Raw genomic sequence first — 57,538 nt, 5'->3', positions numbered from 1 at the left:
ATAGGTGGTATCCTCACCATTCGCCTTGCGCACGGCAGCGCCGGCCTTCTTCGCTTTTTCATCATAGCTCTTCAGCCATGATGCAGCACGGTCCTCCTGCTGCATCATACGGGCAAAGGTATTCACATCCTGCCGCCAGTCTGTCTGTGCCAGCTCCACCATAAGCGTCGGCGCAATTTTTTTCAGCTGCTCATACATTTTTTCCTGCACGCCAGAGATAATGATCAAATCCGGATGGAGTTCCAGGATACCCTCGATGTCCATGGTATCCTGCATACTGTAGCCAAGAATTTTCGCACCCTGTAACGGCTCCTGAAGATAGGTTGGCAATTGGGTGTAATCATAGGCATCCGAATTTGCCGTACCGGCAACGGAATATCCTAGCAGAGATAAAATATCACTATTTCCGCTTAGATCAACGATACGCTTCGGCTCTGCCGGAATTGCCACCTCTCCCTTCGCATCCCTTACCGTTATTGTTTTATCGCTTGAAGATGCCTCCTGTCTGCCTTGGCACCCGCTCACAAAGCCAAGTGTCACAAGAAGCATACAAAGCATCCCGATTGTCTTTTTCATAGATGTCCTCCTTCATTCTGTTAGCTTATTCTAACTTACGTGTGCCATTATAGCAAATCGCTCCTGTTCCTGCAAGCATTTCACCCGCTTTCCATATTTTAACAGCCAACCGCTGCCATGTAGCCGGATAAGAAGGTGCAGGCTCTTTTCGATATGTATGCGAATACGAATCGACTGCGTATGGGTATGCGTATGTCATTTAAACAGTGTCCAGTGTACTGTACATGACCATACCCATAGCACCTCATAAGAAACAACGAAAATAAAACAGCCCCGGGGACTGTTTTATTTTGTACATCTGCAGCGGAAGGATTTGCATTCCGTTTCGTGACAATCATTTGGATGAACACAGTTATCACAGCATACGCTGATGGTTTCTGCGTTACAGCATGCATCCTTGTTATAAACACAATTGTGTACGCTGCATAAAATTTCGGTTTTTTTCTGCATGGTTTACACCTCCACGCTGTTAGTATGAACCATTGTCTGAAATCTATGTGCTGAAAATCACCATCGCACTGAAGCAGTAAATCTGTTCCTCTTCAAAATCACTCACGGCTGTTGAGAACTTTATATCCAGCAGACGGATATCCGCATGCTCCTGAAGCCAGACATTGACCGCCTCTGTCAAATCATCCTCATGCTCCTCATCAAACACCTTGATCTGTACCATTGTATCACCGATTCCATCCTATCAGCTCAATCCTTCAGTCGGTGTCGATTTTTCGTAAAATACTCCTGAATTCTGTTTTCTGCTGCTTCACTGACAGCGACCAGTGGCAATCGCAGGATATTTTCACACTCATCCTGCAGATGCAGCATATATTTCACCGGTGCCGGCGATGCTTCTGTAAATGTCAAAGACGCCAGCTCATAGAGCCTCCTGCGCAGTCTGTTATCGACGCGCTCATCATCGCAGAAAATCCGCAGCTCCTTCATGCATACATGACCCATGACGGAGATAAGTCCATCCATACCGGCATCAAGACCCTCATCGAAGAAGCCGTCCTCCCCGCTGTAAATCAGAAAATTCGGATGCTGCTGCTTCAGCCTGCGCACCATATCCAGATTGGAACAGGCCTGCTTTAATGCTGTTATGTTCCTGTGCTTCTCAATAAGGGCATGTACGGTTTCATAGGTAAGCTCCACCCCGGTTCTCGATGGTACGTTATACAGCATGATGTTCGTATCCACAGCAGAAGCAACTGCGTCATAATGGGCATACATCCCGGCGGCATTCGGCTTGCTGTAATACGGCGTTACAATCAATACACCGTCAATTGCCTCCTTCTGCGCCTCCCTGCATGCCAGAATCGTCGCAGCTGTATCATTGCTGCCGCAGCCATACCATATCTCTGCGCGATGCTTCACGCGTTTGATGACATGGCGAAGAATGGAAAGCTTCTCGTTATGAGAGAGTGTCGGTGTTTCTGCCGTTGTCCCGCATACGATGAAGCCGTCGCACCCCTCCTTCAAAAGCCGGTGAAGGATGCGGTCCATCGATTTGTAGTCCACTTTGTTATCCCTGGTAAACGGTGTAACCAAAGCAACCATCAGTTTTTTCATAGTTTATCTGCCTCCCAGTAAGATTGGCTGCAGCTGTCTGTCGTTTAAGGCCTGATCCATCGTCTGCTCCATCAGCTCCCAGTCGGACACAATGCTTCGCTCCTTGGAAAAAGGGGCATCCTGTCGAAACGGTATGATATAAAAATGCTTCATATTGATCAGAGAAAAGATATTCACCCCGCTGATTCCCAGACCGTCATTCGTCGCGATGCCGAATACGATATTCCGCTGATTGCGAATCATGGCCTTTGCAGACAGTGTAACCGGATGATCGTAAATACCATGTGCCATCTTTGCTGCAACAGTGGCTGTCATGGGTGCAATCACCATTATATCATATGCGTTTGCCGGCCCAACTTTCTCTGCTTCCACGATTGTATGGATGATGTCGTGTTTTGTCACATCCTTTACTTTTCCCAGGAATACGTCCTTATCGAAAAAACGGGTGGAGCACGTATATACATTTTCACTGACGACAGCCGTCACATCGTTGCGCTCACACAGTGCTGTCAGCTGCTCGAGAACTGCCGCATGGTTACAGAAAGAGCCGCAGATACCGAACAGAATGCGTTTATTTTCCATTGTTCAGTTTCCCCCTTATACATTCCGCGATAATATTTCCTGCACTGATGCAGGCAAAGCGTCCCGGCAGATTTCCCGCCTTGATCACGGTAATACCTTCCTCATGTGCCGCCTTGAGATCAATCAGATCCGGTGTGGATATATCGATGATGACCGGCTTGTTTTTCCAGCTGCGCATTCTGGATGGTGCAATCATGACACCCGTTGCCGTATGGATGATAACATCACCGCAGGTTTCCCAATCACGAACCGGCAGAAAGTCCCCCTCCTTTTTACAATCCCTTCGTATGATGCGAACACGGACATGCAAATTCTTCAGCATGTCATAAATCACCTGTCCGCAATGACCATATCCGACAATATCGACCTGTATATCGTAAATGCTCTTACAGATACAGCTGATCAGCTCATTCAGCACACCCTCAGCCGTCAATACCGCATTTTCATGAATCACGCTCTCCTCCAGCATGTAATAGATTTTTCGCTGCGGCAGAGCATCCAGCACTGCATTTCGAATTCCGCAAAACAACAGACAATGCTTACCCTGCATTTCGTAAAAGGCGTGCGGTATGTGAATCGCCTGTTCCTGTATGCGGACATATCCAAACTCATCGACGCCCTTTACCGGGAAGACCACTGCCTGATACTGTGGTAGATTCAGGAAATCCGTTTGTGCATCCAGACGATCTACCATAAAGTCCCTGGACAGATTGTCATATACCTGTATCATTCTTTCATCACTGCATATCACTGCAATTTTCACACTATCCCTCCTTACGCCATTGTATGTCGCAAACAGGCTTTTGCCATTAGGAAAGCCGTTTGCGCATAGAAATAGAAGGAATTTCGTGTCGTAATTCATCAAGGCTTCACAAAAAAAGCAGACTGCAATAGATTCTTCGTACTGCAGTCTGCTATCTTCTTTTCTCAGCTCTATTTCTGTGAAATCACAAAATAATTCCGTTTTCCCTTTTTGATCAGTGTACGTCCCTTCGAGATGGCATTTTTAGAGGATACGATAAACTCCACATCCTTCACCTTATCCCCGTTGATCTGAATAGAGCCCTGATTGATCCATTCTCTGGCTTCCCGCTTGCTGCTTGCAATACCGGCCTGCACCAGTGTATCCGTCAGAGTCAGCTCATCAGCAATTTCCGCGGCTTCAAAGCCCTTCAAAGCATCCTGCAGCTCTCCTGCATCCAGCTCCTTGATATTTCCCTTAAACAGCGCGTTGGTGATTTTTAACGCCTTGTTGTATTCCTCCTCCCCATGCAGGAAGGTAACAACCTCTTTCGCCAGTGTTTTCTGTGCCTCTCTGAAATGCGGCTCGGTTTTCACCTTTTCCTCCAGTGCGTCGATTTCCTCCTTGCTCAGGAAGGTCAGCTTCTTCAGGTAATCAATTACCTTTTCATCCTCGGAATTTACGAGGAACTGATACATTTCATACGCACTTGTTTTATGTTTATCCAGCCATACCGTACCGGACTCACTCTTTCCAAATTTTGTACCGTCAGCCTTGGTAATCAGCGGCATCGTCAGGCCATAGCACTCCACATCCGCACCATGCTTCTTGCGAATCAGCTCCAGACCGCTTGTGATATTTCCCCACTGATCCTGTCCGCCAAGCTGCAGTGTACACCCCTTATCCTCATACAGATGTAAAAAGTCCAGTGCCTGTAAAATCATGTAGGAGAATTCCGTATAGCTGATACCGGCATCCAGACGGCGTTTTACCGTTTCCTTGTTGATCATGTAGTTGACATTGAAGTATTTTCCATAATCCCGCAGGAAATCAATCACGGAAATATCCTTTGTCCAATCCAGATTATTGACCATTTCAAAGCCGAACAGCGCTTCAATCTGCTTGCTCAGACACTGGTAATTGTGCTCCAGCACTTCCTTTGTCAGCATATTGCGTTCACCGCTTGCCTTCGGATCACCGATAAATCCGGTTGCGCCTCCAACCAGCATGATTGGGTGGTGCCCATGCTCCTTTAATCGTTTTGCACACAGCAAAGAGGAGTAGTGTCCGATATGCAGGGAATCACCGGTCGGATCGGTTCCGATATAGAAGGTCAGTCCTCCGTTGTTCAGTTTCTCTTCCAGCTGTGGACTTGTCACATCATTGATCAGTCCGCGGTATTTCAATTCATCAAATAATTTCATCATCGTCTTCCTTTCTGAAATAAAAAAACGTCCCTGTCATCCAAGGACGCAACATAGCGTGGTACCACCTTAGTTCTTCTTTACAGAAGCACTCAATGCCATAACGGGGCAGTCCGGTCTACCTTTGCAGTAGACAGCTCCAAGGTGTATTTCTCAAGGCATCCCGCAGCTTTTCACCAGCCAGCCGCTCTCTGAAGGGATCATCCCCAAGCTCTTTTCTTATCAACGCTTTCCTTATTCAGGATATCTGTTATTGTAAAAATTGTCAATCCTATTTTGTAGATTTTCTCGGTGTATAGATATAGCTCAGCTCGATTTCCTTATCGGTAACTTCGTTTTCATCGTGCAGCATCTTTGTCAACAGACGCATTGCCACAGCTCCTAAATCATAATCCGGAATCTTAAATCCGGAAATCTGCGGACGTGCCATTGCATTGTATTTGCTGTCCAGAATACAGATCAATTCCATTTCATCCGGAATACTGATACCTGCTTCCTTTGCAGTATTCATCACGGCCATCGCCTGGGAATCACGATAGGTAATCACGACATCATGGCGAATTCCCTGCTTCATGTATTCCTTCAGGAACAGATAGGAGGAACGGTATTCCTTTGGAATCTGAATAAAGCTTTCAAATTTCATCCCCTGTTCTTCAAATGCTCTGTTTAAGCCGTCCAGCAGCTGCTTGATCATCTGCGGGTTCTTGCGGTCCTCCACCAGTGCAATATTTTTCTTGCCTTGCTTGATGCAGCCGCTTGCATATTCATATACAAGGTTCGCATAATCCACGTAGACGCTGCCCACGGTATCATCACTCATCTTATTACCGATGACAACGATCGGTACCTGATATCTGGTCAGCTGGTTCAATTCTTCCTTATTCAGCTTGTCATTGAAAATCACAACACCGTCCACACGGGATTTGATGATATTTTCAATGATATCGTTCATCTCCGTGATACCCTCGGTTGTGGTATGCAGCATGATGTTGTATTTATATATTTTTGCCACATCGATCAGACCATTGATGATCTGTCCGGTATAGAAATAGCTTGCCTCCGGAACAATCAGCGCAATCGTTGTGGTTTTCTGCAATGCCAGTCCCTGTGCGATTGCATTCGGCTTGTAGCCCAGCTTTTCAATGGCTTCCTGTACCTTGATACGGGTATCCTCACGCACGACCTCTGAACCGTTGATTACACGGGATACTGTTGCCAGAGATACATCGGCTTCCTTTGCTACATCATAAATCGTAATTCTTTTCATAACCTGTTATCCCTTCCGACTGTCGTCTTCATCTGTGTCCAAGACACGCTTCAGTCCCTGAAATGCAGCCTCCGCCGCTTTCAGTGTTCCTTTTTTCAGCTTTCTTACGCCTTTTTTCACTTGCTCGTCATTGCGAATGGTATCCACCGTATCCGCTACAGCATGAACGGATCGGCGTACATATTCGTTCTGACGAACCTCCTGTATGCCTTCCTGTACATAGCCTGCAAGCTTATCTGCAGCCGCGGCAGCCTTTTTACTGCCTGCCTGTACATCCTCCCGCTGTGAAAAGCGCTGCAGACGATCCTGTGTTGACGCAAGCAGCTTCTGTGTCTCTAGTTTCAAACGTTCCATTCGCTCGTTCACTTCCATGGAATCCGCATGCTCACGCAGCCAGTCACGCATTTCCTGAAAAAGGCGCTGTAGCTGTATGGCAGCATCATCCAGAATTTTCTTTGAACGACCGTTTTCATCATCATCGTCACACTCCATGGTGATAATGGTGAACTTCGCCTTCTGTTCCAGATCTTCGACTTCTTTTTCTCGTTCGTTATCCATGATTATTCACTCACTCCATCCTCTTCATCACGATCGTCTTCCTTCTTCATACCGGCAAACACCCAGTCCTTGATGGAAGAAAAATTCTCTATGACAGCTACCAGAGTGGAACGTACCGCATGCTTGCTCGCCTCATGAACACAATCTACCGTTTCACTCAGCTCATTCAGCGTATTCAGCGGCTTGTCCAGTGTTTCTAATTGCCGGTTTGTCGTTTCCAGCGTCTTTGACATTTTCACAACGGCATCATTCGCATTTTTCAGCAGTACAATCAGATGCTTTACAAAAACAGCGAGGAAAATAAGCACAACAACACCACAGATCGGCAATGCCTTGCTGGCGACACTGCTTGTTAATTCCAATAATTGATCTAAACCCATAGAAACACCTCTTTATTTATTCTAAAACAATTTGTAAGTTTTTTCAACTTCTATTGAAAAGTTTTTACAATATTTTTTAATTTGTATATATCCTTGCTGCTCATAAACAGATATACGGCCGGACCGCGCTGTGCAAGCATTCTTGCCGCTTCCTCATCCTCATTGATGACAGTCGCCTTCTCACATTTATCCGCAAGGTCCGAAATCGTGATATCAATACCGTCTTCTCTTGCGGCATTCTCCGGAAAATGACACAGATACACTTCATCCGCCTGATTCAGCTCTTCCGCAAAGCGATCCATGAAATAATAGATACGGGAATAGCGATCTGGCTTGAACAGGGCAATTACCTTCTTCCCCGGATACTTGATGCGTGCCGCCTCGATCATATATTTCACTGCAGTGGGGTGATGTGCATAATCATCGATATATACATTATCCCCGTTTTCTTCGATTGTAAACCTGCGTTTTACACCGGGAAAGCTTTGCAGACCCTCCTGCAGCAATTCCCCGCTCAGTCCCTCCATGATACCGATAGCGATAACGCCCAGACTGTTCCACAGCAGTGGCTTACCGACAAAGGGCAGATCAAAATGTGCAAACAGCTTCTTGCGATACAGCACATCAAACTGCATGCCGTCCTCATGTTGCTTCACATGCACCGCCTGCACATCGTTGTGATCCTTTAAGCCGTAATATAAATGTTCTGTTTTCACATGCAGGGAGCGCACAGCCGCATCGTCTCCGAAGAGCACGACACCCTTTTGAATCTGATTCGCAAAGGCTTCAAATGCGTCGCAGTAGTCCTCCATGTCCTTATAATAATCGACATGATCCAGCTCGATATTGGTAATGATGGCATATTCCGGCTTATATGCCAGAAAATGACGCTGATACTCACAGGATTCCAGCACAAAATAACGGCTGTCCTTCGGCATTTCTCCGGTTCCATCACCAATCAGATAACCGGTTGGCGCCGCCAGACTCATTACGTGGGAAAGCATGCCGGTCGTTGTCGTTTTGCCATGTGTACCCGCTACGGATATCGATGTGTATTCCTTCGCAAGACTGCCGAGGAACTCATGATACCAGTAGGTTTTCACAGTATCCATAGCCAGGGCTTTTTTCACCTCCGGATTGGATTCATTAAAAGCATTTCCGATAATCACGGTATCTCCCTCATGAATATTATCTGCGGAAAATGACGTAATCGGAATATGACGCTCCTCCAGTGGCTGCTGGGTAAATATATATTTTTCAATATCGGAACCGCTGACCTCATCTCCGCGATCTGCAACGATCGTCGCAAGAGATGCCATCCCGCTCCCTTTAATTCCAATGAAATGATAATGCATAAGAAACACCTCTTTTACTCTTTATCGCTTGCATCATCAACGCTGCTGATCGGTGTAGATTCTCCAAACAGAGAAATCTGCATCAGATCATCGCCGTCCTCACCTGGTGTTTTCTCGATCATATCCTCAAGCGGAACGCTGTTGATTTCTTCCTCCAGGTCGTATTTTTCAACCTCCTGCTGTGGAAGCTCTTCCTTTTTCAGCTTTTCTTTTTCTTCGATTTTTTCCTGTGCCTTTGCCTCAAATTCCTCCAGCTCGCCGACACCGTAGTATGGTGAGATAATGGTTCCTAAAGGATTTTTTTTCTTTGAGCGCTGCGGCAGTGGGGCTGCACTTTTCTTTTTCGGCTTGCTTTCCTCTTCACTGGAACCGAAAATCGGAGATATGACTGGAGAAAACTCAAACTCCTTTTTCTCCTCGCGCTTCACAGGCTTCTTCACACGCAGCGGCTCCTCACTCAAAACGATTGCTTCCTTTTCCTTCTCCTTCGGCTTTTCCTCCAGATCAATGGTCACAAACTTCTTTTCTTCCTTTTTCGGCTCCTTCGCTGCGGCTGCATGCGGATTGAAATAAGACTCCATCTGCACATGCGTTTTTTCTTCCTCTACGACAGGAGAAGCCGTTGCTTTCTTTGGCTTTTCCTTGATTTCAATCGGTTCCAGTTCATCCTCTGCCAGAACCTCGGCATCCGCTTCTTCAAACAGAAGGCCTGCAAGTTTTTTAAATACTGACATACATCATCGTCCTTTCGCTATTTCTGGGCAGCCAGAAAGTCGTTGATCTCTTTTTCAGTTTTTCTCAGCTTGGAAACAAAGCGGCCGCTTTCCTTACCGTCCTTGTAGGCAACAAAGCTTGGAATCCCCATTACCATCAGTGCCTGACAGATATCGATATTTTCATCGCGGTCCACATAATAAAACGTGTAGTCGCTGAATGCCTCTACCAGCTTCGGCATAAAAGGCTCAATAAAGCGGCAGTCCGGACACCAGTTCGCAGAAAATGTAAAAACGCTGACACCGCCTTTAGCGGCAGCCTCCTGAAATTCCTCCATGGAATGTATTGCAGTCATATATTCTTTCATAGTATCGCTCCTTTTTTAGTATTCTATCCTATTTCTCAGGGAAAGGTGCATCCTTTTCCTTACCGTTCTTCACAAAAACCGCCCGATAGATCGGTTGTCCCTTTTCCAGAAAACGCCGTTCGTATTCCGTTATGACATCCTCTGCATGCTCCTCGCGGCGATAGTCAACGCTGACTTCCTTCAGCCGCCAGCCCTCCTCCTGAAATTCCATGAGCGAATATTCAAACAGAGCACTGTTGTCCGTTTTCATCTGAATTTCGCCATCCGGCTTCAGAATGTGTGCATAGCGCGCAATGAAGGCATGATTGGACAAGCGCTTTTTATGGGCGCGCTTTTTCGGCCAGGGATCGGAAAAATTCAAATGGATCACATCGACCTCTCCCTGTGCAAACCAGGTGTCGATCACCTCGGCATCTCCCTGAATATACAGCATGTTGTCCGGCTGCTGTTCCAGCTGGGTATACTTGCGTACAGCCAGGGCAGCCACATTGATGTTTTTTTCAACGCCGACCCATGCAATATCCGGATACTTCTGTGCCATCTGCACCCAGTAATCCCCCTTGCCGGTTCCGATTTCCACATGCAGCTCTGCTCGCTTCAGGGTCTGCTTCCAGGCTCCGGCAAGTGCCGACGCATCTGGAACCACAACCTCCTGCTCTTTCAGAAAATCCTGGGCCCAGGGCAGTTTTCGCATTCTCATATTCGTTTACTCCTCATATTATTTCGCAAGCTGCTCTACGGCAGCGGTATAGATGGCAACCGCTCTTAACAAATCTTCCACCCGTATTGCCTCATCCTTCTGGTGGCAGCCGCCGATAAACATATCCTTTGGCTGCTCCCTATTTGGTAATTCTGGACCAAATGCTACAAAATTATCAAATTTCTTTGCATATGTTCCACCGCCGATTGTCATATTCGGCGTAAAGGTATCATGGGTGTAATCCCGATAGACACTGCTCAAGGTCTGGACCAGCTTTGAATCCGGATCCACAAACAGCGGCTTCGTGTTTTTCTTCAGCGTTACATCCAGTGCGTAATCAAGCTTCTTCGCCGTATCGGTAAAGCCCTTCATGATACGCTTTGGATCTGCATCGTTTGGATAGCGGATGTCAATGACAATGCTTGCCTCGTTATGTTCAATGTTTACAATACCGGTATTCATGGTCAAAAAGCCCATGTAGGCACCATCTATATCGATTCCCAGCGGTTTTCCCTGCCAGTCCTTCAGCATGGTATAGGTATCGTGTGCAAATTTATCACCATAGGTACAGCCAATGAAGTTTAACAGATGCAATGCCGCATTTACACCGTTGTATGGCATAGCCGCATGTGCAAAGACCCCTTCCATATGCAGAACAGCACTCTCATTGTCCAGAGTTTCCACGCTTCCTTTTAAATCAAAGGCCCGTAAATAGTACAGAAAGGCATCCAGATAGTCTTCCTTCCAGTCCCTAACCTGGGCACTTGCCTGTCCGATTACGATATTGCTGCGCTCTCCCGCATGCATACTTGTAATTACGGTATCACACGTTCCGCTCAGTTCCACATGCAAGCCGCCCTTTTCCCCATAGATAACCGGGAAATCCGCATCCGGTGTAAAGCCCAGGGTAGGAAGCTCACCATGCTTTGTATAGTAATTCATGCACTCCATGCCGCTTTCTTCATCACAGCCCAGAATCAGCATGACCTTGCGGTTCAGCTTGATTCCCTTATCCTTCAGCATTTTAAGCGCATAAAAGCCGGCCATGGCAGGGCCTTTATCATCCAGTGTTCCGCGTCCGAACATGTAGCCGTTCACGATGTCACCGCCAAAGGGATCTCTGCTCCAGCCTTCACCGATCGGCACAATGTCCAAATGCGCCAGCACACCGACGCTTTCTTCCCCTTCCCCATATGCAATCACACCGGCATAGCCGTCGTAATCCTTTATCTGAAAGCCTTCTCTTTTCCCAAGTTCCAGCATATAATCCAGTGCTTTTCTACAGCCTGCCCCAAACGGTGCATTGGCTGTCTTTGTTTTGTCATCCCGCACAGAAGGAATGGCAATCAGACCTCTCAGGTCTTGGATAAACGCATCCTTGTACGTTTCCAATTCCGTTAACCAGTTCATTCGATTCACCTCATGCATATATTCTACCACAAAGGAATGTGAATACCTATGATTATTTTCATAAATTTTCATAAAAGTTTCGAGCGCCGCAATCCAGAAAAATTCCAACAGTTTAAAAAGGTCAAGGTATGAAAAAACCGTTCGTGATTTTATAAGAAAAGAGGCAGTCCGTCTGGATTGCCTCCGTAATGATTTTATGCTTCTTTGTTATCCTCCGCAGCAGCTGCAGGCTTCGCATCCTCTTCCTTCTTTTCCGTTCTTGGTCTAGGAAGCAGTGCCTTGGCGCTGACATTCACACGGCCGCGGTCATCGATTTCCGTAACCTTGACACGAACGGTATCCCCGATGTTTAATACATCCTCCACCTTATTGACACGCTCATGATTGATTTTGGAAATGTGCAGCAGTCCATCCGTCCCCGGGAACAGATTAACAAAGGCACCGAATTTTTCAATACGGACAACCTTGCCCTCGTAAATATCGCCGACCTTGGCTTCCCGTACGATATCACGGATCATATCCGCTGCATGATTGATTGCCGCACGATCCATATGGTAAATGACCACATGTCCGTCGTCCTCAATATCGATTTTAACATCATCGCTCGCCTCAATGATCTTGTTGATCATCTTGCCGTTTGGCCCGATAACCTCACGAATCTTTTCCGGATCGATATAGAACTGCTCGATCTTCGGAGCATAGGTTCCGACATCTTCTCTCGGTTCGCTGATGGCTGCCATCATATTTTCCAGAATCTGCGCACGGGCAACCTTCGCCTGTGCCAGAGCTTCTTCAAATACTTCTCTGGTGATTCCTGTCACCTTGATATCCATCTGCAGTGCCGTGATACCCTTGCTTGTACCGGCAACCTTAAAGTCCATATCACCGAAGTGATCCTCCATACCCTGAATATCCGTCAGTACGGTATACTTTCCATTTTCCTCATCCATGATCAGACCCATGGCAATACCAGCCACCGGCGCCTTGATTGGAACACCGGCTGCCATCAAAGACATGGTTCCGGCACAGATGGATGCCTGAGAGGAGGAACCGTTGGATTCGGTTACCTCAGCAACCGTACGGATTGTGTAAGGGAAATCCTCAACACTCGGCAGTACCTGGGACAGTGCACGCTCACCCAGTGCACCATGACCGATCTCACGACGGCCGGGGCTTCCCATACGTCCTGTTTCCCCTACGGAATACGGCGGGAAGTTATAGTGATGCATGAAGCGTTTTGTTTCCACTTCCGTTAAATCATCAATGATCTGATTGTCATTCATCGGTCCCAGCGTCGTAACGCTTAACACCTGTGTTTCCCCACGGGTAAACAGCGCACTGCCGTGTGCTCTTGGCAGGATGTCAACCTGGGAATCCAGCGGACGGATTTCATCAATCTTACGACCGTCCGGACGTACTTTATCTTCAATGATCAAGCGGCGCACCTCGTCTGCCTCAATACTGTGGCAGATCTGTTTTACCTGCTTGAGCACCTTTGCCTTTGCGGCTTCGTTTTCATATTCCTTAGCATCAAAAACAGCGACAGCTTCCTCTGTCAGCTCGTCAATTTTGCCATAGCGTTCCAGCTTCTTTTCGATGGATACCGCATCACGGATCGCCTGTTCAAACTGTGCACGTACCTCGCGGTCGATGTCCTCGTCCACGGTATACAGCTTAACCTCCATCTTTTCTTTTCCAACGGCTGCTGCGATTTCCTCCTGGAAGGCAACCAGCTGCTTAATGTGCTCATGACCGAACATGATAGCACCCAGCATTGCTTCCTCGCTAACTTCCTTCGCACCGGACTCTACCATATTTACGGCATACTTTGTACCGGCAACCGTCAGGTTGATATCACTCTTCTCCAGCTGCTCCGGAGTCGGGTTGATGATGTATTCGCCATCCACGCGTCCTACCATTACACCGGCAATCGGACCGTTGAACGGGATGTCGGAAACGCACAGTGCCAGGGATGCCCCAAACATTGCGGTCATTTCCGGTGTACAGTCCTGATCTACGGATAATACCGTATTCACAACCTGTACCTCATTACGGAAGCCGTCCGCAAACAACGGACGGATCGGACGGTCAATCATACGGGCCGTCAGCGTCGCATGCTCGCTCGGTCTTCCCTCTCTGCGTAAAAATCCACCGGGAATCTTACCAACTGAATACAGCTTTTCTTCAAATAAAACGGTCAGCGGAAAGAAATCAATGCCTTCCTTCGCCTGCTTGCTGGCTGTAGCTGTTGATAATACAACGGTGTCATCATATCTGACCAGGACAGCTCCACCTGCCTGTTTTGCCACTTCACCAGTTTCCACTGTGAGCCCACGCCCACAGAAATCTAAACGAAATACCTGTTTCGCCACGTTCTTCACCTCTATTTTTCTTATCTTTACCATGATATCATATTTTAAAAGCCAATAAAAGAAAAAAAGCTCTTTTCGAGCTTTTTTACTACTTCCGCAGTCCTAAACGAGAAATCAGTTCCTTGTAACGGTTCAGATCTTTATTCTTCAGGTATGCCAGCAGGTTTCTACGACGACCAACCATCTTCATCAGACCACGCTGAGAGTGGTAATCGTGCTTGTGCTCCTTGAAGTGCTCCGTCAGCTGGTTGATTCTGTAAGTCAATACAGCTACCTGTACCTCCGGAGAGCCTGTGTCTCCTTCGAAACGTGCATACTCTTTCATAATCGCCTGTTTTTCGCTTTTTAATAACATGTTCTTTCCTCCTGTTTTCTTATTCGTTCCATACTGAGTGAACCGCTGAGGAATATTGCGCGTAGACCAAGTATAAAACCTTTGCTATCATAGCACAGTTACTGCTTGGATGCAAGCATTTTTTAGAAATCCGCCCATATGATTCGTGCAGGCTGAAGCAGTCGTTTCGCTGCTTTTTCGATCTGCTGCCTCTGCAGAGCATCAAAGTCCTCAAACGGCTGTAGCTGCAGGGTTTCCTTTTCCAGCTTCCAGCGTCCTGCAACATTTCCCTTATACAGGAAGCAGGGATATACGATTCCCTGCAGATTGAACACCCTGCGCAGATGGCGCTGCGGCAAAAACGGGTTTTCATGCTTTTCATAGCCCAGCATCAGCGGATCAAAGCCACTGAGAAACACGGCGGTGGGGATACGGGGATAGGCGTCGATTTCCTCAGGAAGCTCATACACGGTAGATCCATTGCAATCACTCATCTGTACATTATGGATCTTTTGCAATACAGCCTCCAGCTCTTTCTTTTTCCAGCCGAAGAAATAACTGGCATCCCGCAGCGTTACCGGACCATAGCCCTTCAGATACCGGTATACAAGCTCTTTGCGGCAGGCATCCAGATCGCTTCGCAGTGATATCGGAGCATAGGCAAATTCCCGTGATGCCGCATGCTGAAACATCACCTTTCCCTGAATATTCAGGACAGCAAACAGGCCGTCCCAGCTGGAGCAGGCCAGCTCACACAGCTTTTCATCCAGCCCCATCGCAACCAGCCTTGTATAAATTTTGCGGCGTCCGCAGATGCCCTGCTGCAGCAGATCAAGGATCGCATTGCAGAAAAGCTGTTCCTCCTGCGGTGTATAATAGCGGGCCATATAGTACTTGCGATGCTCATAATCCTTCCACAGAGCCGAGGTGATCAGCAGGCGGTCTTCCGCATCCAGCAGATGCAGCGTTCCGCGAAAGGCGCGTGTTTTCACACTCTGCTTGACCCATTGCTTCCATGAATCATCCCTTGTTCTGAGGCGCAGTGACATTTGTGCATGCCGCAGAAACTGCGCCTGCAGCGCCAACACATCCCGTGCAGCTGTTTGTGCATCACAGCGTGAGGTCAGATGCTGATGGTAGAGTATTTTTCGTTTGCGTTCCGCTTCCTTCATAACGTTTCCTCCGATAAAAATTCAACAAGTACATCATGGAGCAGCAGCATGCCCTCTTCCGTTGTACGAACATGATCATCCTTCACTTGCAGCATGCCATTTGCGATATTCTTTTGAAGCGGTGCAGAATAGATTGTTTCAAAATCAGCCGCAAAGCGTTCCCGAAACAGAGAGAGGCTCATCCCCTTCTTCATCCTTAGCGCCATCATCAGCATCTCAAACATTTCATCCTGTCTGCTCAGCTCAATGATATCCGGACAGCTGCCCTTTTGCAGATAGGTATGCAGATTGCGGGTGTTATCATAGCGGATATGTCCGCTCTTTCCGCTGGCACCGCATCCGATTCCACAGAAATCCTCATAGTTCCAGTACATCTGATTGTGCAGGGATGCTGCGTTCGGCTTTGCGAAATTGCTGATTTCATATTGTATAAAGCCATGCTTTTTCAGATAGGACACTGCATACAGATACATATCCGTTTCCACATCCGCATCGATATTCTCTACACCGTCACGCCCGAACTGAGAATGCTCCTCGATGGTAAGGGCATACAGCGAAATATGAGATATCTGAAAATGCTGTACAATGTCCTGCAAATCGTCCTGCCACATCTCCATCGTCTGCTGTGGAAGACCATATATGAGATCAATGGATATATTATGAATACCATACTGGTGCAGCTGCCGAATCCGCTCCACCACTTCTTCTCTTGTATGCCTTCGCCCGATGATGGACAGAAGGACGGGCTGCAGAGTTTGCACGCCCAGTGAAATACGGTTGACGCCATATCGCTTCAGCAGCTCTATTTTATCATCCTCCAGTGATTCCACATTCGCTTCCACCGTATATTCCTGTACCTGTGTCGTATATGGGGCGAGCAGCTTCAGCAGCTGCTCCAGCTGTCTGCTGTTTAATGCACTCGGGGTTCCACCTCCGATATACACTGTTTCTACCGAAACCTGCGCAAGCTTTTCCTGCAGCTCCCGCTTTACAGCAATCAGCCACTGGTCCGCAAGTCCCGCATGATAGCGGCACCGGGTAAAATCACAATAGGCGCAGATATCTCTGCAAAAGGGCACATGGACATAAACAGCTTTCATACAAACCTCCTAAACCGTATAATATACGTATTTTTTACCGATTTTCCGCCGCTGATAGCAGTGCTGCTTCACCAGAAGCTCCATGGCACAGCGCGCTGTTTCATTACACACGCCAGCATATTCCATAAACTGCCGTATGGTGTAATAGCGGTATGGCTGTCGATGATCGACATAGAACATCAGCTGCTGTTCACTGAGCATCGGATACTGCTCCAGCAGCTCCTGTAGCTGCATCGTCTGACAGGCGGTGACATCCGTTTCCGTTAATGATAGCATGGATCGTGAAATTTGCAAGCGGATATCATCCAGAAAAGCCAGAAAGCGTACACTCAGATCTCCTGCAGCTGTTCTGTTTGGCTGTTCCTCCATCGCTAAAGCAAACGGTGCATGACAGCGCTCATGTACCAGCAGGCAGTCCAGATAGGCGCTCTCTCCTGTAAACATGGATAGAAAAAAGATACGCAGCAACAGCGGCTCCTCCTCCTGCTCCAGAAATGTCACAAGCCTATGCGGCAGCGGTGCAAGCGCCAACAGCTCGCCTGCCTTATACAGCCAATGCGGATAATTCCCTGCAAGCAGGACGCTTTTTTGAACAGCCGCAGAAAAGGGGCGCTGCAATGGACAGCGATACAGCAGCTCTGTTGTCTGCTGCAGCTTCGCACACAGGGCTCTTGTCATAACGATATCCGCATGCAGATCATCAAAGCAGAAGCTGCGGCGAAGCAGTGCACGGTAATCCTCCACCTGCTTCCATACCGCATCCAGCACAACTCCTGTTAAATCAAGCCTTTGTGCCAGCTCCTCTTTGCTGACATAGATTTCCTCTGTATACTTCCTGGTTTCTTCAAACATATGTTCACCTCGTCAACAGTGTAGCACGGATTTGCAGGCAGCTGGAAGCAATCGACAAAAGCAGAAAAAAACAGATCATTTTCGACCTGTTTATTTATCATCATCGTCCATGGATAGCACCGCCATGAAGGCTTCCTGCGGCACCTCCACACTACCGACGGACTTCATGCGCTTCTTTCCTTCCTTCTGCTTCTCCAAAAGCTTTTTCTTACGGGAGATATCCCCTCCATAGCATTTCGCCAGCACGTTTTTTCGCAAGGATTTAATATCTGCACGTGCGACGATTTTTCCATTGATAGCAGCCTGAATCGGAATTTCAAACTGCTGCTTTGGAATCAGCTTCTTCAGCTTTTCACAAATGGCACGTCCTCTTGGATAAGCAAACTCCCGATGTACAATACTGCTTAAGGCATCTACGATTTCCCCGTTTAACAGAATATCCATCTTGGCAAGCTTATTCGTCTGATAACCGATCAGCTCATAATCCAAAGACGCATATCCCTTTGTGCAGGATTTCAGCTTATCGAAGAAATCAAACACGATTTCTCCCAGCGGAAGCTCATAGATCACATTCATACGCCCCTCATCAATATAGACCATATCCTTATAATTTCCACGCTTGCGCTGACACAGCTCCATGATCGGTCCGACATAATCATTCGGCGTCATAATGCTGGCACGGACAAACGGTTCCTCGATATGATCGATTTTCTGCACATCCGGAAGCAGAGATGGATTATCAATGGACAGTACGGAGCCGTCCGTCAGATATGCATGGTAGACAACGGAAGGTGCCGTCGCAATTAGATCAATGCGGTATTCCCGCTCGATGCGCTCCTGAATGACATCCATATGCAGCAGTCCCAGAAAGCCGCAGCGAAATCCAAAGCCCAGTGCCTGCGAGGTTTCTGCTTCAAACTGCAAGGAGGCATCATTCAGCTGCAGCTTTTCCAAAGCATCCCGCAAATCGTTGTATTTACTGGAATCAATCGGATATAAACCGCAGTACACCATCGGATTCATTTCCCGATATCCATACAGCGCTTCTTTTGCGGGATGATCCGCATGGGTGATGGTATCTCCGACACGCACATCCTTAATGGATTTAATAGAGCCGCAAACCCAGCCTACCTCGCCGCATTCCAGCACATCCTTCTTGACTTCCTTCGGATTGCGAATACCTACCTCCAGCACTTCGTATTCCGCCCCGCTGGCCATAAACCGGATATGATCACCAACCCGCAGGGTTCCTTCCTTAACACGAACATAGGCAATAACACCACGGTAAGCATCATACAATGAGTCAAACACCAGTGCCTGCAGCGGTGCATGCGGATCTCCGGACGGTGCCGGCACATTGCGTACGACCGCTTCCAGCACATCCTTGATGTTCAAGCCGTTTTTCGCCGATATGAGCGGTGCATCGCTGGCATCCAGTCCGATTACATCTTCGATTTCCTTGCGCACAACATCCGGCTGTGCACTGGGAAGATCAATTTTATTGATAACCGGAATGATTTCCAAATCATTATCCAAAGCCAGATAGACATTGGCCAGTGTCTGTGCCTCGATGCCCTGTGCCGCATCCACAACCAGAACGGCTCCCTCACAGGCCGCAAGCGAACGGGATACCTCATATGTAAAATCGACATGTCCCGGTGTATCGATCAGATGGAAAATATAATCCTGTCCATCCTCCGCTTTATATTTCAGCTGTACGGCATTCAGCTTGATCGTGATGCCGCGCTCCCGTTCCAAATCCATGGTATCCAGCAGCTGTTCCTTCATTTCCCGCTGTTCAACAGTATCTGTAATTTCAAGAATACGATCGGCCAGAGTTGATTTCCCATGATCAATATGGGCGATGATTGAAAAGTTTCTTATGTGTTTCTGATCCATACTCTCACTCCTAACGCAAGGACTATTATAACAGGAAAGTTGTGGGATGGAAAGCAAATTTAGTACGTGGGGAGCAATTCCTCTTGACCTTTTCAAGGAGTAGTGCTAAAGTTTAGTGGAAAAGGATGAGAGAGCCTTTTTACGTTAGAATTTTTCTAACAAAGAAGGACCCGTTGTAGGAGACGGGTCCTTTCTTTATTCAGCAACTGTATAAAAAAGCATAACCGTTATATGATACATAACCCTTTGTTTTATTGCTTTACTAACAACAGAATACAGTCATGTTACAGCATACTTTCACGTACCGAGATATTGTCTTCTCTGCTACGCTTTTCGCAAAGTACTCCCAGAGTATCCATCAGCATCATAAAGCTCTGTTTCTGTTCGTCTGTTAATTCATCATAGAAATTCAACAATTCTATTTTATTCATATAATCTCGATTCATTCCTCTGATATTGCCCCTACACTTATCTGTCATCATTATCATCGCTTTCTGCTATCACATTTATTTTATCGTGTTAGCAGAGAATATACAGCTGTTATTAGTGAATCATATTATCATATCTCTATCGGAGGATTGCATATGATTACTTATTATAAGCTTTGGGACTATTGTAACAGGAAAGATATAAACAAAACTGAATTGAAGGAGGGCGCAGGAATTTCCAATGCCACCATCAGTAAATTGAGCAACCATCAAATTGTCACAACGGAGACACTAGATAAGGTTTGCACCTTTTTGAAGGTTCAGCCCTTTCAGATTATGGAATGGGAAGAAAATAAAACAGCTAAATAATAATGTGATTACCCACAAAAGAAGGCATCCCACCGGACACCTTCTTTTTCTATTTCATTATTCCACGATACAGCCAATCAGATTTTTCCCGCTGCCGTTAAAGAAGACCTTTGCCTCCATCTTCGCTTTTCCTTCCAGCTGCAGCTCATCTGCCAGAATCAGTCCGTCGGCACAGGCAATCGCATAACCGCCGTCCACCATACCGATGATTTCTCCGCAGGCGGCACTTCCCTTTTTGCTCAGTCTGCGCACCTTATGGAATTTCAGCTTTTTGCCATTTACAAGCGCATAGGCACAGGGTGCAGGAATCAGACCACGGATATGATTATAGACGCTTTCTACATCTCTCCTGAAATCAACATGCTCCTCTTCCTTTTGAATGGTGTAGGCAAACGTTGCTTCCGCTTCGTTTTGTTCCACGAAGACAGCACTTCCGTCAATGATTTTCGGAATGCTTTCACTCAACAGCTGTGCACCGGAAACGGCCAGCTTATCATACAAGGACCCCATCGTATCCTCATCTTCAATCGTCACATGACTTTGCGCCATGACAGCACCGGCATCCATTTTCTTCACCATGCGCATGATGGATACACCGCTTTCCGCATGCCCTTCGATGATTGCCTTATGAATCGGTGCCCCGCCTCTCAGCTTTGGCAGCAGCGATGCATGCACATTGACTGAGCCATAGGTCGGATGCTCCAGCAGCTTCGAAGGGATGAACTGCCCATATGCACAGGTTACAATCAAATCGATATCCAGCTGCATCAGCTCCTCATAATCATCCCGTATTCGGATTGGCTGATACACGGCGATATCATGTGCCAAAGCTGCCTGCTTTACCGGCGGCATCTGCAGCACCTGCTTTCTTCCTACCTTTTTATCCGGCTGACTGACAACACCGATGATCCGATAGCCGTCACTCCACAGCCGTTCCAACATAGACACGGCAATTTCCGGCGTGCCCATGAACAGAATTCGTATTTGTTTATTATCCAAGCTAATCACCTCAGTAGGCATTATAACATGTTGTGCGTTCGTTTGCATCTACTTTAACAAACTGTCTTCCTCTTGGGTATGACAGCTAATGCAACAGTCCATCGAATACATCGGAAAACATCTGTACGCATCCCTTCATTGTGGATACAATTGCCTCACTGCTGCTCTTCGCAAGCTGGGAAGCGCGGTTTTCCTCAATATCCTTTAATGCGACCGGATCGTTCTGTGCTTTCACAACTCGATTCTGCGCAACATCCGATTCAAAGCTCTCCACCTGCTCCTGAACGAGATTTCGCGTATCATCTGACCCCTGCTGATTGATATAGGAGCCGATCGATACAAGAATACAAATCAGAATGGCATCCGCCAGAAATCGCTTCATATAAAATCACTCCTTTGTCAGTACATCATGAATACCGTCTGCGATAACATCCAGGGAGTTTGAAACCTCCTCGAAGGTGTTTACATCACCGCCAAGCTCCATCAATACAATATTTTTGGCAACCTCCTGATTATAATAGGCCTCCCTTGTCATGACCCCCTTCATGATACCATTCTTCTTTGCATTGATCGTGTCAGTTAATGTCGTGGACAGCTTGGTTGCCGTCTTGGCATTTTTCCCAAGACCACCGACAACAAACATCCCCTTGGCATAATTCTTACCATCGATATTGATATAGCTCGCTTCCCTTGGAATGCTGTCACGATGCAGATCCAGACACATATCAAAGCCGCCGTAATTCACAAGCGCTTCGTTTAGATATTTATAGGATACCACATAGGATTCATTATACGTCAGTCCATGCGTATCACGGTAACGGATGAAATCATTGGTTTCCAGAACCACCTTAATGCCGCGGTCCTCCAGCTTCTGCGCCAGAATTGCCGCAGCATCCAGCACCGTTTTGCCACCCTTATAGCTTTCATCCTGGTGGGTGTCGTAGATATATACCCGTTTTCCGATACTCTTTACTTTTTTATCCTCGGATTTTTCTTCCGTTTTCTTGTCACTGTTTTCAGCCTTATTGTTCTTACCGTCATCCTTGCTTTGTGAGGTATCCTTTTGCTCGTCTGTCGTCTTCGGCACAACACTCGGATTATCCTGTGTCGTTTCCACCTCACTGATGTCCTCCTTAGGAATCGTCAAATTGGAATTGTAGGACAACACATTTAAGGAATCCTTCAGTGAAAGGGAGCTGTTGATCGTCTTCTGCTTATAAACAAAATTATTCAAAAGATCATCCGCATTGCGAAAGCAGTGCTTCAAACCGCTGGCAAACGGTGTCAGATAGAGAAAGGCAATCAGTACGAATACTTTAACGAGAAGCTTACATGTAGATTTCATAGAAAAAAGCACTCCCTTCTCTACCACCATATGTGGCCGGGCGTGCTTTCATGTTAAACTATGGGTGACAAAATCCGACATTACAGCTGTTCATAGTTGGGATGCAGGAAGCGATTCAGACTTTCGGAAACGATATAGACCAGATGCTTCAATTCATCATCCATGGATTTTGGCGTTACGACAAGATTCAGATAATTGCTGTCCTGTATCTTTTGCAGAATATTTTGTTTTTCCTCTCCGCTGACCTCGAGGGTTTCATGCAAGATGGCACCGATGCTGGTAACCGTTGCCACGCCGATAGCGATGACGGGAATATGCAGACTTTTCTCACAGAGTGACATCCGGTGATTTCCGACACCGCTTCCCGGCTGAATACCGGTATTGTTGATTTGAACGACGCGGTTGATCCTTGCGATATTACGGGTAGCCAGTGCATCTATGGCAATGACCAGATCCGGCTGATAGCTTTGCGCAACGCTTTGGACAATAGACAGCGACTCCAGACCGGTCTGTCCCATAACACCCGGCTGCAGCACCGCAACATTGCGTGTTCCCTTTAAATAGGCAGGGTCCTCATGCTCATAGAGGTGGGCGGTCACCAGGATTTCATTTGCCGCCTGCGGCCCCAGTGCATCCGAGGTAATGAAGCGGTTTCCCAATCCAACCACAAGAATTTTTTTCAGCGTCACATGCATGTTATCACTCATATGCTGCAGATTCTCCTGAATTGCATCAATCATATTTTCCCGGACGACATGATCATCCAGATCACGACATTCAATGGAAACATAATCCCCCTTATGCTTGCCCAGCTCATTTTCATCACAAAGGACCTTAATATAATTGCTGCGAATGTAATCATTCTTTTTTTCGATATGCTCATAGGTTTTTGACTGGATATCTGCGGATATGATTTCATCCGCAAAATCACTACGTATCTGATATGGTTCTGCCATTTTTATACACCTCTTCCATAGTATGGTTTTTTTTCACCTTATTATTGCATTTTCATATTCTTTTTGATATAATTTATTGGCAATTGAAAACTAGGAGGTGCAACATGCCACAGATCCAATCACAGAAAAAACGTGTAAAAACCAACAACAAAAGAAACTTGGCTGTAAGTGCTCAGAAATCTGCATTGAGAACTTCCATCAAAAAAGTTCTGGCTGCTGTTGACGCAAAAGACGCAGCTGCCGCAGCTGCTGCTTACAACGAAGCAAGTTCTAAATTAGATAAAGCTGTTGCGAAGGGTATTCACCACAAAAACTACGCAACAAGACAGAAATCACGTTTGGCTAAAGCAATCAACGCTATTGCTGCATAAGAAACAGGACAGAGGTTCTGTTTTTTTTCATTTCATGCTATGATAGTATAGATGGGAAAGGAAGGATTATATGAAACGCTATGGCATAATCTTGCTGACTTCCCTTATCTTGTTGGGCTGCAGTGCCACGCAGAAGGCGGAAGAGAAAGAGCAGAAGGATCCTGCTGTTGAATTGAAGCAGACATCCATTCAAAACAGCAAGGCAATCAATGAGGATACCTGCTACAAATACCAGCGCTCCCTGCTGCATGAAAATCTGCAGGATGATTATGACCGGCTCTACGGTGCTCTGCTGCATCATGAATCCTCTGTACTGCTGGATTGCAGTATGCCCTATGTCATGAAGCTCTTTGATGCCGTTACCTTCGATCATCCCGAGCTGTTCTGGTCGAACTACGAATACAATTACAAAGAATCCGATGATAAGGAAAGTGTAACACTGTATCCCTCCTATGCATACGATCAGGAGGAAACAGCAAACCTGCAAAAGCAGGTGGATGCCGTCGCTGCCGAGATATTACAGAAAGCGGAAGCAACGCAGACTGATTACGAAAGAGTGAAGCTTCTGTATGACTGGATCATCGATCGCAGTGATTATGTAAACAAGGAAGAAAACAATCAGAATATGCTCAGTGTATTTCTGGATAAAAAGGCAGTCTGTGCCGGGTATTCCAAAAGCTTCAGATATCTGCTGGATCAGCTGCATATCCCCAATGCGATTATTTTGGTACAGGTCATTGAAAACCCGGAGGAATATCATGTCATCAATATGGTGCAGATGGATAAGCAGTGGTATTATCTGGACCCCACCTTTGGTGATATCAAGATTGAGAAAAGCTATAACAATTACCGCTATGCCTATTTTGCAATGACCAGTGCGGAGGTAGAAAACATCTATGCCCCACAGCAGGAAATCAAGCAGACAGCTGCATATAAGGACAGCTTCTTTTATCAAAGAGATGCGTATCTGAAGGGCTATGATGAAAATCAGATCATCGCGATCATTGCCTCCAATATCAACAATCCCGATCCCTGCCTGGCCATCAAGTGTGACAGCAGGCAGACATATGAGCAGGTCAAGCAGCTGCTCCGCTCCCAGCATATCTTTGACCTCTTCCAGAGCGCAGGCTACAATCCGCAGGAATTTGAGTATTACAGTCTGGATGAGAATTACTGCTTCTTTCTGAATTACTGGTAAAGAAAAAGATTTCGAATGTGACCGAGGATAGCCGGACAGCATTTGAAATCTTTTCTATCCCTTACTCATTCCACATACAGCAGCAAGCTGCATGAATACCAAGGTTATTTTATTCTCCTTATTTTGATTAGAAAATCCTGATTGGCATCCTCTTTGCGGTTTTTACGAGCGATGGTATTCAGTACCTTTACGACCTTTTCAGCTTTTGCAATTTCTTTATGGTATTGTAAAGAGCCCTTTTGTACTGTTTCTTTAGATACATACCCATATGTGAAAGTACCATCTGTGAAAAACAGCTTTACACGTACCTGCACCTTTTCTGAACCTGATGAAAAGGCATTTCCTGGCCCGATTCTGCCTATATTAGCAAACGCATTTTCTAATAGTGTTCCCACATATTCCAATGACTTTCTTGCTTTTTTTATAGCATCATAGGAATATATACCCCCATCCCCCAGTATGAAGGTAAAGCGTCTTGTGTGCTTGTCAAACAAAGCGATATTATCATAATTTCTCGTATATGCAAAGGAATCCATTTCACTTCCCCTTTCACTCTCTGCCCTAACCGGAGCCGTCCAACAGGCACCGGCCATGTTCAAACACCGCCTACGCTTTCCCCTGCTTGCCTTTCTGTTATCAATACACGATGATCCCCGTCATTCTTCATGTTAATCAGGGTGGAAAGACTGCACTTCCATAATCAGGAAAAGCTCTGCGGTACATCCTATCTATCTATACTATAAATCTATTCTGCAACGTCTGCAAGACTTTGATTGCAAAGCCGAAAAAGAAGATAAAAGGAAGCAGAATTTTAACTGCTTCCTTTTACAATACGATATGTTAAAACAGACGCGATATATCATTCCAGGTTGCCAGAACCATAATACCGACAATCATCAGCAGACCGGCCATCATGATGGCACTTTGTATACGCTCGTTCAGCTTACGCCCGATGAGGGTTTCAATCAAAACGATAAAAATACGTCCACCATCCAGAATCGGTATCGGCAGCAGGTTGAAAATGCCGACGTTGACAGAAAGCAGTCCAATCAGTGCAATCGTTGACAGCAGACCGGTCTGCGTGATCTGGGCCGTTACCTGATAGATACCGACAGGCCCGCTCAGATTTTTCAAGCCGACACCCTGTACCAGCTTTCCAAGGGATTCAAAAATAGTCGTTACTGAATCCACCATTTTTTCTGTACCGTATGGTATGGATTCCAGCAGTGAAATCTCTTTGATTTCATTTTGCTGAAGAACCCCGAGAATATACTTACTTTCATCCTTGACATACGTTGGTGTGAAATGCAGCGTTACCTGCTTCCCATCCCGCAATACGGTAAATTCCGTATCACCATTATAATACTGGATAAATTCTACAACATCGTTGAAGGTCTTCGGCTCCAGAACCTCATTACCGTTCTTCACACGGATGATTTCATCCCCGGCCTTCATTCCACCCTTCTCTGCTGCGGAATTCTCCTGTACAGAGGCAACCAGTGCCTTTCCCGGGACACTGACAGCACCCTGATACGCGGTAATGCCGATAAACAGCACCCACGCCAGCAGGACATTCATGACAGCTCCTGCCGCCATAACAACGATCTGCTTCCACGGCTTGATGCCGTTTAATGTGCGCTCATATGGAATATCCAGTTCCTCTGCCTCATCATCATCCTCTTCTCCGGCCATCGCCACAAAGCCGCCAATCGGAAGAGCACGGATGGACCATGCAGTTTCACCGACCTGCTTCTGATAAACAACAGGGCCCATACCGATGGAAAATTCCTTGCAGTAGACACCGAAACGCTTGGCAGCAATCAGATGTCCCAGCTCATGAACGATAATGATAACACTCAGAATCAGAATAAAATAAATAATATTTACTATATTGCTCATACCGTACACATTCCTCCTTTCCACGCCCTGTGCACGAATTCCCGTGCCCAGGCATCACTCTCTATAACCTCTTCCAGAGAAGGATGCGCGATGTATGCAGCAGCTTCCACTGCCTTTATAATATAGCGCTCGATGTCCAGAAAACCGATTTTCCCATCGAGGAACAACGCAACGGCCTCCTCATCCGCACCATTCATAACTGCGCCCAGGTTTCCTTCTTTTCTGCCAACCGCAAAGGCCAGCTTCAGCAGAGGATAGCGCTCCTCGCTGGCAGGCGTAAAATGAAGTGCAAAGGTCCGCTGAAAGTCAAACGGCTCGGCATTTTTCATTTCCAGACGGGAGGGATACGATAATGCATACTGAATTGGCAGGCGCATGTCTGCTGTTCCCAGCTGTGCCATGATTGCATGGTCACGATACTGCACCATGGAATGGATGATACTCTCGCGATGGATCACCACATCGATTGCATCGTAAGGAATATCAAACAGATAATGTGCTTCGATCACCTCAAAGCCCTTGTTCATCATGGTAGCGGAATCAATGGTAATGCGTCCGCCCATGTCCCAGTTGGGATGCTGCAGGGCCTCCTTTACGGTGACATCCGCAAGCTCAGCACGGCTGCGGTCACGAAAGCTTCCCCCGCTTGCCGTAATAATCAGCTTATCGACCTCTTTCAGCGCATTCCCCTGCAGGCACTGGAAGATTGCGGAATGCTCGGAGTCAATGGGATACAGCGCAACCGGATGCTCTTTTAGGGCACGCTTTACCAGCGGTCCCCCGGCAACCAGACTCTCCTTGTTGGCAAGGGCTACCGTCTTGTCATGCTCAATGGCTGTCAGTGTCGGTACAAGTCCGCGAAAGCCGACGACCGCATTCACCAGAACATCGTAATCCGTATTTGCGGCAAGCTGCTTCAGTCCGGCATCGCCAAAGCAGAAGGAATGGCTGGGATAGCGTTTCTGCATATCCTCCATATCCGCTTCCTGCGCCACGCAGACTTGACGCACCTTTGGCAGGGCATCCAATATCTCTGCCAGCTTTTTCATGTTATAGCCGACACTTAATCCTATGATTTCAAATTCAGAACTATGATGCTTTACCACATCCAGAGTCTGGGTGCCAATACTTCCGCTGGCACCAAGCAGCATTATTTTTTTCATAACATCAACACCACCAGTATCAAATCAAAACAAATAAAATTAAAGACAAGAGAATCCACCCGATCCAGCACACCGCCATGTCCAGGCAGCAGATCGGAAAAATCCTTAATACCGAAGTTGCGCTTAATAGCGCTGAACGCAAGATCACCAATCTGTCCGGTCACCGTCAGAATTGCGGAAGCAATCATCATCTGAAGCGGCGTCATCGTATCGATCATAAACCAGGCAAAGGCAAAGGATAACAGAGCGCCGAAAAGCCACCCGCCAATGGAGCCCTCCCATGTCTTTTTTGGAGAAATACGTACATTCAGCTTATGCTTCCCTAAAAACCGTCCGCAGAAATACGCAGCGGTATCACACGCATAGGTGGCGATGATGATAAACCACACATACATGCGATTGGTTCCGTAAATATGCAGAAAGCAGCGTGCGATTGCAAAGAAGAACGTCACATAGGCAATACACAGGAAGCCATCCTTGGCATGAAAGCGATCTGTGAATACCGGTATGGATAAAAAGATAAGTGCTGAGACACCAAGCAAGGCAACATGCAGCCGTTCATCGCTTAAAACCAGTACAAAGACTGCCACAATCGCAAGTGTCTTGATTCCCAGAGGCCATTTTGCATCCTGTTCCTTTAGATTCAGCAGCTCAATGCCGCCTGCAACAATAATAAACGCAATCAGCAGATCAATCAGCCAGCCGCCGTATACCAGTGGCGGGACTACGCAGAGGATGATCAGCAGCGCTGTAATAATCCTGGTCTTCATATTACAGACCTCCAAATCTGCGGTTTCTGTGATTAAATTCATCGATGGCTCTATTCAGCTCCTCCTGTGAGAAATCCGGCCAGGCCACCGGTGTGAATATAAGCTCCGCATAGGCCAGCTGCCAAAGCAGAAAATTGCTGATACGCAGCTCTCCACTCGTGCGGATCATCAAATCCAGCTCCGGCATATCCGCTGTCATCATATAGCTGCCAAAAGCATCCTCGTCGATTTCCGGGCTCACCTTCCCCTGCTGTACATCCTGTGCATATCTCTGCGCGGCCAATGTGATTTCACGGCGGGAACCGTAATTGACAGCCAGACAGAGAATCAGCCCCGTGTTCTCCTGCGTCTGCTCAACGGCTGTGGTAATGACACGGCGTGTCTCATCCGGGAAGCGTTCGATTTCCCCGAGAAAGGTTACCTTGATATTATTCTTTTTCAGCTCTGCCAGATAGCGGTTAAAAAAAAGCTTCGGAAGCTTGCACAGATAATCAACCTCATCCTGCGGACGTTTCCAGTTCTCCGTGGAAAACGCATAGCAGGTCAGTGCTTTCACTCCCATCGTATTGCATGCTATGGCGATTTTTCTTATATTTTCCGCTCCCTGCTTATGTCCGGCAGTTCTCGGCAGACCTCGTTTCTTAGCCCAGCGTCCATTTCCATCCATGATGATGGCAATGTGCTGCGGTATGACTCTTGTATCCATAAGGATCCATCCTCCTACAATCATTATCGCGTGTTCATCAGAACAGAATTATTATACCATACTTTCCATGAACTACCATACTTTTACAGCTATACAGCTGAATTTGATTCCCTTTTTTTACATATGGCACAAGAAAAGAGATGCTGCTTGCCAGACATCTCCTGTATGTGTTTAAACCTTCATGATTTCCTTTGCTTTTGTATCCACAGCAGAATCAATGGACTTTCCGATTTTATCCGTCAGCTTCTGGATTTTCTCCTGTGCATCCTTCTTCAGATCCTCTGTCAGCTCTTTATCCTTCTTCACTGCATCATTTGCATCACGACGGATATTACGGATAGCGATTTTTGCTTCCTCTCCCATTTTATGAGCGGATTTTGCCAGCTCCTTACGGCGCTCCTCTGTCAGCGCTGGAACATTAAGACGAATAACTTCTCCATCACTCTGTGGAACAAGACCGGTATCGCTTGTCTGAATCGCACGTTCAATGTCCTTCAGCGTACCGCGGTCATACGGTTTGATGACAAGCTGACGTCCCTCAACAACCTTAACGGATGCCACCTGATTGATCGGTGTCGGACTTCCATAATATTCAAACTGCACATGGTCAAGCAGAGATGCGTGTGCTATACCGGTACGAATCGTTTTCAGATCCTCCTCCAGTACGGCTACTGCCTTCTTCATTTTTTCTTCCGCATGATTTAAGATTTCCATAGTATTACTTCCTTTCCTTTGTGATAACGGTTCCCGTAATATCCCCCTGTACAGCCTTCAGGATATTGCCGTGCTCATTCATATTGAACACCACCAGATCGATGTCATTGTCCATGCACATGCTGGTAGCTGTCGTATCCATGACAGCCAGCCCCTCCTGAATTAGGTCCATATACGTAAGCGTGTCATATTTTACTGCATCCGGATTGGTCTTCGGATCTGCGTTGTATACACCGTCCACGCCGTTTTTTGCCATCAGAATCACATCGGCTCCGATTTCGCTCGCACGAAGAGCTGCTGTGGTATCCGTTGAGAAATATGGATTCCCTGTTCCGGCACCGAAAATTACAACACGGCTTTTTTCCAGATGACGGTTTGCACGACGCACAATAAACGGTTCAGCAACCTTCTGCATTTCAATCGCTGTCTGTACACGGGTAGGAACACCTTCCTGCTCCAGCGCACTCTGTACTGCCAGTGCATTGATTACAGTTGCCAGCATCCCCATATAGTCTGCCTGCACACGTTCGATGCCCATGGTTTCCGCCATCTTGCCGCGGATGAAATTTCCCCCGCCGACAACGATTGCCAGATCCACACCAAGCTCATGCACCTGTTTCAGTTCCTTTGCCAGGGAAGCAAGAATTTTGGGATCAAAGGAATTCCCCGGAGAGGACAATGCTTCTCCGCTTAATTTCAGCAATACTCGTTTGTACATAATTACGTCCACCTTTATCATTTTTTCGTATGTATGGATTATGAAATCCTTTCGTTCTTATTATAAAGAAAAAGCTTTCAAAAAGGAAGAGGAATGTGCTGTTTTTTTCCATTTTATAAATGTTGTCACAAGCACACCCGTCTGCTTCTCTGTATTTGTTTACGTTACCTTTCCTTAAAAAAAGGACACAAAGAGTGTCCTATTTACCAAATGCCTGGCTCATTACTTCTTCAGCAAAGTTATCTTCACGTTTTTCGATTCCTTCACCTACTGCGTAACGAATAAAGCTTGCGACAGTAGAAGCATGTTCCTTCAGATACTGTCCTACCTTCTGGTCAGGATTCAGGAAAAATTCCTGTTCAACCAGACAAGCGTCCTTCAGATTCTTGGAAACCTTTCCTTCGATGATTCCGGCAAGAACCTTTTCCGGTTTGCTGGCCAGCTTCTCATCGTTTTTCACGATTTCAGTCTGTACCTTACGCTCGTGTTCAACAACCTCAACCGGCATGTCATCACGAGAGACATACTGCGGATTCATACTTGCAATCTGCATTGCCATATCCTTAGCGACTTTTTCATCCGCACCCTTTAATACAGCCAGCGCAGAAATCTTTCCGCCCATGTGCATGTAGGAAGCAAATACTTCATCGTCCGCCTTTTCAACTACAGCCATACGGCGCAGAGAGATTTTTTCTCCGATCGTGGCTGTCGCAGTTGTTACCAGATCCGCAATGGTTTCACCGTTCACCGTGCAAGCCAGTGCAGCATCCAGATCCGCAGGCTTGTTGGCAATCAGTGCATTCTTAACTGTTTCCAGCAGCTCCAGGAACTGTTCGTTCTTTGCAACGAAGTCCGTTTCAGAGTTTACCTCGAAAATAACTCCGGTGTTGCCTTCCACACCAACGCGTGTCAGACCTTCTGCAGCGATACGGTCGTTCTTCTTGGCAGCCTTTGCAATACCCTTTTCACGCAGCCAGTCGATAGACTTTGCGATGTCGCCATCACACTCTGTCAGAGCCTTTTTGCAGTCCATCATTCCTGCGCCTGTTTTTTCACGTAATTCTTTTACTAATGCAGCAGTGATCATGATCTTTCCTCCATTTATATTCTTATGTTTTTCTGATTATTCAGCAGTCTTAGGTGCTTCACTTCTTGCGGAATCGTTATTCGCCGGTCTGCTGTCTGCAGCAGGTCGTACGTTTTCACGTCTCTGGTAAGGAGCCTTTGCATTGCGTCCGTTACGGTTACGGTCATAAGGACGACGGTTACGACGTTCCTCGTTTCTCTGACGACGACGTCTTTCGTTTTCTGCAATCTGCTCTTCCACATTGATGATAACATCCTTCATCGTTACATCGTTTTCGTTCTCATCAATATTGTGAGCAACGCTTAACAGACCACCCTTAGCTTCTACAATAGCATCTGCCATCAGAGTTGTAATCAGTTTTACGGAACGGATTGCATCATCATTGGAAGCAATCGGGTAATCGACTGTTTCAGGGTCACAGTTTGTATCCACCATTGCAAATACAGGGATTCCCAGCTTCTTAGCCTCTGCAACAGCATTGTGTTCTTCTTTTGGATCAATAACGAAGATTGCGTTTGGCAGCTTCTTCATTTCCTTGATTCCGCCCAGGAAGTTTTCCAGACGAGCCTTCTGCTTCTTCACCTGTGCGATTTCTTTCTTAGGGTACAGGTCCAGTGTTCCGTTTGCTTCCATCTCTTCGATTTCAACAAGACGTTTTACACGTTTCTGAATCGTACGGTAGTTTGTTAACAGACCACCCAGCCATCTCTGATTTACAAAGAAGCTTCCGGAGCGAAGCGCTTCCTCAACAACCACAGCCTGTGCCTGTTTCTTCGTACCTACGAACAGTACCTTTCCGCCTTTTTCAGCGATATCTTTCATTGCCGCATATGCAGTGTCCAGCTGTTCCAGAGTTTTCTCCAGATTGATGATGTAAACACCGTTTCTGCTTGCATAGATGTTTGGTTTCATTTTTGGGTTCCATCTGCGAGTCTGATGACCGAAATGTACACCAGATTCCAATAATTTTCTCATTGTTACTACTGACATGATATATCCTCACTTTCCGTTACGCCTCCATCACTTCCACGCGGCAGCAACTTGTCATTGACGCATACACTGCGTCTCGAAGCACGGGCTGCCGAATCCATGATGTGTGTAGTGTGCGTGTTCGCACCGTTGTTTATTATATCACATTCATTGTTCTTTTCAATAGTTTTTTTACTTTTCTTGTGCACGCGGGTGTGCATGCGTATAGGCCTTCTTCAGCCGCTCCTGTGTCACATGGACATATACCTGCGTTGTCGATAGCGATGCGTGTCCCAGCAGCTCCTGTACCACACGCAGGTCAGCACCGTTATCCAAAAGATGCGTCGCAAAGGAATGCCGGAACATATGCGGATGCACATGCACGGAAAGCGAGCAGGTATCAGCGGCCAGCTGCATGCGGTACTGTATGCCGCGCGTGGTCAGCCCCTTCCCCCGCTGATTGATGAACACGACATCGTGTTCCTCCTTCATCCATTGCGGACGCACCTCCTGAAGGTAGTGCTCCAGCAACTCTCCTGCCAGCGCATAAAAGGGAACAATGCGCTGCTTGTTTCCCTTACCGTGTATGGTGAGGATGCGATCGTGCAGATCGATATCGTATAACCGAAGGGAGGCCGCTTCACTGACCCGCAGACCGCAGGCATACATCAGCTCAAACATCGCACGATCCCGCAGTCCGTCCGGCGTGTCCAGATCAAAGCTGCTCAAAAAGGTATCCATTTCATCATAAAACAGAAACTCCGGTATCCGCTTGGCGCGCTTCGGTGTCTTAAAATACAGAAACGGATTCTGCGTGATTCCCACATATTCATTCAGATAGCGGTAAAAGGAACGAAGGGAGGACAGCTTGCGGGCAATCGTGGAATTTTTCATTTCTCCGCTGACCCCGGGCTTCTCACGCAAAGAGGCAATGTAGTTCATGACGATGATGCGATCTGCATCCTGCAGCTCCTCAATTCCCTCTTCCTGCAAAAAAGAGATAAACTCGCGTATATCTCTTTGGTAGGCGGCGCGTGTATGCACACTGCCGCTGTTGAGGGAATCCATGTACTGCAGAAACCGCGCAAGCAGTTCCTCCATCAGTCAAACTCCTTTTTGTATGTATCGATTACGGATAGCGCCTGATTGGCAAATGCCTCCTTGCGTTCCTTCTTCTTTACCTTTTCCAACAGACGCATAATTCCGAAGTTGGCATTCATCGGCTGAAAATAGCGCTCGCTGGCATGAGTGATGTAGTGCGCCATCGATCCGATGACACACGTATCCGGCAGCTCCACGACTGCTTTCTCACGCATGAGGTTGGCCATATTCATCCCAGCCAGAAGTCCGCTGGCCGCACTTTCGACATAGCCCTCCACGCCGCACAGCTGACCGGCAAAGAACAGATTATCCCGCTGGACATGCTGATAGGTGGGGCGCAGAACCTTCGGTGCACACAGATAGGAGTTGCGGTGCATGACACCATAGCGCACAATGGAAACATTCTCTAAGCCGGGAATCATGGACAGCAGACGCTTCTGCTCCCCCCATTTTAAATGCGTCTGAAAGCCGACGATATTATACAGACTTGCCACGGCATTATCCTGACGCAGCTGGACAACCGCATACGGTGTCGTTCCATCCGGACGCTCCAGTCCAACCGGCTTCATCGGCCCAAACAGCAGCGTCTGCCGTCCGCGGCGTGCCATTTCCTCAAACGGCATACAGCCTTCAAAGTAGGTTTCATCCTCAAACTCGTGCAGCTGTGCGGTTTCCGCATGAATCAGCTCCTCGTAAAAGGCATCAAATTCCTCCCTGCTCATCGCACAGTTGATATAGGCAGCCTCTCCCTTATCATAACGGGATTTGATATATGCCTTAGAAAAATCAATGCTGTCCTTTTCAATGATCGGGGCGGCCGCATCATAGAAATGGAAATAATCCGCATGGGTGTATTCCTGTATGGCTTTGCTTAATGCATCGCTTGTCAGCGGACCGCTGGCAATGATGCAGGGACCATCGGGAATCTGTGTTACCTCTTCCTGTATGACCTCAATCAGCGGATGCTGTTTCAGCTGTTCTGTAATACGCCGGGAAAAGGCCTGACGATCCACTGCCAGCGCACTGCCGGCCGGAACCCGTGTGGCATCCGCACTCTCCATGATGATGGAATCCAGATGCCGCATTTCCTCTTTCAAAATCCCAACCGCATTGTTCAGGGAATCCGAGCGAAGGGAATTGGAGCACACAAGCTCCGCAAAGTTTTCACTGTGGTGTGCCGGTGAGGACGTTTTCGGCCGCATTTCCACAAGCCGTACCGGAATCTTGCGCTTTACCAGCTGCCACGCCGCCTCACAGCCTGCCAGACCGGCTCCGACAACGGTTACCTTATCCATCATGATTCACTGCCTTCTGCCTCTGCTTCCACAGCCTTCTTCACGGGTTTCTTCACTGCCTTTTTCACAACCTTCTTGGTCGTTTTCTTGGCAGCTGCCTTTTTCTTCGGTGCTGCCTTATCATCCCCTTCCGCTTTTTCCTTCTTCGGTTCCTTTTTGATATAGCGGCATTTCGGATAATTGCTGCAGCCGATAAAGGTCGTACCGAAACGGGATTTTCTTCTTACCAGCTCATGACCGCAGTCCGGACACATTTCTCCGGTAGGCTCCGGTTCTTCCTTCGTCTTGTTGCTTTTGATATATTTACATTCCGGGTAATTGCTGCAGGCAAGGAAGGAGCCGTAGCGTCCTTTTTTCGTCACCATCTTGCTTCCGCATTTCGGGCAGACCTCCTCCACAGCATTTTCATCCTCATCCTCACCTTTGGTATAGCGGCATTCCGGAAAGTTGATGCAGGAGATAAATTTACCGAAACGCCCGATGCGATACACCAGGTCGTTCCCGCAGTCCGGACATTTTTCTCCGGTGCGCTCCAGCTCCTTCTTTTCCATATTCTCATATGCATTCTGCAGCAGCGGTTCAAATTCATTATAGAAGGTACGAACCTCTTCAATATTGTTTCGCTCTCCTGCCGCAATCTCGTCCAGGTGATGCTCCATATTCGCCGTATAGGATACGTTGATGATGCCGCTGAAGAATTCCTGCAGCTTGGTGTCGGTCAGCTCGCCCTGTTCACTGGGGATGAAGACCTTCGTCTTACTGCCCTCACTTGGGCGCTCCAAAGAGACATAGCCGCGGGCCTGCAGTGTATCAATGATGATTGCATAGGTGGACGGACGTCCGATTCCCTTTTCCTCCAGATCCTTGATCAGGCGGGCCTCACTGTAGCGAAGCGGCGGCTCGGTGAAGTGCTGCTTACCTTCCAGCTCAACATCCTTGAGCGTTTCCTGTTCTTCCATGATTGGCAGCATTTCATCCTTAACAGTTTCATAATCGCTGTAGATTTTCAGATAACCGTCAAAGGTAAGAATGGAGCCGTTGGCACTGAACTCACAGCCATCGGATACGATCTGTACATTGACCACATTGCTTTTGCTTGGCGCCATTAAGGATGCCAGCGTTCTGGCATAAATCAGCTTGTACAGCTTATACTGATCATTTGTCAGATATTCCTTGACTCTTGCCGGCGTATTCAGAATACTCGTCGGACGAATGGCCTCATGCGCATCCTGTGCATTTTCACTGTTTTTCTGACGGGCACGTCCCTTGTAGTCCTTCCCATAGGTTTCTTCGATATAGCTTTCCGCATCCTTGACAAACTGATCACTCAGTCGTGTGGAATCGGTACGCATATAGGAAATAAGACCCTCGCTGACTCCTCCCGCAAGCGGAAGTCCCTCATACAGCTTCTGTGCAATCTGCATGGTTTTCTTTGCTCCAAAGCCCAGCTTGGTGCTTGCCTCCTGCTGCAGGGTGGAGGTGATGAACGGCATTCTCGCTTCTTTCTTGCGTACCTTCTTTTCAATGCTGCTGACAATGAAGTCATGACAGCAGCGCTCGATGACCGCATTGACCTCCTCCTGCGTTTTCAGGTCAGCCTTCTTGCCGTCGATCTTGTTTAAGGATGCGCTGAACGTCTTTCCATCCTTTTCAATATTGGCAGCCAGTGTCCAGTATTCCTCACTCTTAAACGCGCGGATTTCATTTTCCCGTTCAACGATCAGGCGCAGTGCCACCGACTGCACACGGCCTGCGGATTTGCTTTTTATTTTACTCTGTAACAGCTTGGACAGCTTAAAGCCGATGATGCGGTCCAGCATACGCCGTGCCTCCTGGGATTTCACCAGGTCCTGATCAATCGTACGCGGATGCTCAAACGCCTCCACCACTGCATGTTTTGTGATTTCGTTGAAGATGATACGGTTTTCTTCTTCCATATTCAAATCCAGCACATTTGCCAGATGCCAGGCAATCGCCTCTCCCTCACGGTCGGGGTCACTTGCCAGATATACATGATCGCTTTTTTTCGCGAGGTCCTTCAGCTCCTTAACGACTGCGCGTTTGTCACTGCTGACCTTGTAGGTCGGCTCGAAATCATTCTCAACATCGATTCCCAGACCACCCTTGCCGCTTGTCGCAAGATCACGTATATGTCCTTTGGATGAAACAACATGATAGTCGCCACCCAGGTATTTTTCTATGGTTTTGGATTTGGAAGGGGATTCCACAATAACCAGATTTTTCATGTTATGCCTCCTAGCAATTAAATATACGTCTCCTATTATTCGCACAAATTCCTGTTTTGTCAAACATTTTTTAAAAAATAAGGCGCAGATCGTCCTCATCCACAAGGATATTTGCCCCCTGTGAGATCAATAGATTGCAGCCGGTTCCGGCCTCATCCAGATAAGCATGAGGCACACAGTAAACAGGAATATCCAGCTCCAGCGCCTCATTTACCGTCAGCAGCGAACCACTTCTTCGACGAGCCTCCACAACGATAACGGCCTCACTCAATGCGGCGATAATCCGATTTCGCCATGGAAAGTGGTACGCATAGGGCTTTGTTCCGTTTGGATACTCACTGATAATCAGCTGCTTTTTTATCATAACAGCATACAGGGACGCATGCTCCTTTGGATATACGACATCCAGACCACAGCCAATTACTGCAATCGTATGCTGATCCAGTGCACTGCGATGCGCCTGTCCATCAATTCCCCTGGCAAGACCGGACACGATGACGAAGCGCTCTTTCATACAATCGGTAATACGCGCACAGTTTCTTAGCCCCGCAGCACTCGCCTGCCGACTGCCGACAATACCGCAGCCCGGTTTCTGAAGCAGTGTCATGTCACCCTCATAAAACAATATCCACGGCGGACAGGCAAGCCTTCGCAGCTTGTCGGGATAGGCCTGATCAGCAATCGTCACATAGCTTCCCTCATACGCCATCCGTGTCCAGGGCTCCTGCCTGTCCAGCGCAAGCTTCATCTTTTTCCAGTCGCCTTCATAGCGCAGTGCATAGCACAATAGTTGTTCTCTCATAATATCACCTCATATGTATATACGAAATGAACATCAAAAACTCCTAAAAAAAACAGGAATTTTTTCCTGCTTTTCATGAAAAACATCTGTGCTAAGGTACTCCGCGTGTCTCACTCAGCCCTTTTTCGGCTTAATGACTTCTTTCAGCGCATCCTTCGCTGCATCATCTACCAGAATTTCTCTGGCACTTGTCAGGAAGGAAGCCATATTCTGCATTTCGCTTGGCACAACAATCTTGGTCGCTTTGCCATCCGCCATTTTCTCATAGGTTTCCAGACTCTTCAGACTCAGATATTCCTTCGTCGGGTTGGCATTCTTAATCATTTCAATACCACGGGCCTGTGCTTCATAAATACGCTCCATTGCACGTGCCTGTCCTTCCGCTTCCGCAATCATTGCTTCCTTCTTTGCATTAGCACGCAGCACCATCGCTTCCTTTTCACCCTCGGCAGTCAGGATATTGCTTCGTTTTTCACCCTCTGCACGAAGGATGGATTCACGTCGTTCACGCTCTGCACGCATCTGCTTTTCCATCGCTTCCTGAATATCGCGCGGCGGGATGATGTTTTTAACCTCTACACGGTTCACCTTAATGCCCCATGGATCTGTTGCTTCATCCAGAATCGCACGCATCTTCGTATTGATAATATCACGGGAGGTCAGCGTTTCATCCAGCTCCAGATCACCGATGATATTACGCAGTGTGGTCGCTGTTAAATTTTCAATCGCGGTGATCGGTCCTACAACACCATACGTATACAGCTTTGGATCGGTAATCTGAAAATATACAACCGTGTCAATCTGCATGGTTACATTATCCTTGGTAATAACCGGCTGCGGAGCAAAATCCTTCACAACCTCCTTCAATGTCACCTTATTCGAAACACGATCCACAAAAGGAACCAGAATATGAATTCCTGTGTTCCAAGTTGTATGATAGGCACCCAGTCGTTCAACGACATATGCCTTTGCCTGCGGCACGATACGGATGAGGTAGGCAAACAGCCCAACCAGAATCAGCGCAACTACAACAAGCAGTATAATCTGAAATACACTCATCATCATTACCTTCTTTCTTTTTCTATCTTTCGCTTACTCTTTTTACAAGTAACTTAGCACCTTCAATAGCGACAACCTTGACCTTTGCACCTTCCTCGATGGAATCATCATCCACAGGAACCGCATGCCACATTGTCCCGTTCACCTTGACCTCGCCCCATTCATCCTTTGTCACAAGACTGGTTACCTGCGCAATCTCACCGATAAAGCGATCGGCATTGGTAGGCACCGTATTCCCACGCAGATAACGTGAGGCTATCGGACGCACAATCAGCATACTGGCAAGTGAAACAACAACAAAGCATACAATCTGCACCCACAGCGGAAGATTGATCAAAGCCGTCAGCGCTCCGATTACACCTCCCACGGCAAACCATATGGAAATCAATGCAGTAGGTGTCGCCAGTTCAACCAGAACCGCGCCTACGCTAATGGCAATCCAGATCAGTACCATAATCCATTCACCCCTTATCTGCAGCCAGCTCATGGAGATCTGCAATCAGCATATTCTCCGTTTCATCATAGGCCGCGTTGATTTTCAGTCCGTTGATCGGCTGATTGATCATACCGGAAATCTCCTCAATGATCATTTTGTTGCTGATTCTTGCATATCCTTTTCCAACAGACACCTTATGCAGCTGATCCATAGATACCAGATGCAGATCGATTTCCCGTTTTGTAACGGGACGTATTCCTAATTTCAGGCTATCCTTATCCAGTCCGATCATGGCCCAGCGCACATCCTCAAAATAAGAGGCAGCGCTGCTGTTCAAGGTAATGTTATTCGGATACAGTGTCAATACAAGCGTATATACATTGCCTTTTACCCATGTAAACATCCTGCCACCGCCTTTCCTGTTCCTTATCCATAGTATAGTACGGTTTCTCTTATTTTGCAATACATTTTTATACACTTCTTATTTTTCTTATTATTTTTTACAAAAATTAAAAAAAGCAGCCTTCACTGCTTAAATATCCAGCACCAGCTGCCGCATGGCAGCTACCGGACCATAGCTTTCCCGATACAGCCCTGTAATCACACCATAGGTATGCAGTGCCTCTATATGAGCCTTTGTCGGATAGCCCTTGTGACGCGCAAAGCCATATTGCGGATACTGCCGGTCATACGCTTCCATCATACAATCCCGTGTAACCTTGGCCAAAATGCTTGCGGCTGCAATACTGACGCTTTTCTGATCTCCCTTAACAAGGGAAATCACATCCCGCTCATTATGAGGAAGCGGCATGGCATCCGTTAAAATACCGTCCGCATGTGCAAACATATCGCTTATATCCTGCATCGCCCTCTGGGTCGCACGATAAATATTCAATTCATCGATAATCTTCGGCTCGATGATACGTATATGATATTCCAGCGCCTGCGCAACCACCTCATGGAAAAGGGCTCTTCGCTTCTTATCGCTCAGCTTCTTGGAGTCGTAAATTTCCGGATGGGAATACCCTGGTGGAAAGGCAACGGCCGCAACGACAAGAGGTCCGGCAATGGGACCTCTGCCTGCTTCATCGATGCCTACAATGCAGCGCTTTCCCTGCTGCCACCATACCTGTTCATACTCATTCGCTGTCTGCATACGGCATCTCCCACGTAATTCTTCCCAGCTTGTCATCCCGCAGCTCCCGCAGGAAAGCTTCAATGGTACGCTTCTCATCCATTTCACCCTTGCGCATAAAGCCGCGCTTTTCTGCAATTCGCTCCAGCATGATATAGGGATCCTCACACACGGCAATATCATAGCGCTGCTGCAGCGCCTCTTTATGGTTCGCAATCAGATACCGCATCGCCCAGGCCGCAATCTCCTCCAGCGGGAGGATTTCATCACGTATCGCTCCCGTGATAGCCAGCAGAACGCCAACGGTTTCATCCTCGAATTTCGGCCACAGCACCCCCGGAGTATCGAGCAGCTCCAGATTCTGGTTCACCTTCGACCACTGCAGTGCCCTTGTCACACCCGGGCGATCTCCGGTGACAGCCACCTTTTTTTTGGATATCCGGTTGATAAAAGTGGATTTACCGACATTCGGTACGCCGACTACCATTGCGCGGATGGCACGCGGACGGATGCCTCTTCGCTTCATACGCTCGATTTTCGCCTGCATGAGCAGACGGCTTTCTTCCACGATTCCGGGTATGATATTCTCCTTCAGAATATCCAGTGCCACAACGCGTGTGGTTTCATTTTGCAACGCACTGCACCACAGCTTTGTCGCCGCAGCATCCGCCTTATCCTTTTTGGAAAGTACGATCAGCCGCGGCTTGTTCTGACACAGCTCCTCAATCATCGGATTCTTGCTGGCACTTGGAATGCGGGCATCCCGCAGCTCGATCACCATGTCCACCATGTTCAGCTTTTCCTGCATTTCCCGCTTCGCCTTGGTCATATGACCCGGGAACCATTGAATGCGTATTTTATCATCCGCCATTGCCTACATACCTCGCTTTCGAAAATGGCTGGTAAACAAACACCCCTCTGGCGATGATCTGTTCCCGCTGAAACGGCCCTACAGCATCATTTCTTGAATCCAGAGATTCATTACGGTTATCACCAACCAGCAGATATTCATTCTTCCCCAGCTTTTTTGATGTATAATCCTGTGTAAAATAAAGCTTATTCGCACTTTTTTTCACCTGATCCACATACTTCTTATCCAGAAACGGTTCCTCCATCGCCTTTCCATCCACGTACAGCACATCCTCACGGTAGCTAATCGTTTCTCCAGGCAACCCGATGACACGCTTGACCCACAAATCATCACTTCGATATTCTCTGGCAACAACCACATCAAAGCGCTTAATTTCACCGACATAGTTTGCTGCCATATTGATGATTACCGACTCACCTTCCACCAGCGTGGGATACATGGAGGTGCCTCTGACTTCCTCCTTGCGTGCCACAAAGACCAGAATGACCATTGCCGCCACTACAGTGATCAGAATCAGTCGGGCAAAGTCAAGGATAGTATATACAATGTCCAGATTGCTTCTGGTTCTTTTGTTTTTGTTCATATCTTATTCCGCCACTCTCATTTTATTAAACGGCAGCACAATGAAAAAATCCACTGCCTTGATATCACCGCGCTTGAAGGCCCCCATTTCGCGGGAGTCCTTGCTTGCATAGCGATTGTCCCCCATCAGATAATATTCGTCCTCTCCCAGCTGCACCTCATCAAAATCCTCTGTGAATTTATAATTTTCCGTCAACCGGATACTATCCGCATAATCATTGTCAAGATAAGGCTCCTGAATAGCTGTATCATTGATGTATACCGTATCCCCACTGGCGCGGATCCGCTCACCGGGCAGACCGATGACACGCTTCACCCAATAGGTATGCGTCTTCTTCTTGTCATAGACAATCACGATATCACCGCGCTTGATTTCCTGAAAATGACCGGAAAACGCATTGCCAAATCCGAATTCACCCGTTTTCAGCGTCGGATACATACTGCCTCCCTGTACACGCAGCGGCCGCACAAGATAATTGGCTGTTAGATACACCAGCACAAAACAGACAAGGAATATTTTCAGCAATGAAAACAGGTTGGAAAAAATCACGCCTGCCAGTGATTCGTGTTCTTCCAGTCTGTGTCTGTCCTTCTCCTGCTTCTGCATCGTACACCCTCCAGCCTAAAATAAAAAGTCGAGCAAGACCCGACTTTTTTCCAGCTTAACGAACTTCTTTAATACGAGAAGCCTTACCAGAACGTCCGCGTAAGTAGAATAATTTGTTTCTTCTAACCTTACCGTTACGTACAACTTCGATTTTTTCAACAATTGGAGAGTGAATCGGGAATGTTCTTTCTACACCGATCTGGTTAGAGATTTTACGAACAGTGAATACTTCGTTGATTCCTCCACCCTGCTTTGCGATAACCAATCCTTCAAATACCTGAATACGGGATTTGTCACCCTCTTTGATCTTAACGTGTACTCGAACGGTACTACCTGATTTAAAGAATGGGACATCTTTCTTCAATTGTGATTTTGTTACTTCATTTACTAACTGCATGTTCATAATAATGGCGCTCCTTTTCTATTCATCATAACGTAGAGGCTCTTGAATCATACTGTTCAGCGGAACCGCGTGCCATAAAGGCTTATATATGATATCACAGATCTGGGATATTTGTAAATACTTTTTCATCCATTTTTTTACAGCGGTAAAGAAGAAGTCGTTTTCAGAAAGGTCGGGTCCTTTCTGCTATTATCATACCATTTTCACCAACTAAAAAAAAGGAGAATGCCGAATTTTACAAAGAAAATCCGAACTGCTCTCCTCCATTTTCAGCCTGCGCTATCCAGCGTTTCCAAATAGGCGAGCATTTGCGAAATATCCTCTGCAATCATCGTCCGTTTACTGCGTTCAATCTGCAGATTTTTTCCGGTCATAATATAGGAAGGAAACAAACGGATATCTCCATCCATCCAGATGCTGCTGCGCAGCCTGTAGGTGGAACCGGCAGGAATGCGCGCTGTATGATTACGCCTGGCAATCATGGTATGCACGCGTATCGCAACATCCCCCATCAGCATAATCACACGCAGATTTTCAAACAGCTTCAGCTCTTCCTCCAGAATGACAGAGCTTTCCTGCAGCTGCTGTTTGGTAAAGCCTTCCCTTGGTTTTGGCAGCTTGCAGGCATTGGTTACGTAAATCCCCCGCGTAAGCAGATGAGCAGGTTCTGAATCTGAAAAAAACGAGCGCAATGATACAGCATATTCACCATCCGTATTCCCATAAAAATCATCTTCATTCCTTAATGGTGCACATTCATTCACCATTACCACACGTATGTGTTCAGGCAGTATCTCTATGTCATTCATAGCCAGCGCCGTATGGGAATACTGTTCCAGATAGCTCTTCATATTCATTTTGAATCTCTCCTTTTCCCAAAGTATAGCACACCTTCATCGACAGCGTATTGTCATATTCCAAAAAAGGCTAATACAGACCGTATAGGACTGATGGCCTTCATTATGTATTTCTAACTAGTCTTATACTTATCTCCGACATATTTTACCATTGAGATACAAATCCCAGACAAGCTGTCATGATTATTACTTATCAATATAGTGTATGATAATACAGCACGTATCGATCTGTTTCAGTAACTAGCAGTGTTTATTTAAACAGACGCCTTATCTGATACCAATCGTTTTACACGTACTTATACTGCAGCAGATAGAACCAAGTAGTATTGTAAAAAGGCAAAGGACTTCCTTTTATCCTTCACCTTGTTCCTTCTCAGCTTCAATTTCATCCAGCAGCTTCCGTTCTTCTTTTGTATACTCACGATTTTTCAATAAATCCGGACGTTTCTCCATCGTCTTCTTCAACGATTCCTTTAGCCGCCATTTACGGATATTGGCATGATGACCACTCAGTAAAACATCGGGTACCCGCATTCCCTCAAATTCGATGGGACGGGTAAATTGCGGATACTCCAGCAGACCGTTTTCAAAAGAATCATCGCTGTGACTTTCTTCTTTAATAACGTGATCCAGCAGTCGTATGACTGCATCGGAAATCACCAGCGCAGCACCTTCTCCTCCGGTCAATACAAAATCCCCAAGAGATACCTCCATATCCACAAAGGAACGAATGCGCTCGTCAAAGCCCTCATAGTGTCCGCAAAGAATGATCAGATGCTTGATTTCGGAGGCAAAGCGGTGAGCCAGCTTTTGATCAAAGCGATTCCCCTGCGGTGTCATCATAATGACAAAGGAATCCTCACTGCGCACCGATTTCAGACAGTCAACGATTGGCTGGCAGGAAAGCACCATCCCCTGTCCGCCGCCGCACGGTGTATCGTCCACATGATTGTGGCGGTCTAACGTAAACGCCCGAAAATCCACCGTTTCAAATTCCACAAGCTGCTGCTCCAGTGCCCGCTTGATTATGGATGTGGAACGAAAGCTGTCAAAAAACTCAGGAAACAGTGTCAGCACTGTTATCTTCATACAAGCCCCTCCATCAGCTCCACCTTCATCACCTTGTTTTTACGATCAAACTCCTTGACAAAGGCTCTGACAAAAGGAATCAGAATATCCTTATCCTTCGTTTTGACACGCAGGATTGCGTTGGCTCCGGTTTCTATGATTTCGCTAACTGTCCCCAGTTGTACCCCCTCCATATCATAGACCACGGCATCCTGTAATTCGTGAAAGTACGCTTCAAATTCATCCAGCTCCTGCAGCTCCTCTTCCCGTATGGTCAGCATGCTGCCCTTCCAGCCTTCCACCTGATTGATATCATCATAGCCTTCAAATTTGACAAGCAGCTGTCCCTTGCTTTCCCGTACATGCTGTATCTTCAGGTCCAACTGTCCCTGTGCCAGCTGCAGATGCACAACTGCCCCCTTTTGAAATCGTAGCTGCGGAAAATCCGTAAGCACCTTGACCTTCATTTCACCGCGAAGACCATGTGTATTCACAAGCATACCGATATTGATTTCTTTCATATATCCTACCTCCAAAAAAAGGATGCGAAAGGCATCCTAATATGATTCAAACTTAATGGTAACTCTTTTATCCTCTTTCCTTGATGCCACAGACATCATCTGACGAATAGAAGAAGCCATCATGCCACGACGTCCGATCAGGCGGGCAACATCATCGCTGTTGGCATATACGTACAACAGAATTTCATTATCCTCCAGTGTCGGCATCATTTTGACAGATACATTGGTCTTATCCTCAACCATCGGTGTTACAAGATCCAACAATACTTTTTCGTAATCGATCATACTCTTTTACTTAGCGTTTTTTTCTTCGTGCAGACGTTTCATAATTCCTTCTTTAGAAAGAATGTTACGAACAGTATCAGAAGGCTGTGCTCCTTCTTTCAGCCACTTTGTAGCCAGTTCTTCGTTCAGCACTACGCTTGCAGGATTTGTTGTTGGATTATAAGTACCGATGATTTCGATAAAACGTCCATCTCTAGGTGCGCGGGAATCCGCAGCGACAATTCTGTAGAAAGGTTTTCTCTTGGAACCCATTCTCTTTAATCTTAATTTTACAGCCATATAATTTCCTCCTATTGGTTATTTTCTTAGCATTACCTTGATAAGTATACCATAGATTATCCGTCTGTCAAGGTTTTTTACTTGACACCCTTGTTTTTTTTGTGACTATGTTATATTCTTTGAATTTTCTCTGTCAAGATAATTGATAAAAGCGTAGAAGTTAGTAGCAGTCTCTGATGATCCTTTTCTGGTTGCTGAATATTTAATGAACGGCATCTGCATACAGACACTGCTGCCATGCAGTGGCAGCTTTAAAGACACTAAGGATGCATCACTTCTCCTGTAAACAGACAACAAGCAGCATGTGCATCAGTTGTCTAATCATCAATTTATTACTCCGCACCCTTTTTGTGTTTTTTTCGAAGGACAACTGCCATAAGAAGTACGGTAAGCGCAGCCGCTGACAGCCATAAGGCTTCATTTTGCATATCGGCGGTGCTGACAGCAGCAACTTTCTTTTTTACCGGTTTCTCTGTTTTTTCATGTGTAGAGGATGGTTGCTTCGCGTCTGTAACCGGATGCTCTGGTTGAGTGTTCGGCTGCTTGGGTTCCTCGGGCTGCTCATGTGGCTGCTTCGGCTTTTCTATTGGTTCATTGCCCGCATCCACCTTCTTTTCTGCAACCAGTGCATATAATGAAAACTGATCGGTGGAAAAGGTCATAGTTCCATCCGCATTGGTATGCAATGGGATTTTGGTGATGTTACCGTTATGCAGCCGCACCATATAATAGCTTGTATCCTGTTGTGCTGTTCCCTTAGACAATACAACAGCATAGGAAATCGGCTGTTTCAGCTGCTTAATTTCTCCCAATAAGGCTCCATCATCGCTCACAAGGTGGAAGCTGAAGTCAAAATATTGCAGGGCGGAATGCTGAGCGTCCGTTATATTTGAAAGATACTCCTGTATTATACGCAGATCCGCTGCATCAATTTCCTCTTCTCCAAGCACCTCTGCATTTGCTGTCAGCTGGATAGCTTTTCCTTCATTCATTGCCTGTAAAACGGCAGTTCTAGTTGTTTCATCAAGGACATCCGAAGCAATTTCTCTTCCTTCCGCTATTTCAGAAAGGATATTATCAACTGTACTTTCAATGATATCCTGTGATTTTTCATCCATAATACCTGCTTGACTTGTGCTGGACGGCCTTGATGGATCTAGCGGCTCAATATTCGCTTCCTTGACTTCATAGACAGACACATCACAGGTCGCAGTCACATGATCGATGGTGGCAGTAATGGTACTGGTTCCATTTGCAACTGCTGAAATACTGCCATCCGCATGCACAACAGCAACATCTTCATTCGAGGATGTCCATATGATTTTCTGTGAATCCGCATCTGCAGGAAGTATCTCCGCTTGCAGCGTATGCGTATCCCCCTTTTTCATCAGCAAGTTTTTCTGCATATTGATTTTCTGTACCGGATTCGGCTTTTCAACGGTTACTGTTATGGTTTTCTGTGCATACAGCTTCGTACCGAATCCATACATGGTCACTGTGACCTCTGCATTTCCTTTTTTATCCTTACTGCTCAAGCAGCCGTTGCTGTCAACCTCTACAATACTCTCGTCACTGGAGGTCCATTCAATCTTATTATAGTAAATAGATTCCCCTTCCGGCAGCACACTGATTTGCAGCTGCTTCAGCGAGCCGGGCTCCATTACAACGTTATCCATATCAATATCAATGACCTTACCCTCCGCTTCCTGTGTATAAATCACACCTGATTTGGGGTCCGTGATTTTTCCGCTAATCTTTGCCATCCCACTCTTCTTCGCTACATAATAAGCTGCATCCTGACGTTGTTCGACAGCAATAATACGTTCATCAGCGCTGCTCCACTGTACGGCAGGCTTATCAAAATCCTGATCCAGCATCACTATGGTTGCGCTCAGCATTTTCTCTTTGTCCGTTCCGCTGTTGTAAAGCGTGGAAATAGAAAACCGAAAGTCTCCAATGCTTTGCTGTGTTACATTCATATGCTCATCACAAACAGATTTCACAGTGACATTTGCATACGTACCTCCAGAAATCACCTTGTATGGATACACCTCGTTCCAGTAATTCGCCGAAAGATCAATCGCGCCTTTTTTTAAATTACAGCGTGTCGCAAAGCCTGCAGAGCCTGGCAATTCTTTTTCTCTTGCAATATAATTTTGATTCACTTGTACCGGTACTGCCACCGGGGTACTTCCCTTGGGAAGGTAAATCCCATCTCCCTGGCTTCCCTGTGCACCTGTCCCGGCGATTCCATCCTTATTCCAATTGAAAATATGATTTTCTGTTATTGAAAGCAGTTCTTTCACTGTCATGCTTCCCAGCTGAATTGCAGTGTGATTGACATTTCCTATATAATTTCCGGATATATACATCGCACGAACTGGAAGCGTTGAATATACACCGTTTGACGCATAGCCTTCTTCCCCGATATTATCTATATAGTTGTTTTTTAAATTCACAGTATCGAGATACTCATCAGAACCACAATTGATATGTATCGCAGAAATGCTCTTATCTGTGATATTTGTTATCACATTATTCACAATTCTTATTGACCCGCTCGATATGATTGGAGCACCCCATCCAACGATATTGATTCCCTTGCCATGCAGTGTCAATCCATTGATTTCCAAGGAGTCATCCTCTAAAAGACCGTTTACCTCTATACCACCGGTCAGGATGGTTTCCTCGCTGCTTCTGACACCACCGTTGCTATAGGCACTGACATCAGCACTTGCCCCTTTCAGTATAATCGTCCGAGAAGAAGTATTTGATATTTTCAGCGGCTCGCTATAAGTCCCTGCAGGAATTTGTATTATAGCGTCTTCTCCGGCAGCAACAGCATCTATCGCAGCTTGAATAGTATCATAGTTTTCTTTAGAAGCTTGTTTTAACAATACGATTTTCTTATCAGCAGCATGAATAAATCCCAAATCCTGAACCGAAAGAAACAGAAAGGCTGACAGCATTACTGTCATTGCCAGCTTTACAGCATGAACACATCTTTTCATTACAGTACCTCCCTTTTATTTCACAAGGTATACAATTGGAGACATCCATAAAACCTTAGAATAATAGCTGTAAATTGATGTCTGTACAGCTGTTTTATTAAAAAAAGCACAGATATTGGAATGTCTCATACAGTATAGGATAGTATGCTATAGTACTGTTATACCTTAAAGGTACCGTATATAATAAGAAAGGCAGGTGGTTTGTATGAATACATTCAAAACGTATAAACTGAGGAAAGATACAGACTGCCGTGTTGATAGCTAGCGCATGTTCTGGGCATCCCTTGGGATGCTTTTTTCTTTCCTATGCAGCAAATTTATGAAAGGAAAGGACAAAAGAATGAAAACAGAAATTTGTAAAGAGCAGTACGCAGCATCTATGACAGCGATGCCGGCAAGCAGCAAGGAACAGAATCGTTCCCTGAAACGGGGGTTAAGCAGACAGGAGCTGTCTCTGCAGCAATGCTATGTGATGATTCGTAAGGAGCAGGTGGTTGCCAGAGCAGTTATTTATGATGAGCATTCCTACATTGGCAATCTGACACTGGAGGCGATCGAGCAGACGGAGGCTGATCAGTTTGTAAGGGATGTTATTGGCCATCTGGATCGAAGCAGAGAATGGCGCATCGACCTGTATTCGGACAAAATCAACTATACACTCGTATATCGGGCGCTGAAGCGCTGGTTTCCCATTGAAATTAAAAGGGAAAGCTACACAGTGATGACTGCTGAACGGGATTTGCATTCCTATGAGTTCGTATCGGCAAAGCAGATGACGAAGGAAAATCTGCTGGAGCTGATGGTGAGCGCAAGCAGAACTACACCGGATTTGCTTTTGCAAAGAGAACATACCAGTATGGGGCTGTATCCGGCAGTCCAAAAGCAGATGGAGGAGCTGCTGGATGATGAAGAAAGCGACATTTTATTTCAGATTCTGCTTGTTGAAGGGCAACCTGCAGGCTTTATCAGTGTAAATCGTCTGCTGGATGATGTTGGAGGAATCGGATATATTGGGGTACATGCCGATTATCAGGGAAAGCGGCTTGGCAGCGTGCTGCTGCAAAAGGCAATGGACATGGCCTGGCATCACGATATTCATAAGCTGATAGGGGATATTGATGTTCATAATATCGCTATTCGAAAAAATCTGATACAATGCGGCTTTATGCTCGATTGTAGGATGTGTATGTTTCTGTTGGAAAAGCAGTAGCTAAGTCAATGGAAATCTGAAAGGACAGGGAACAGGCAGTTCATCATTTTATACAGAAGGATTTAGAAGAGACGCCTACAGCGAGGGACTGGGATAACTGTTTGTAGGGTGATTCGTTAAGGATTGTCAGGGAGAAAATCTGATTTCTTGCGGACTGAAATGTTCATAAAAAAAGGGGAATCCAATCTTCTGTTAAGTGGATTCCTCTGTTTTCTTTATTATCAAGTAAAAATCACCTGTTGTTTTTTTCTCTTAGGTCTGAATAGAAAAGATTATGCTTTTTCTATCCTGTGTGGCACTTGCCAGAGCTGAAGCTTTTTACATCATACAGGAAAGAAACCGCGTATCTGGTACGGCGTTTCTTTGAGAACACCACGATAAAGACTAGCCGGACATAAGGTTTCAAACAGAAATTGATGTAAACGATTGCAAAATCGTTAAAAGCAGGGTAGTATATAAATGTAATATTTAATAATGTATACTTTTCCAGATTATTTGTGAAATTCGATCAAATATGTCTGATTGAGCAAAAGCGTGTGATCATCCAGCGGATACGCAAAGAGGACAGCTGTCTCACCATTCAATATCTTTGCATCCAAATGAATCCATCGCTGCTGCGATACAATATAGATATCCAATGCACTGCTCAGCGTACTCTCACTGATATAAAACCCATCATACGGATACAAAATACAGTCTTCTGCCCGCATGTTCTCCGGTAATGGAATCGAATGCTTTTCCTGTGTACAGAAATTCAGCAGCTCCATGGAAGAGTCTCTTGCACGATACAAATAATCACTGACAAAGGGAACAGCGCACTGGTAGTCACTGTACTCTGTCCAGGTATTCTTACGGTAATTATACACAATCGGATAATTCGCTTCGGTAGTAGCATCCACTGCATAGCTTTTTGTTGTAATGATGTGCGTATCGCCAGCCATACGCAGCTCATTTCCCAGCAGATAGCCAGGCAGCCGTTTTGTATCCAGCCTACGACGGGTATTTTCCACCCTGTCCAGCAGCACCCATTGTGCTTCTGCTTTCTCCTTTGCCCATCCCTGTGCCAATGCATACGTGCGATACAGCAGAAACCGCCCGGAGACACTGCTTTGTACAGTGTTGGCATAGATATGCATTCCAGATTCCGCTTCTGCATGGTATGCATAGGATAAATCTCCAATGGTTTGCACATCTGCTGTTTCCGGATCAACCAGATAGGCATTTTGAAATGTATCCTGCACATATTCAATCACCAGCATTCCGTCCGCCAGTACACGGAACGATGAATCCGGTATTCCATCGCCCTCTTCCCCTTTTAGATACAGAGGGAGGTACTCGTCTTTCAGATGAACATATTGTAATTGTACAGTCACGATGCTGTTTTCCACTGGCAGCTGCAGCTCTAAGCTTTTCTTTGGAACAGCGTCTTCTACGATTCGTCCTTTTTCATATACGGTCAACGTATCTTCCGCCGCAATTTTTTCTTCCGGCAGTTTTACATAATAGCGGCAGTCGGCATCCAGATAGGTGATTCCATTGAGGGCTTGTACAGAAACAGGGTCTTCCTTTACCTTCACCTTCTCCTGTCCATTGCTAAACAGTGATAAAAGCCAATCGCGTACCGTATCACTGCACGCATATGCAGTACCTAAGGAAAGCAATGCCAGCAGAAATAAAACAGCAATTCGCCATATATAGACGCTTTTTTTTCTTTCGGAGGACTCCGCCTGATCCATCACCTGTTCTTTCCAGCTTTGCGGGCAGTGTATATCATCAAAGCCCCTGAATTTTTTCTCACGCATCCTCTTCACCTCCCAAAAGACTGCGCAGCTCCTGTTTCCCGCGCCGCATCCAGGACTTCACAGTATTCTCGCGTGCGTTCATGAGTCTACTGATTTCCCGTATGGAATAGCCCTCATAATAATATAAATACAAAGCATTGCGATGGTTGGGTACCAGCTCCATCAGCTCATACAGCTCATTGCGCTCCTGTACATCCTCCACCTGAGCAAAGGCTTCATCGAGCCGTATATGATGCTTTCGCCAGAATTTCCGATGCTCATCTGCACACGCATGAATCGTTGTTTGAATCAGCCAAGCCTTCACATGCTGAGGATCGTGAAATTCCATTGTCTGTGTATATAGCTTCAAAAAGACATTTTGAAAGATATCCTTTGCATCCTGCTCATTTCCCATCCGCAAATATGCAAGACGGGTCACAGTATCCGCAAAGGCTTCCATAACTTCTTCAAATGTCATATCCGCATAAGTTCTCATGCCGCACTTCCCTCCTAACAAGGAATTTTATCCCCTCTATTATAAACACGATTATATGAGCAGAAAAGTTGCAGTGAAAAACAATTAGCACCTGTAGGACATAATCAGCCTACCGCTTGTATGCAGTCATGCTTATGTAAAGACCTATACAGCTGCTTCAGCTTTTCACAAATAGCTAAAACAGGCTATTTGCAGGCTGCTGCAAAGGGAAAGCATGCGCTCCACACCAAGGATCAGTTATAGCTGCAAGAAGGAGAATCATGCATTATGTTCACTTTCTTTGTTGTGACAGTGATCAAAAAACTAGACCAAGGCTTTGATTCTGAAATCATCCTAATCATGTGAAACAAAAAGGATCAATATAAGCTTGACCCTTTTCATCATATATATCAATCGACTCCTAAGCTGAAAAAAAGCGCGAAGGCCTCTCATCAGGTTTTGCAGCCTGATTATTCATCACTCTACTGAATAAGCCATGGATTTTCCTCGCCGTGCATAAACAGATAGCAGCTCTTCATCGAATGTGTCACCATATCCCGATAGGAATCATCGGTTAAGAAAGCGAGATGCGGTGTTAGCAGTACATTGGGAAAGGAGTTTAATACAGCCATATCATGCTGCTTCAGTATCTTCCCTTTCCTTCGATTGTAATAGATACCGGTTTCTCCCTCGACGACATCCAGCGCAGCTGCACTGACCTTTCCTGATTCTATCGCAGCAATCAACGCCGTATTATCGATCAGAGGACCGCGTGCTGTATTCACGATGATTACACCAGGCTTCATCCGGGCAAAAGCCGCTTCATTGAGCAAATGGTAGGTGGCATCGTTTAACGGTACATGCAGCGTGATAATGTCGCTGTTTTGATACAGGGTATTCAAATCCACATAGGTCACATATTGCTCCATTTCCTTTCGCGGATGTGGATTATAGGCAAGTATTTTACAACCAAAGCCGGCAATATGACGAATGAGTGTCTGTCCGATGGCTCCCGTCCCAATCACTCCGAGTGTTTTTCCCTTCAGATTGCTGCCCAATACCGCATCAAAGGAATAATCCTGACTGACCGCACTCTGCAAAATCAGCTTCATTTTGCGCAGTGCCATCAGAATCAGCATAATCGTATAGTCCGCCACACTCTCACTCGCATAGGTTGCATTTCCAATATGAATACCGATTTTTCTGGCATAAGCAAGGTCAATGTGATCATAGCCGACAGTACGTGTTGACAGAAAGCGGACACCTACCTCCTGCAATTTCTGCAGCAATGCAGCATCGATCGGTGTTGATAGCACACTGATGCATTCATAGCCCTGACAAAGCTGTGCATTTTCCAGTGTCGGTCGCTGTGCACAGGTACCGATTTCCAGCTGCATCGCTTTTGCACAGGCACTGAAATAAGCAGCTTCCTCTTTTCGATAGCCATATACAAATACCTTCATAAACACCCTCCTCACAAAATACGTATTGCATTCATCAAATCTTGATTGGTATCACTGATTGAAATCAGAATCGTAAGCAACCTTTTTGACCAACAGTTAACTACACCTTCCTTTTAATAAAAACAAGGCAGTGTATGCCTTGTTATCGTTTTCCTCGTTTTCCGCCCTGACGCATCATCTTATTCATGCTGCGCATGTTTTTCATCGCCCCCATGGCTCCCATACCGCCCATGTTCGGCATTTTACCGGACTTGGTCATAGCACCCATCTGCTTCATGACCTGCTTCATTTTCTCATATTCATTCAACAGCCGGTTTACATCCGCTACCGTTGTACCACTACCTTTGGCAATACGATTCTTTCTGGATGCACGAAGGATATTGGGATTCTCCCGCTCCTCCATCGTCATACTCTGAATGATTGCGGTGCTTTTCTTCATTTTGTTGCCGGCTTTGGCTTCGTCGATCTGCCCTGCCAGCTGGTTCATCCCCGGAATCAGCTTCATCATACCGCCCAGAGACCCCATTTTTTCAAGCTGCTGGAACTGCACAAGCATGTCTGTCAGAGTAAACTGTCCGCTCATCATGCGATTCGCAGATTTCGTGCTTGCTTCGATATCCATTTTATCCTGTGCCTGCTCGACCAGAGACATGATATCTCCCATGCCCAGAATACGATCGGCCATACGATCCGGATGGAACACATCCAAGTCGTCAATTTTTTCACCCAGACCGACAAACTTTACCGGAACCTGTGTGATGGAGCGCACAGACAGAATACCACCGCCTCTGGAATCACCATCCAGCTTCGTCAATACGAGACCGGTAACCTCCAGCTGTTCATGGAAGCTGCCTGCAACATTCACAATATCCTGTCCGGTCATTGCATCGACAGTCAGCAAAATATCATCCGGATGTACAAAAGCCTTGATATCGGACAGCTCCTGCATCAGCTCTTCATCAATATGCAGACGCCCGGCAGTATCAAAGAGCACGGTATCATAGCCGTTTTCCTTGGCATAATCCATTGACTGCTTCGCTGTTTCCAGCGCCTTGGTCTCCACACCAAGTGAAAAGACCTCAACACCAATGCTTTCCCCCAGTGTTTTCAGCTGTTCAATCGCTGCAGGACGAATAACATCACAGGCTACCAGCAACGGCTTGCGGCTCTGCTTTTTCTTCATTACGTTGGCGATCTTTGCGGATGCCGTTGTTTTACCGGTACCCTGCAGACCCACCATCATGACAGTTGTTATTCCACTGCTTTTATAATTTACCGGAGCATCCTCGCTTCCCAGCAACGCTACGATTTCGTCATGAACGATTTTTACAACCATCTGCCCCGGATTCAGAGAGGTCATGACCTCCGTTCCCAGTGCCTGTTCCTTTACGCGGGCAATGAAATCCTTAACGACGCCGTAATTAACATCGGCCTCCAGCAACGACATACGCACCTCGCGCAGCATGTCGTTCATATTTTTTTCGCTCAGCTTTCCCTTTCCGGTTATATTTTTAAACGCCTTTCCCAGACGTTCACTTAGTGATTCAAATGCCATACCTGTTTACCGCCTTTCTCCTAATACCTGTATCACATTATAGCATAGCCTGCTCTTGTTTGTTAAGCATGTTTTCATCTTTGCGATAGATTTCGATTTGAAACTGAATTTTCGTTTTCAGCTCATCCAGCTCCTGCAAGCGCATAGCCGCATCCTTTGGTGTTTTCCAGTAATAGGGCGTCATATGAAACAGTGCCTGAATATCAGCTGCATCCCGAATACAGATAGTAGCTTCCACCGTCTGCGTTTTTTCCAGAATGAAGCCCTCCTGCTGCAGCGTTTCCGACGGATTTTCATAAGGTACATCATACAGTATTTCCTTGAGCCCCATCAGATGCTTCGGACCGGGACCGACCTTGATGAAGATACCACCCGGCTGTAAGACGCGCAGGAATTCCTCTGCCTGAAACGGTGCAAACACAGAAAGCACCATATCGGCACAGGCTTCACACAGCGGCATATGAAAAACACTCGCCACCGCATATACCGCACCGCTTCTGGCCTTGCACGCTTCATCGACTGCATACTTGGATAAGTCAAAGCCAAGCAGTGTTTCCGTTTCCTGTTTCACTCTGTTCGTATAATACCCCTCCCCACAGCCTGCATCTATGACGACTGACGGATGATAGCCCCGTACCAGCTCAACCAGTGCAGCCTGCAGCGGTGCATAATATCCATGGGATAAAAATCGTGTGCGTGCCTTTACCATTTCCCGATCATCTCCGCTGAGTGCTTTATGATGCAGCGCCAGATTGACATATCCACGCTTTGCAATGTCATAGGAATGGTTATTCTGACAGCGCCATACGCGTTCCTCCCTGACCAGTTTATTTCCGCATTTCGGACATAACAGCATATACCTACCTCATTTCCTATCTAAGTATACCACAGGCAAAATAGGAAAAGTTTGCTTAATTACGGAAATTTAAGGGAAATTGTAGTAAAATAAATACAAAGAGGTGATTTTAATGGAATTTAATGAAGTTGCAGTCACAAGAAAAAGCATCCGTAAATATGCCGCAAGACCGGTGGCAAAAGAGGATATCGAAGCAATGCTTCGCTGTGCCATGGAGGCACCGAGCTGGAAGAATTCCCAGACAGCACGCTATCACATCATCACATCTTCGACAATGCTGCAGGCTATGAAGCAGGAAGGTCTGGCCCCCTTTAATGCAGAAAACACAAAGGATGCTCCGGTACTCATTGTCACAAGCTTTGTAAAGGATGTGGCCGGCTTTGATAAGGACGGTACCCCGAGCAATGAACTCGGAAATCTGTGGGGTGCCTATGATCTGGGCCTGCATAATGAAAATCTTTTATTAAAGGCAAGGGATCTTGGGCTTGATACCCTTGTGATGGGCATCCGTGATGCAAAAGCCATACAAAGACTTCTCAACATCCCAGAGACGGAAATTATTGTCAGCGTCATCAGTG

Annotated in this window: 62 protein-coding genes, 1 pseudogene and 1 other annotated feature (2 of these 64 cut by a window edge); of the genes and pseudogenes, 5 read left to right on the top strand and 58 right to left on the bottom strand. The window is 46.5% G+C overall.

Going from position 1 to position 57,538, the window contains the following annotated elements; translation table 11 throughout:
- The 22 genes from ACESPQ_RS14700 to ACESPQ_RS14595 form a co-directional block, all read right to left on the bottom strand.
- Positions 1-576, bottom strand: partial view of an ABC transporter substrate-binding protein gene (locus ACESPQ_RS14700; protein ID WP_002608967.1) — the 5' portion only. 357 nt of this gene lie to the left of the window's left edge; 576 of the gene's 933 nt are visible here — the first part of the coding sequence; its start codon is at positions 574-576; its stop codon lies off the left edge, out of view.
- Positions 577-861: 285 nt separating this feature from the next.
- Entirely contained in the window at positions 862-1,026 is a 165-nt protein-coding gene (locus tag ACESPQ_RS14695; RefSeq protein ID WP_002608966.1) for a DUF1540 domain-containing protein, read from the bottom strand.
- A 43-nt stretch (positions 1,027-1,069) separates the two neighbouring features.
- A complete protein-coding gene (locus ACESPQ_RS14690) occupies positions 1,070-1,249 on the bottom strand; it encodes a sporulation protein Cse60 (RefSeq protein ID WP_002608965.1) in 180 nt (59 codons plus the stop codon).
- Between the two features lie 26 nt (positions 1,250-1,275).
- On the bottom strand, positions 1,276-2,142 hold the full coding sequence (dapA, locus tag ACESPQ_RS14685; protein ID WP_109770120.1) for a 4-hydroxy-tetrahydrodipicolinate synthase: 867 nt from the start codon (positions 2,140-2,142) through the stop codon (positions 1,276-1,278).
- A gap of 3 nt (positions 2,143-2,145) precedes the next feature.
- Positions 2,146-2,724, bottom strand: coding sequence for a dipicolinate synthase subunit B (locus ACESPQ_RS14680; protein ID WP_002608963.1), 579 nt, complete (start codon positions 2,722-2,724; stop codon positions 2,146-2,148).
- Positions 2,714-3,487 (bottom strand): hypothetical protein, encoded by a 774-nt coding sequence (locus tag ACESPQ_RS14675; protein ID WP_373144527.1) that lies wholly within the window; start codon positions 3,485-3,487, stop codon positions 2,714-2,716. The genes ACESPQ_RS14680 and ACESPQ_RS14675 overlap by 11 nt, the downstream gene beginning before the upstream one ends.
- A 170-nt stretch (positions 3,488-3,657) precedes the next feature.
- Positions 3,658-4,890, bottom strand: coding sequence for a tyrosine--tRNA ligase (gene tyrS, locus ACESPQ_RS14670; RefSeq protein ID WP_002608961.1), 1,233 nt, complete (start codon positions 4,888-4,890; stop codon positions 3,658-3,660).
- A gap of 39 nt (positions 4,891-4,929) precedes the next feature.
- Positions 4,930-5,125, bottom strand: a binding site (T-box leader).
- A 36-nt stretch (positions 5,126-5,161) separates the two neighbouring features.
- Positions 5,162-6,157: a LacI family DNA-binding transcriptional regulator gene (locus tag ACESPQ_RS14665; RefSeq protein WP_002608960.1), complete on the bottom strand. Its 996-nt coding sequence runs from the start codon at positions 6,155-6,157 to the stop codon at positions 5,162-5,164.
- Positions 6,158-6,163: 6 nt separating this feature from the next.
- The gene (locus tag ACESPQ_RS14660) at positions 6,164-6,715 is read right to left on the bottom strand and encodes a hypothetical protein (RefSeq protein ID WP_109770122.1); all 552 of its coding nucleotides are present in this window, start codon (positions 6,713-6,715) and stop codon (positions 6,164-6,166) included.
- 2 nt (positions 6,716-6,717) lie between these two features.
- The gene (locus ACESPQ_RS14655; protein ID WP_008817300.1) at positions 6,718-7,095 is read right to left on the bottom strand and encodes a hypothetical protein; all 378 of its coding nucleotides are present in this window, start codon (positions 7,093-7,095) and stop codon (positions 6,718-6,720) included.
- A 50-nt stretch (positions 7,096-7,145) separates the two neighbouring features.
- Positions 7,146-8,450 carry a UDP-N-acetylmuramate--L-alanine ligase gene (gene murC, locus ACESPQ_RS14650; protein ID WP_002608957.1) on the bottom strand — a complete coding sequence of 435 codons (1,305 nt, stop codon included), beginning with the start codon at positions 8,448-8,450 and terminating at the stop codon, positions 7,146-7,148.
- 14 nt (positions 8,451-8,464) lie between these two features.
- Complete coding sequence (locus ACESPQ_RS14645; RefSeq protein WP_044904842.1) at positions 8,465-9,184, bottom strand: hypothetical protein; 720 nt, start codon at positions 9,182-9,184, stop codon at positions 8,465-8,467.
- A 17-nt stretch (positions 9,185-9,201) separates the two neighbouring features.
- Positions 9,202-9,531, bottom strand: a complete 330-nt coding sequence (locus ACESPQ_RS14640; protein ID WP_002608955.1) for a thioredoxin family protein — start codon at positions 9,529-9,531, stop codon at positions 9,202-9,204.
- Between the two features lie 28 nt (positions 9,532-9,559).
- Positions 9,560-10,231, bottom strand: a complete 672-nt coding sequence (gene trmB / locus ACESPQ_RS14635) for a tRNA (guanosine(46)-N7)-methyltransferase TrmB (protein WP_002608954.1) — start codon at positions 10,229-10,231, stop codon at positions 9,560-9,562.
- A gap of 18 nt (positions 10,232-10,249) precedes the next feature.
- Positions 10,250-11,641: a dipeptidase PepV gene (pepV, locus tag ACESPQ_RS14630; RefSeq protein WP_002608953.1), complete on the bottom strand. Its 1,392-nt coding sequence runs from the start codon at positions 11,639-11,641 to the stop codon at positions 10,250-10,252.
- Positions 11,642-11,835: 194 nt separating this feature from the next.
- Positions 11,836-14,013, bottom strand: a complete 2,178-nt coding sequence (pnp, locus tag ACESPQ_RS14625) for a polyribonucleotide nucleotidyltransferase (protein ID WP_002608952.1) — start codon at positions 14,011-14,013, stop codon at positions 11,836-11,838.
- 88 nt (positions 14,014-14,101) lie between these two features.
- Positions 14,102-14,368, bottom strand: coding sequence for a 30S ribosomal protein S15 (gene rpsO / locus ACESPQ_RS14620; RefSeq protein WP_002608951.1), 267 nt, complete (start codon positions 14,366-14,368; stop codon positions 14,102-14,104).
- Between the two features lie 122 nt (positions 14,369-14,490).
- Positions 14,491-15,519: a DNA glycosylase AlkZ-like family protein gene (locus ACESPQ_RS14615; RefSeq protein ID WP_009589033.1), complete on the bottom strand. Its 1,029-nt coding sequence runs from the start codon at positions 15,517-15,519 to the stop codon at positions 14,491-14,493.
- A complete protein-coding gene (hemW, locus tag ACESPQ_RS14610; protein ID WP_373144526.1) occupies positions 15,516-16,619 on the bottom strand; it encodes a radical SAM family heme chaperone HemW in 1,104 nt (367 codons plus the stop codon). The genes ACESPQ_RS14615 and hemW overlap by 4 nt, the downstream gene beginning before the upstream one ends.
- A 9-nt stretch (positions 16,620-16,628) precedes the next feature.
- Complete coding sequence (locus tag ACESPQ_RS14605) at positions 16,629-17,471, bottom strand: hypothetical protein (RefSeq protein WP_373144525.1); 843 nt, start codon at positions 17,469-17,471, stop codon at positions 16,629-16,631.
- A gap of 90 nt (positions 17,472-17,561) precedes the next feature.
- Positions 17,562-19,370, bottom strand: a complete 1,809-nt coding sequence (gene lepA, locus ACESPQ_RS14600; protein ID WP_257333496.1) for a translation elongation factor 4 — start codon at positions 19,368-19,370, stop codon at positions 17,562-17,564.
- Between the two features lie 284 nt (positions 19,371-19,654).
- Positions 19,655-19,801: a hypothetical protein gene (locus ACESPQ_RS14595; protein WP_257333490.1), complete on the bottom strand. Its 147-nt coding sequence runs from the start codon at positions 19,799-19,801 to the stop codon at positions 19,655-19,657.
- A 153-nt stretch (positions 19,802-19,954) separates the two neighbouring features.
- Between ACESPQ_RS14595 and ACESPQ_RS14590 the strand changes: the two genes are divergently transcribed.
- Positions 19,955-20,167, top strand: a complete 213-nt coding sequence (locus ACESPQ_RS14590; RefSeq protein ID WP_257333489.1) for a helix-turn-helix domain-containing protein — start codon at positions 19,955-19,957, stop codon at positions 20,165-20,167.
- 57 nt (positions 20,168-20,224) lie between these two features.
- Here the strand turns inward: ACESPQ_RS14590 and fmt are convergent, their stop codons facing one another.
- From fmt to gpr, 4 genes are all read right to left on the bottom strand, one after another.
- Entirely contained in the window at positions 20,225-21,175 is a 951-nt protein-coding gene (fmt, locus tag ACESPQ_RS14585; RefSeq protein WP_257333488.1) for a methionyl-tRNA formyltransferase, read from the bottom strand.
- Positions 21,176-21,251: 76 nt separating this feature from the next.
- Positions 21,252-21,548: a hypothetical protein gene (locus tag ACESPQ_RS14580; protein WP_002608944.1), complete on the bottom strand. Its 297-nt coding sequence runs from the start codon at positions 21,546-21,548 to the stop codon at positions 21,252-21,254.
- A 6-nt stretch (positions 21,549-21,554) separates the two neighbouring features.
- Positions 21,555-22,511 carry a stage II sporulation protein P gene (gene spoIIP / locus ACESPQ_RS14575; protein WP_373144524.1) on the bottom strand — a complete coding sequence of 319 codons (957 nt, stop codon included), beginning with the start codon at positions 22,509-22,511 and terminating at the stop codon, positions 21,555-21,557.
- 80 nt (positions 22,512-22,591) lie between these two features.
- Positions 22,592-23,467: a GPR endopeptidase gene (gene gpr, locus ACESPQ_RS14570; protein ID WP_257379245.1), complete on the bottom strand. Its 876-nt coding sequence runs from the start codon at positions 23,465-23,467 to the stop codon at positions 22,592-22,594.
- A 104-nt stretch (positions 23,468-23,571) separates the two neighbouring features.
- Here gpr and rpsT point away from each other — a divergent pair, with 104 nt between their 5' ends.
- Together rpsT and ACESPQ_RS14560 are read left to right on the top strand one after the other, a co-directional pair.
- Entirely contained in the window at positions 23,572-23,838 is a 267-nt protein-coding gene (gene rpsT, locus ACESPQ_RS14565) for a 30S ribosomal protein S20 (RefSeq protein WP_002608941.1), read from the top strand.
- A 70-nt stretch (positions 23,839-23,908) separates the two neighbouring features.
- The gene (locus ACESPQ_RS14560) at positions 23,909-25,036 is read left to right on the top strand and encodes a transglutaminase domain-containing protein (protein ID WP_373144523.1); all 1,128 of its coding nucleotides are present in this window, start codon (positions 23,909-23,911) and stop codon (positions 25,034-25,036) included.
- A gap of 104 nt (positions 25,037-25,140) precedes the next feature.
- Here ACESPQ_RS14560 and ACESPQ_RS14555 read toward each other — a convergent pair whose 3' ends face one another.
- From ACESPQ_RS14555 to ACESPQ_RS14425, 27 genes and pseudogenes are all read right to left on the bottom strand, one after another.
- A complete protein-coding gene (locus tag ACESPQ_RS14555; RefSeq protein ID WP_373144522.1) occupies positions 25,141-25,629 on the bottom strand; it encodes a hypothetical protein in 489 nt (162 codons plus the stop codon).
- Between the two features lie 247 nt (positions 25,630-25,876).
- Positions 25,877-26,935 carry an RIP metalloprotease RseP gene (gene rseP, locus ACESPQ_RS14550; protein ID WP_009589097.1) on the bottom strand — a complete coding sequence of 353 codons (1,059 nt, stop codon included), beginning with the start codon at positions 26,933-26,935 and terminating at the stop codon, positions 25,877-25,879.
- Entirely contained in the window at positions 26,932-28,098 is a 1,167-nt protein-coding gene (gene dxr / locus ACESPQ_RS14545) for a 1-deoxy-D-xylulose-5-phosphate reductoisomerase (RefSeq protein WP_373144521.1), read from the bottom strand. The genes rseP and dxr overlap by 4 nt, the downstream gene beginning before the upstream one ends.
- Positions 28,095-28,868, bottom strand: coding sequence for a phosphatidate cytidylyltransferase (locus ACESPQ_RS14540; RefSeq protein ID WP_002608936.1), 774 nt, complete (start codon positions 28,866-28,868; stop codon positions 28,095-28,097). Before ACESPQ_RS14540 ends, dxr begins: the two co-directional genes overlap by 4 nt.
- 1 nt (position 28,869) lies before the next feature.
- On the bottom strand, positions 28,870-29,574 hold the full coding sequence (locus ACESPQ_RS14535; RefSeq protein WP_257379239.1) for an isoprenyl transferase: 705 nt from the start codon (positions 29,572-29,574) through the stop codon (positions 28,870-28,872).
- 171 nt (positions 29,575-29,745) lie between these two features.
- Complete coding sequence (gene frr, locus ACESPQ_RS14530) at positions 29,746-30,288, bottom strand: ribosome recycling factor (protein ID WP_002608934.1); 543 nt, start codon at positions 30,286-30,288, stop codon at positions 29,746-29,748.
- Positions 30,289-30,292: 4 nt separating this feature from the next.
- A complete protein-coding gene (gene pyrH / locus ACESPQ_RS14525; RefSeq protein ID WP_008817320.1) occupies positions 30,293-31,006 on the bottom strand; it encodes a UMP kinase in 714 nt (237 codons plus the stop codon).
- 199 nt (positions 31,007-31,205) lie between these two features.
- Positions 31,206-32,093, bottom strand: a complete 888-nt coding sequence (tsf, locus tag ACESPQ_RS14520; protein WP_009269163.1) for a translation elongation factor Ts — start codon at positions 32,091-32,093, stop codon at positions 31,206-31,208.
- Between the two features lie 309 nt (positions 32,094-32,402).
- A pseudogene (gene rpsB / locus ACESPQ_RS14515) lies at positions 32,403-33,083 on the bottom strand (30S ribosomal protein S2); the annotation flags it as partial.
- Between the two features lie 171 nt (positions 33,084-33,254).
- Positions 33,255-34,163 (bottom strand): tyrosine recombinase XerC, encoded by a 909-nt coding sequence (gene xerC, locus ACESPQ_RS14510; RefSeq protein ID WP_109770129.1) that lies wholly within the window; start codon positions 34,161-34,163, stop codon positions 33,255-33,257.
- Positions 34,163-35,461 (bottom strand): methylenetetrahydrofolate--tRNA-(uracil(54)-C(5))-methyltransferase (FADH(2)-oxidizing) TrmFO, encoded by a 1,299-nt coding sequence (gene trmFO / locus ACESPQ_RS14505; RefSeq protein WP_373144520.1) that lies wholly within the window; start codon positions 35,459-35,461, stop codon positions 34,163-34,165. Before trmFO ends, xerC begins: the two co-directional genes overlap by 1 nt.
- Complete coding sequence (topA, locus tag ACESPQ_RS14500) at positions 35,458-37,704, bottom strand: type I DNA topoisomerase (protein ID WP_118001840.1); 2,247 nt, start codon at positions 37,702-37,704, stop codon at positions 35,458-35,460. Before topA ends, trmFO begins: the two co-directional genes overlap by 4 nt.
- 70 nt (positions 37,705-37,774) lie before the next feature.
- Positions 37,775-38,506: a DNA-processing protein DprA gene (dprA, locus tag ACESPQ_RS14495; protein ID WP_002608926.1), complete on the bottom strand. Its 732-nt coding sequence runs from the start codon at positions 38,504-38,506 to the stop codon at positions 37,775-37,777.
- 114 nt (positions 38,507-38,620) lie between these two features.
- Positions 38,621-39,568 carry an SPFH domain-containing protein gene (locus tag ACESPQ_RS14490; protein ID WP_373144519.1) on the bottom strand — a complete coding sequence of 316 codons (948 nt, stop codon included), beginning with the start codon at positions 39,566-39,568 and terminating at the stop codon, positions 38,621-38,623.
- A 19-nt stretch (positions 39,569-39,587) separates the two neighbouring features.
- Positions 39,588-40,019, bottom strand: a complete 432-nt coding sequence (locus tag ACESPQ_RS14485; RefSeq protein ID WP_002608924.1) for an NfeD family protein — start codon at positions 40,017-40,019, stop codon at positions 39,588-39,590.
- Between the two features lie 7 nt (positions 40,020-40,026).
- Complete coding sequence (locus ACESPQ_RS14480; RefSeq protein WP_002608923.1) at positions 40,027-40,404, bottom strand: hypothetical protein; 378 nt, start codon at positions 40,402-40,404, stop codon at positions 40,027-40,029.
- Between the two features lie 129 nt (positions 40,405-40,533).
- Positions 40,534-41,157 (bottom strand): ribonuclease HII, encoded by a 624-nt coding sequence (locus ACESPQ_RS14475; RefSeq protein WP_002608922.1) that lies wholly within the window; start codon positions 41,155-41,157, stop codon positions 40,534-40,536.
- Positions 41,141-42,007, bottom strand: coding sequence for a ribosome biogenesis GTPase YlqF (ylqF, locus tag ACESPQ_RS14470; RefSeq protein WP_373144518.1), 867 nt, complete (start codon positions 42,005-42,007; stop codon positions 41,141-41,143). Before ylqF ends, ACESPQ_RS14475 begins: the two co-directional genes overlap by 17 nt.
- Complete coding sequence (lepB, locus tag ACESPQ_RS14465; protein WP_373144517.1) at positions 41,997-42,590, bottom strand: signal peptidase I; 594 nt, start codon at positions 42,588-42,590, stop codon at positions 41,997-41,999. The genes ylqF and lepB (ACESPQ_RS14465) overlap by 11 nt, the downstream gene beginning before the upstream one ends.
- 3 nt (positions 42,591-42,593) lie before the next feature.
- Positions 42,594-43,196, bottom strand: a complete 603-nt coding sequence (gene lepB, locus ACESPQ_RS14460; RefSeq protein WP_002608919.1) for a signal peptidase I — start codon at positions 43,194-43,196, stop codon at positions 42,594-42,596.
- A 55-nt stretch (positions 43,197-43,251) separates the two neighbouring features.
- Positions 43,252-43,599: a 50S ribosomal protein L19 gene (gene rplS / locus ACESPQ_RS14455; protein ID WP_002608918.1), complete on the bottom strand. Its 348-nt coding sequence runs from the start codon at positions 43,597-43,599 to the stop codon at positions 43,252-43,254.
- A 269-nt stretch (positions 43,600-43,868) separates the two neighbouring features.
- Positions 43,869-44,456: a hypothetical protein gene (locus tag ACESPQ_RS14450; protein ID WP_373144516.1), complete on the bottom strand. Its 588-nt coding sequence runs from the start codon at positions 44,454-44,456 to the stop codon at positions 43,869-43,871.
- Between the two features lie 351 nt (positions 44,457-44,807).
- On the bottom strand, positions 44,808-45,545 hold the full coding sequence (gene trmD / locus ACESPQ_RS14445; protein ID WP_373144515.1) for a tRNA (guanosine(37)-N1)-methyltransferase TrmD: 738 nt from the start codon (positions 45,543-45,545) through the stop codon (positions 44,808-44,810).
- Complete coding sequence (rimM, locus tag ACESPQ_RS14440) at positions 45,542-46,045, bottom strand: ribosome maturation factor RimM (RefSeq protein WP_109770144.1); 504 nt, start codon at positions 46,043-46,045, stop codon at positions 45,542-45,544. The genes trmD and rimM overlap by 4 nt, the downstream gene beginning before the upstream one ends.
- 36 nt (positions 46,046-46,081) lie before the next feature.
- Positions 46,082-46,330: a KH domain-containing protein gene (locus tag ACESPQ_RS14435; protein ID WP_002608914.1), complete on the bottom strand. Its 249-nt coding sequence runs from the start codon at positions 46,328-46,330 to the stop codon at positions 46,082-46,084.
- A 6-nt stretch (positions 46,331-46,336) separates the two neighbouring features.
- Positions 46,337-46,609: a 30S ribosomal protein S16 gene (gene rpsP, locus ACESPQ_RS14430; RefSeq protein ID WP_002608913.1), complete on the bottom strand. Its 273-nt coding sequence runs from the start codon at positions 46,607-46,609 to the stop codon at positions 46,337-46,339.
- 332 nt (positions 46,610-46,941) lie between these two features.
- On the bottom strand, positions 46,942-49,620 hold the full coding sequence (locus tag ACESPQ_RS14425) for an Ig-like domain-containing protein (RefSeq protein ID WP_373144514.1): 2,679 nt from the start codon (positions 49,618-49,620) through the stop codon (positions 46,942-46,944).
- A 340-nt stretch (positions 49,621-49,960) separates the two neighbouring features.
- On the opposite strand from ACESPQ_RS14425, the gene ACESPQ_RS14420 reads away from it, so the two are divergent.
- Positions 49,961-50,830, top strand: a complete 870-nt coding sequence (locus ACESPQ_RS14420) for a GNAT family N-acetyltransferase (protein ID WP_109770367.1) — start codon at positions 49,961-49,963, stop codon at positions 50,828-50,830.
- Positions 50,831-51,321: 491 nt separating this feature from the next.
- On the opposite strand, the gene ACESPQ_RS14415 is transcribed toward ACESPQ_RS14420, so the two are convergent.
- From ACESPQ_RS14415 to ACESPQ_RS14395, 5 genes are all read right to left on the bottom strand, one after another.
- On the bottom strand, positions 51,322-52,632 hold the full coding sequence (locus tag ACESPQ_RS14415; protein ID WP_373144513.1) for a hypothetical protein: 1,311 nt from the start codon (positions 52,630-52,632) through the stop codon (positions 51,322-51,324).
- On the bottom strand, positions 52,625-53,107 hold the full coding sequence (locus ACESPQ_RS14410) for an RNA polymerase sigma factor (protein WP_002608909.1): 483 nt from the start codon (positions 53,105-53,107) through the stop codon (positions 52,625-52,627). Before ACESPQ_RS14410 ends, ACESPQ_RS14415 begins: the two co-directional genes overlap by 8 nt.
- Positions 53,108-53,568: 461 nt before the next feature.
- The gene (locus ACESPQ_RS14405; RefSeq protein WP_118001836.1) at positions 53,569-54,549 is read right to left on the bottom strand and encodes a D-isomer specific 2-hydroxyacid dehydrogenase family protein; all 981 of its coding nucleotides are present in this window, start codon (positions 54,547-54,549) and stop codon (positions 53,569-53,571) included.
- A gap of 142 nt (positions 54,550-54,691) precedes the next feature.
- Complete coding sequence (gene ffh, locus ACESPQ_RS14400; RefSeq protein ID WP_002608907.1) at positions 54,692-56,104, bottom strand: signal recognition particle protein; 1,413 nt, start codon at positions 56,102-56,104, stop codon at positions 54,692-54,694.
- A 37-nt stretch (positions 56,105-56,141) separates the two neighbouring features.
- Positions 56,142-56,960: a putative RNA methyltransferase gene (locus tag ACESPQ_RS14395; RefSeq protein WP_373144512.1), complete on the bottom strand. Its 819-nt coding sequence runs from the start codon at positions 56,958-56,960 to the stop codon at positions 56,142-56,144.
- Between the two features lie 112 nt (positions 56,961-57,072).
- Between ACESPQ_RS14395 and ACESPQ_RS14390 the strand changes: the two genes are divergently transcribed.
- Positions 57,073-57,538, top strand: partial view of a nitroreductase family protein gene (locus ACESPQ_RS14390; protein WP_109770156.1) — the 5' portion only. The gene runs 77 nt beyond the window's last position; 466 of the gene's 543 nt are visible here — the first part of the coding sequence; it begins with the start codon at positions 57,073-57,075; its stop codon lies off the right edge, out of view.

The sequence above is a fragment of the Clostridium sp. HGF2 genome (genome assembly GCF_964240115.1).
Classification (GTDB): Bacteria; Bacillota_I; Bacilli_A; order Erysipelotrichales; family Erysipelotrichaceae; genus Clostridium_AQ; species Clostridium_AQ innocuum.
Note: the sequence above shows the minus strand (reverse complement) of the source record. Positions and strands in the feature narration are given on the sequence as shown.

Bases quoted from the DNA above. Each gene is read 5' to 3' on its own strand.
- ACESPQ_RS14695 (WP_002608966.1), bottom strand. From the start codon at position 1,026: ATGCAGAAAAAAACCGAAATTTTATGCAGCGTACACAATTGTGTTTAT.
- ACESPQ_RS14690 (WP_002608965.1), bottom strand. From the start codon at position 1,249: ATGGTACAGATCAAGGTGTTTGATGAGGAGCATGAGGATGATTTGACA.
- dapA (WP_109770120.1), bottom strand. From the start codon at position 2,142: ATGAAAAAACTGATGGTTGCTTTGGTTACACCGTTTACCAGGGATAAC.
- ACESPQ_RS14680 (WP_002608963.1), bottom strand. From the start codon at position 2,724: ATGGAAAATAAACGCATTCTGTTCGGTATCTGCGGCTCTTTCTGTAAC.
- tyrS (WP_002608961.1), bottom strand. From the start codon at position 4,890: ATGAAATTATTTGATGAATTGAAATACCGCGGACTGATCAATGATGTG.
- ACESPQ_RS14665 (WP_002608960.1), bottom strand. From the start codon at position 6,157: ATGAAAAGAATTACGATTTATGATGTAGCAAAGGAAGCCGATGTATCT.
- ACESPQ_RS14660 (WP_109770122.1), bottom strand. From the start codon at position 6,715: ATGGATAACGAACGAGAAAAAGAAGTCGAAGATCTGGAACAGAAGGCG.
- ACESPQ_RS14655 (WP_008817300.1), bottom strand. From the start codon at position 7,095: ATGGGTTTAGATCAATTATTGGAATTAACAAGCAGTGTCGCCAGCAAG.
- murC (WP_002608957.1), bottom strand. From the start codon at position 8,450: ATGCATTATCATTTCATTGGAATTAAAGGGAGCGGGATGGCATCTCTT.
- ACESPQ_RS14645 (WP_044904842.1), bottom strand. From the start codon at position 9,184: ATGTCAGTATTTAAAAAACTTGCAGGCCTTCTGTTTGAAGAAGCGGAT.
- ACESPQ_RS14640 (WP_002608955.1), bottom strand. From the start codon at position 9,531: ATGAAAGAATATATGACTGCAATACATTCCATGGAGGAATTTCAGGAG.
- trmB (WP_002608954.1), bottom strand. From the start codon at position 10,231: ATGAGAATGCGAAAACTGCCCTGGGCCCAGGATTTTCTGAAAGAGCAG.
- pepV (WP_002608953.1), bottom strand. From the start codon at position 11,641: ATGAACTGGTTAACGGAATTGGAAACGTACAAGGATGCGTTTATCCAA.
- rpsO (WP_002608951.1), bottom strand. From the start codon at position 14,368: ATGTTATTAAAAAGCGAAAAACAGGCGATTATGAAAGAGTATGCACGT.
- ACESPQ_RS14615 (WP_009589033.1), bottom strand. From the start codon at position 15,519: ATGAAGGAAGCGGAACGCAAACGAAAAATACTCTACCATCAGCATCTG.
- hemW (WP_373144526.1), bottom strand. From the start codon at position 16,619: ATGAAAGCTGTTTATGTCCATGTGCCCTTTTGCAGAGATATCTGCGCC.
- ACESPQ_RS14605 (WP_373144525.1), bottom strand. From the start codon at position 17,471: ATGTTTGAAGAAACCAGGAAGTATACAGAGGAAATCTATGTCAGCAAA.
- lepA (WP_257333496.1), bottom strand. From the start codon at position 19,370: ATGGATCAGAAACACATAAGAAACTTTTCAATCATCGCCCATATTGAT.
- ACESPQ_RS14595 (WP_257333490.1), bottom strand. From the start codon at position 19,801: ATGAATAAAATAGAATTGTTGAATTTCTATGATGAATTAACAGACGAA.
- ACESPQ_RS14590 (WP_257333489.1), top strand. From the start codon at position 19,955: ATGATTACTTATTATAAGCTTTGGGACTATTGTAACAGGAAAGATATA.
- ACESPQ_RS14580 (WP_002608944.1), bottom strand. From the start codon at position 21,548: ATGAAGCGATTTCTGGCGGATGCCATTCTGATTTGTATTCTTGTATCG.
- spoIIP (WP_373144524.1), bottom strand. From the start codon at position 22,511: ATGAAATCTACATGTAAGCTTCTCGTTAAAGTATTCGTACTGATTGCC.
- gpr (WP_257379245.1), bottom strand. From the start codon at position 23,467: ATGGCAGAACCATATCAGATACGTAGTGATTTTGCGGATGAAATCATA.
- rpsT (WP_002608941.1), top strand. From the start codon at position 23,572: ATGCCACAGATCCAATCACAGAAAAAACGTGTAAAAACCAACAACAAA.
- ACESPQ_RS14560 (WP_373144523.1), top strand. From the start codon at position 23,909: ATGAAACGCTATGGCATAATCTTGCTGACTTCCCTTATCTTGTTGGGC.
- ACESPQ_RS14555 (WP_373144522.1), bottom strand. From the start codon at position 25,629: ATGGCCGGTGCCTGTTGGACGGCTCCGGTTAGGGCAGAGAGTGAAAGG.
- rseP (WP_009589097.1), bottom strand. From the start codon at position 26,935: ATGAGCAATATAGTAAATATTATTTATTTTATTCTGATTCTGAGTGTT.
- dxr (WP_373144521.1), bottom strand. From the start codon at position 28,098: ATGAAAAAAATAATGCTGCTTGGTGCCAGCGGAAGTATTGGCACCCAG.
- ACESPQ_RS14540 (WP_002608936.1), bottom strand. From the start codon at position 28,868: ATGAAGACCAGGATTATTACAGCGCTGCTGATCATCCTCTGCGTAGTC.
- ACESPQ_RS14535 (WP_257379239.1), bottom strand. From the start codon at position 29,574: ATGGATACAAGAGTCATACCGCAGCACATTGCCATCATCATGGATGGA.
- frr (WP_002608934.1), bottom strand. From the start codon at position 30,288: ATGGAAATCTTAAATCATGCGGAAGAAAAAATGAAGAAGGCAGTAGCC.
- pyrH (WP_008817320.1), bottom strand. From the start codon at position 31,006: ATGTACAAACGAGTATTGCTGAAATTAAGCGGAGAAGCATTGTCCTCT.
- tsf (WP_009269163.1), bottom strand. From the start codon at position 32,093: ATGATCACTGCTGCATTAGTAAAAGAATTACGTGAAAAAACAGGCGCA.
- xerC (WP_109770129.1), bottom strand. From the start codon at position 34,163: ATGGAGGAACTGCTTGCGCGGTTTCTGCAGTACATGGATTCCCTCAAC.
- trmFO (WP_373144520.1), bottom strand. From the start codon at position 35,461: ATGATGGATAAGGTAACCGTTGTCGGAGCCGGTCTGGCAGGCTGTGAG.
- topA (WP_118001840.1), bottom strand. From the start codon at position 37,704: ATGAAAAATCTGGTTATTGTGGAATCCCCTTCCAAATCCAAAACCATA.
- dprA (WP_002608926.1), bottom strand. From the start codon at position 38,506: ATGAGAGAACAACTATTGTGCTATGCACTGCGCTATGAAGGCGACTGG.
- ACESPQ_RS14490 (WP_373144519.1), bottom strand. From the start codon at position 39,568: ATGATGAGTGTATTTCAGATTATACTGCTTGTTGTAGTTGCGCTGATT.
- ACESPQ_RS14485 (WP_002608924.1), bottom strand. From the start codon at position 40,019: ATGGTACTGATCTGGATTGCCATTAGCGTAGGCGCGGTTCTGGTTGAA.
- ACESPQ_RS14480 (WP_002608923.1), bottom strand. From the start codon at position 40,404: ATGTTTACATGGGTAAAAGGCAATGTATATACGCTTGTATTGACACTG.
- ACESPQ_RS14475 (WP_002608922.1), bottom strand. From the start codon at position 41,157: ATGCAGACAGCGAATGAGTATGAACAGGTATGGTGGCAGCAGGGAAAG.
- ylqF (WP_373144518.1), bottom strand. From the start codon at position 42,007: ATGGCGGATGATAAAATACGCATTCAATGGTTCCCGGGTCATATGACC.
- lepB (WP_373144517.1), bottom strand. From the start codon at position 42,590: ATGAACAAAAACAAAAGAACCAGAAGCAATCTGGACATTGTATATACT.
- lepB (WP_002608919.1), bottom strand. From the start codon at position 43,196: ATGCAGAAGCAGGAGAAGGACAGACACAGACTGGAAGAACACGAATCA.
- rplS (WP_002608918.1), bottom strand. From the start codon at position 43,599: ATGAACATGCAGTTAGTAAATGAAGTAACAAAATCACAATTGAAGAAA.
- ACESPQ_RS14450 (WP_373144516.1), bottom strand. From the start codon at position 44,456: ATGAATATGAAGAGCTATCTGGAACAGTATTCCCATACGGCGCTGGCT.
- trmD (WP_373144515.1), bottom strand. From the start codon at position 45,545: ATGAAGATAACAGTGCTGACACTGTTTCCTGAGTTTTTTGACAGCTTT.
- rimM (WP_109770144.1), bottom strand. From the start codon at position 46,045: ATGAAAGAAATCAATATCGGTATGCTTGTGAATACACATGGTCTTCGC.
- ACESPQ_RS14435 (WP_002608914.1), bottom strand. From the start codon at position 46,330: ATGATCGATTACGAAAAAGTATTGTTGGATCTTGTAACACCGATGGTT.
- rpsP (WP_002608913.1), bottom strand. From the start codon at position 46,609: ATGGCTGTAAAATTAAGATTAAAGAGAATGGGTTCCAAGAGAAAACCT.
- ACESPQ_RS14425 (WP_373144514.1), bottom strand. From the start codon at position 49,620: ATGAAAAGATGTGTTCATGCTGTAAAGCTGGCAATGACAGTAATGCTG.
- ACESPQ_RS14420 (WP_109770367.1), top strand. From the start codon at position 49,961: ATGAAAACAGAAATTTGTAAAGAGCAGTACGCAGCATCTATGACAGCG.
- ACESPQ_RS14415 (WP_373144513.1), bottom strand. From the start codon at position 52,632: ATGCGTGAGAAAAAATTCAGGGGCTTTGATGATATACACTGCCCGCAA.
- ACESPQ_RS14410 (WP_002608909.1), bottom strand. From the start codon at position 53,107: ATGAGAACTTATGCGGATATGACATTTGAAGAAGTTATGGAAGCCTTT.
- ACESPQ_RS14405 (WP_118001836.1), bottom strand. From the start codon at position 54,549: ATGAAGGTATTTGTATATGGCTATCGAAAAGAGGAAGCTGCTTATTTC.
- ffh (WP_002608907.1), bottom strand. From the start codon at position 56,104: ATGGCATTTGAATCACTAAGTGAACGTCTGGGAAAGGCGTTTAAAAAT.
- ACESPQ_RS14395 (WP_373144512.1), bottom strand. From the start codon at position 56,960: ATGCTGTTATGTCCGAAATGCGGAAATAAACTGGTCAGGGAGGAACGC.